The organism is Rhizobium phaseoli (assembly GCF_010668805.1).
In the GTDB taxonomy this organism is placed as follows: domain Bacteria; phylum Pseudomonadota; class Alphaproteobacteria; order Rhizobiales; family Rhizobiaceae; genus Rhizobium; species Rhizobium phaseoli_A.
The window spans coordinates 1-56,563 of record NZ_WUFT01000002.1 but is presented as its reverse complement, the minus strand read 5'-3'; the positions used below and the strand labels follow the sequence as shown (position 1 = coordinate 56,563).

Annotated in this window: 55 protein-coding genes and 2 pseudogenes; 29 read left to right on the top strand and 28 right to left on the bottom strand. The window is 59.3% G+C overall.

All coding sequences use genetic code 11. The annotated features are described in order from the left end of the window. Positions 1-56: 56 nt before the first annotated feature. Positions 57-485 (bottom strand): MarR family winged helix-turn-helix transcriptional regulator, encoded by a 429-nt coding sequence (locus tag GR197_RS03480; protein ID WP_164006639.1) that lies wholly within the window; start codon positions 483-485, stop codon positions 57-59. A gap of 271 nt (positions 486-756) precedes the next feature. Between GR197_RS03480 and GR197_RS03475 the strand changes: the two genes are divergently transcribed. The 3 genes from GR197_RS03475 (at position 757) to GR197_RS03465 (ending at position 5,921) form a co-directional block, all read left to right on the top strand. After that, positions 757-1,245, top strand: a complete 489-nt coding sequence (locus tag GR197_RS03475) for a (2Fe-2S)-binding protein (RefSeq protein ID WP_164006638.1) — start codon at positions 757-759, stop codon at positions 1,243-1,245. Beyond that, complete coding sequence (locus GR197_RS03470) at positions 1,238-4,648, top strand: molybdopterin cofactor-binding domain-containing protein (protein WP_164006637.1); 3,411 nt, start codon at positions 1,238-1,240, stop codon at positions 4,646-4,648. The genes GR197_RS03475 and GR197_RS03470 overlap by 8 nt, the downstream gene beginning before the upstream one ends. A 133-nt stretch (positions 4,649-4,781) precedes the next feature. Next, positions 4,782-5,921, top strand: a complete 1,140-nt coding sequence (locus GR197_RS03465) for an FAD-dependent monooxygenase (protein WP_204330049.1) — start codon at positions 4,782-4,784, stop codon at positions 5,919-5,921. 101 nt (positions 5,922-6,022) lie between these two features. Here GR197_RS03465 and GR197_RS03460 read toward each other — a convergent pair whose 3' ends face one another. After that, entirely contained in the window at positions 6,023-7,042 is a 1,020-nt protein-coding gene (locus GR197_RS03460) for a LacI family DNA-binding transcriptional regulator (RefSeq protein ID WP_164006635.1), read from the bottom strand. A gap of 235 nt (positions 7,043-7,277) precedes the next feature. Between GR197_RS03460 and GR197_RS03455 the strand changes: the two genes are divergently transcribed. The 5 genes from GR197_RS03455 to GR197_RS03435 are packed head-to-tail and all read left to right on the top strand — an operon-like array spanning position 7,278 to position 11,915. Then, the gene (locus GR197_RS03455) at positions 7,278-8,282 is read left to right on the top strand and encodes an ABC transporter substrate-binding protein (protein WP_246724458.1); all 1,005 of its coding nucleotides are present in this window, start codon (positions 7,278-7,280) and stop codon (positions 8,280-8,282) included. A 22-nt stretch (positions 8,283-8,304) separates the two neighbouring features. Next, entirely contained in the window at positions 8,305-9,354 is a 1,050-nt protein-coding gene (locus tag GR197_RS03450; RefSeq protein ID WP_164006633.1) for an ABC transporter ATP-binding protein, read from the top strand. Next, positions 9,351-10,220, top strand: coding sequence for an ABC transporter permease (locus GR197_RS03445; protein ID WP_164006632.1), 870 nt, complete (start codon positions 9,351-9,353; stop codon positions 10,218-10,220). Before GR197_RS03450 ends, GR197_RS03445 begins: the two co-directional genes overlap by 4 nt. Continuing rightward, the gene (locus GR197_RS03440) at positions 10,213-11,022 is read left to right on the top strand and encodes an ABC transporter permease (RefSeq protein WP_054185564.1); all 810 of its coding nucleotides are present in this window, start codon (positions 10,213-10,215) and stop codon (positions 11,020-11,022) included. Before GR197_RS03445 ends, GR197_RS03440 begins: the two co-directional genes overlap by 8 nt. Continuing rightward, positions 11,019-11,915: a 5'-methylthioadenosine phosphorylase gene (locus tag GR197_RS03435; protein WP_164006631.1), complete on the top strand. Its 897-nt coding sequence runs from the start codon at positions 11,019-11,021 to the stop codon at positions 11,913-11,915. Before GR197_RS03440 ends, GR197_RS03435 begins: the two co-directional genes overlap by 4 nt. Before the next feature lie 1,042 nt (positions 11,916-12,957). On the opposite strand, the gene GR197_RS03430 is transcribed toward GR197_RS03435, so the two are convergent. From GR197_RS03430 to GR197_RS03420, 3 genes are all read right to left on the bottom strand, one after another. Beyond that, a complete protein-coding gene (locus GR197_RS03430; RefSeq protein WP_164006630.1) occupies positions 12,958-13,977 on the bottom strand; it encodes an ABC transporter substrate-binding protein in 1,020 nt (339 codons plus the stop codon). Positions 13,978-14,021: 44 nt separating this feature from the next. Beyond that, the gene (locus GR197_RS03425) at positions 14,022-14,888 is read right to left on the bottom strand and encodes an ABC transporter permease (protein WP_164006629.1); all 867 of its coding nucleotides are present in this window, start codon (positions 14,886-14,888) and stop codon (positions 14,022-14,024) included. Between the two features lie 113 nt (positions 14,889-15,001). Continuing rightward, the gene (locus GR197_RS03420) at positions 15,002-15,775 is read right to left on the bottom strand and encodes an ABC transporter ATP-binding protein (RefSeq protein ID WP_164006628.1); all 774 of its coding nucleotides are present in this window, start codon (positions 15,773-15,775) and stop codon (positions 15,002-15,004) included. Between the two features lie 100 nt (positions 15,776-15,875). Between GR197_RS03420 and GR197_RS03415 the strand changes: the two genes are divergently transcribed. From GR197_RS03415 to GR197_RS03405, 3 genes and pseudogenes are all read left to right on the top strand, one after another. Next, complete coding sequence (locus GR197_RS03415) at positions 15,876-16,541, top strand: response regulator transcription factor (protein WP_164006627.1); 666 nt, start codon at positions 15,876-15,878, stop codon at positions 16,539-16,541. Further along, positions 16,510-17,907 carry a sensor histidine kinase gene (locus tag GR197_RS03410; protein WP_348643240.1) on the top strand — a complete coding sequence of 466 codons (1,398 nt, stop codon included), beginning with the start codon at positions 16,510-16,512 and terminating at the stop codon, positions 17,905-17,907. The genes GR197_RS03415 and GR197_RS03410 overlap by 32 nt, the downstream gene beginning before the upstream one ends. Before the next feature lie 122 nt (positions 17,908-18,029). After that, a pseudogene (locus GR197_RS03405) lies at positions 18,030-18,742 on the top strand (IS6 family transposase). Positions 18,743-18,970: 228 nt separating this feature from the next. Here GR197_RS03405 and GR197_RS03400 read toward each other — a convergent pair. Together GR197_RS03400 and GR197_RS03395 are read right to left on the bottom strand one after the other, a co-directional pair. Continuing rightward, positions 18,971-19,873: an MBL fold metallo-hydrolase gene (locus GR197_RS03400; protein ID WP_164006626.1), complete on the bottom strand. Its 903-nt coding sequence runs from the start codon at positions 19,871-19,873 to the stop codon at positions 18,971-18,973. A 71-nt stretch (positions 19,874-19,944) separates the two neighbouring features. Beyond that, a complete protein-coding gene (locus GR197_RS03395; protein WP_164006625.1) occupies positions 19,945-20,577 on the bottom strand; it encodes a DsbA family protein in 633 nt (210 codons plus the stop codon). Between the two features lie 169 nt (positions 20,578-20,746). Here GR197_RS03395 and GR197_RS03390 point away from each other — a divergent pair, with 169 nt between their 5' ends. Both GR197_RS03390 and GR197_RS03385 read left to right on the top strand, forming a co-directional pair. Then, a complete protein-coding gene (locus GR197_RS03390; RefSeq protein ID WP_164006624.1) occupies positions 20,747-21,631 on the top strand; it encodes a LysR family transcriptional regulator in 885 nt (294 codons plus the stop codon). A gap of 12 nt (positions 21,632-21,643) precedes the next feature. Beyond that, positions 21,644-21,985 carry a winged helix-turn-helix transcriptional regulator gene (locus GR197_RS03385; protein WP_164006623.1) on the top strand — a complete coding sequence of 114 codons (342 nt, stop codon included), beginning with the start codon at positions 21,644-21,646 and terminating at the stop codon, positions 21,983-21,985. A 123-nt stretch (positions 21,986-22,108) separates the two neighbouring features. Here the strand turns inward: GR197_RS03385 and betI are convergent, their stop codons facing one another. Beyond that, positions 22,109-22,690 carry a choline-binding transcriptional repressor BetI gene (gene betI / locus GR197_RS03380; protein ID WP_164006622.1) on the bottom strand — a complete coding sequence of 194 codons (582 nt, stop codon included), beginning with the start codon at positions 22,688-22,690 and terminating at the stop codon, positions 22,109-22,111. A gap of 130 nt (positions 22,691-22,820) precedes the next feature. Here betI and choX point away from each other — a divergent pair, with 130 nt between their 5' ends. The 7 genes and pseudogenes from choX (at position 22,821) to GR197_RS32205 (ending at position 27,387) form a co-directional block, all read left to right on the top strand. Next, positions 22,821-23,735, top strand: a complete 915-nt coding sequence (gene choX, locus GR197_RS03375; protein WP_246724478.1) for a choline ABC transporter substrate-binding protein — start codon at positions 22,821-22,823, stop codon at positions 23,733-23,735. Continuing rightward, on the top strand, positions 23,732-24,577 hold the full coding sequence (locus GR197_RS03370; protein WP_348643239.1) for an alpha/beta fold hydrolase: 846 nt from the start codon (positions 23,732-23,734) through the stop codon (positions 24,575-24,577). The genes choX and GR197_RS03370 overlap by 4 nt, the downstream gene beginning before the upstream one ends. A gap of 276 nt (positions 24,578-24,853) precedes the next feature. Continuing rightward, complete coding sequence (locus GR197_RS03365) at positions 24,854-25,093, top strand: DUF6894 family protein (RefSeq protein ID WP_164006619.1); 240 nt, start codon at positions 24,854-24,856, stop codon at positions 25,091-25,093. Between the two features lie 175 nt (positions 25,094-25,268). Continuing rightward, positions 25,269-25,440: pseudogene (locus GR197_RS32210) on the top strand (AraC family transcriptional regulator); the annotation flags it as partial. Positions 25,441-25,547: 107 nt separating this feature from the next. Next, the gene (locus GR197_RS03360) at positions 25,548-25,961 is read left to right on the top strand and encodes a response regulator (protein WP_164006618.1); all 414 of its coding nucleotides are present in this window, start codon (positions 25,548-25,550) and stop codon (positions 25,959-25,961) included. Positions 25,962-26,024: 63 nt separating this feature from the next. Continuing rightward, positions 26,025-26,879: a transglutaminase family protein gene (locus GR197_RS03355; protein ID WP_164006617.1), complete on the top strand. Its 855-nt coding sequence runs from the start codon at positions 26,025-26,027 to the stop codon at positions 26,877-26,879. A 49-nt stretch (positions 26,880-26,928) separates the two neighbouring features. Next, entirely contained in the window at positions 26,929-27,387 is a 459-nt protein-coding gene (locus GR197_RS32205) for a PIN domain-containing protein (protein WP_246724456.1), read from the top strand. 18 nt (positions 27,388-27,405) lie between these two features. Here GR197_RS32205 and GR197_RS03345 read toward each other — a convergent pair whose 3' ends face one another. From GR197_RS03345 to GR197_RS03335, 3 genes are all read right to left on the bottom strand, one after another. Beyond that, the gene (locus GR197_RS03345; protein WP_164006616.1) at positions 27,406-28,074 is read right to left on the bottom strand and encodes an NAD(P)-dependent oxidoreductase; all 669 of its coding nucleotides are present in this window, start codon (positions 28,072-28,074) and stop codon (positions 27,406-27,408) included. Between the two features lie 69 nt (positions 28,075-28,143). Beyond that, complete coding sequence (locus GR197_RS03340; RefSeq protein WP_164006615.1) at positions 28,144-28,617, bottom strand: AtaL-like protein; 474 nt, start codon at positions 28,615-28,617, stop codon at positions 28,144-28,146. A gap of 39 nt (positions 28,618-28,656) precedes the next feature. Then, complete coding sequence (locus GR197_RS03335) at positions 28,657-29,526, bottom strand: SDR family oxidoreductase (RefSeq protein WP_164006614.1); 870 nt, start codon at positions 29,524-29,526, stop codon at positions 28,657-28,659. Positions 29,527-29,632: 106 nt separating this feature from the next. Here GR197_RS03335 and GR197_RS03330 point away from each other — a divergent pair, with 106 nt between their 5' ends. Beyond that, positions 29,633-30,523, top strand: a complete 891-nt coding sequence (locus GR197_RS03330) for a LysR family transcriptional regulator (protein ID WP_164006613.1) — start codon at positions 29,633-29,635, stop codon at positions 30,521-30,523. A gap of 186 nt (positions 30,524-30,709) precedes the next feature. On the opposite strand, the gene GR197_RS03325 is transcribed toward GR197_RS03330, so the two are convergent. Then, a complete protein-coding gene (locus GR197_RS03325; protein ID WP_164006612.1) occupies positions 30,710-31,609 on the bottom strand; it encodes an AraC family transcriptional regulator in 900 nt (299 codons plus the stop codon). A 100-nt stretch (positions 31,610-31,709) separates the two neighbouring features. Between GR197_RS03325 and GR197_RS03320 the strand changes: the two genes are divergently transcribed. Then, positions 31,710-32,468 (top strand): SDR family oxidoreductase, encoded by a 759-nt coding sequence (locus GR197_RS03320; RefSeq protein WP_164006611.1) that lies wholly within the window; start codon positions 31,710-31,712, stop codon positions 32,466-32,468. A gap of 34 nt (positions 32,469-32,502) precedes the next feature. Then, entirely contained in the window at positions 32,503-33,483 is a 981-nt protein-coding gene (locus GR197_RS03315; RefSeq protein WP_164006610.1) for an alpha/beta hydrolase family protein, read from the top strand. A gap of 158 nt (positions 33,484-33,641) precedes the next feature. Here GR197_RS03315 and GR197_RS03310 read toward each other — a convergent pair whose 3' ends face one another. The 5 genes from GR197_RS03310 to GR197_RS03290 form a co-directional block, all read right to left on the bottom strand. After that, positions 33,642-35,381, bottom strand: coding sequence for an amidohydrolase (locus tag GR197_RS03310; RefSeq protein WP_164006609.1), 1,740 nt, complete (start codon positions 35,379-35,381; stop codon positions 33,642-33,644). Between the two features lie 96 nt (positions 35,382-35,477). After that, positions 35,478-36,608 carry an extracellular solute-binding protein gene (locus GR197_RS03305; protein WP_348643238.1) on the bottom strand — a complete coding sequence of 377 codons (1,131 nt, stop codon included), beginning with the start codon at positions 36,606-36,608 and terminating at the stop codon, positions 35,478-35,480. After that, the gene (locus tag GR197_RS03300) at positions 36,533-37,357 is read right to left on the bottom strand and encodes an ABC transporter permease (RefSeq protein WP_164006607.1); all 825 of its coding nucleotides are present in this window, start codon (positions 37,355-37,357) and stop codon (positions 36,533-36,535) included. The genes GR197_RS03305 and GR197_RS03300 overlap by 76 nt, the downstream gene beginning before the upstream one ends. Then, the gene (locus GR197_RS03295; RefSeq protein WP_164006606.1) at positions 37,350-38,255 is read right to left on the bottom strand and encodes an ABC transporter permease; all 906 of its coding nucleotides are present in this window, start codon (positions 38,253-38,255) and stop codon (positions 37,350-37,352) included. Before GR197_RS03295 ends, GR197_RS03300 begins: the two co-directional genes overlap by 8 nt. Positions 38,256-38,259: 4 nt before the next feature. After that, entirely contained in the window at positions 38,260-39,363 is a 1,104-nt protein-coding gene (locus GR197_RS03290; protein WP_164006605.1) for an ABC transporter ATP-binding protein, read from the bottom strand. A gap of 372 nt (positions 39,364-39,735) precedes the next feature. Between GR197_RS03290 and GR197_RS03285 the strand changes: the two genes are divergently transcribed. Continuing rightward, positions 39,736-40,368 (top strand): TetR/AcrR family transcriptional regulator, encoded by a 633-nt coding sequence (locus tag GR197_RS03285; protein ID WP_164006604.1) that lies wholly within the window; start codon positions 39,736-39,738, stop codon positions 40,366-40,368. A 20-nt stretch (positions 40,369-40,388) separates the two neighbouring features. On the opposite strand, the gene GR197_RS03280 is transcribed toward GR197_RS03285, so the two are convergent. The 8 genes from GR197_RS03280 to GR197_RS32840 all read right to left on the bottom strand — a co-directional run bounded on the left by GR197_RS03280 (position 40,389) and on the right by GR197_RS32840 (position 47,213). After that, positions 40,389-41,819, bottom strand: coding sequence for an aldehyde dehydrogenase family protein (locus tag GR197_RS03280; protein WP_164006603.1), 1,431 nt, complete (start codon positions 41,817-41,819; stop codon positions 40,389-40,391). Between the two features lie 190 nt (positions 41,820-42,009). After that, positions 42,010-43,605 (bottom strand): gamma-glutamyltransferase, encoded by a 1,596-nt coding sequence (gene ggt / locus GR197_RS03275; RefSeq protein WP_164006602.1) that lies wholly within the window; start codon positions 43,603-43,605, stop codon positions 42,010-42,012. Between the two features lie 38 nt (positions 43,606-43,643). Then, complete coding sequence (locus GR197_RS03270) at positions 43,644-44,336, bottom strand: ABC transporter permease (RefSeq protein WP_164006601.1); 693 nt, start codon at positions 44,334-44,336, stop codon at positions 43,644-43,646. After that, on the bottom strand, positions 44,336-45,046 hold the full coding sequence (locus GR197_RS03265) for an ABC transporter permease (RefSeq protein WP_164006600.1): 711 nt from the start codon (positions 45,044-45,046) through the stop codon (positions 44,336-44,338). The genes GR197_RS03270 and GR197_RS03265 overlap by 1 nt, the downstream gene beginning before the upstream one ends. A 112-nt stretch (positions 45,047-45,158) precedes the next feature. Beyond that, complete coding sequence (locus GR197_RS03260; protein WP_164006599.1) at positions 45,159-46,010, bottom strand: lysine/arginine/ornithine ABC transporter substrate-binding protein; 852 nt, start codon at positions 46,008-46,010, stop codon at positions 45,159-45,161. A 93-nt stretch (positions 46,011-46,103) separates the two neighbouring features. After that, positions 46,104-46,778, bottom strand: a complete 675-nt coding sequence (locus tag GR197_RS03255; RefSeq protein ID WP_164006598.1) for a GntR family transcriptional regulator — start codon at positions 46,776-46,778, stop codon at positions 46,104-46,106. Beyond that, complete coding sequence (locus tag GR197_RS03250) at positions 46,779-46,985, bottom strand: hypothetical protein (RefSeq protein WP_204330031.1); 207 nt, start codon at positions 46,983-46,985, stop codon at positions 46,779-46,781. It lies immediately after the preceding gene. A 48-nt stretch (positions 46,986-47,033) separates the two neighbouring features. After that, on the bottom strand, positions 47,034-47,213 hold the full coding sequence (locus tag GR197_RS32840) for a hypothetical protein (RefSeq protein WP_432444195.1): 180 nt from the start codon (positions 47,211-47,213) through the stop codon (positions 47,034-47,036). On the opposite strand from GR197_RS32840, the gene GR197_RS03245 reads away from it, so the two are divergent. The 4 genes from GR197_RS03245 (at position 47,128) to GR197_RS03230 (ending at position 51,504) form a co-directional block, all read left to right on the top strand. Further along, positions 47,128-48,456: a transaminase gene (locus GR197_RS03245; RefSeq protein WP_432444194.1), complete on the top strand. Its 1,329-nt coding sequence runs from the start codon at positions 47,128-47,130 to the stop codon at positions 48,454-48,456. The two genes, GR197_RS32840 and GR197_RS03245, sit on opposite strands and share 86 nt — an antisense overlap. Before the next feature lies 1 nt (position 48,457). Next, positions 48,458-49,840 carry a glutamine synthetase family protein gene (locus tag GR197_RS03240; RefSeq protein ID WP_164006595.1) on the top strand — a complete coding sequence of 461 codons (1,383 nt, stop codon included), beginning with the start codon at positions 48,458-48,460 and terminating at the stop codon, positions 49,838-49,840. Next, complete coding sequence (locus GR197_RS03235) at positions 49,837-50,610, top strand: SDR family oxidoreductase (RefSeq protein WP_164006594.1); 774 nt, start codon at positions 49,837-49,839, stop codon at positions 50,608-50,610. Before GR197_RS03240 ends, GR197_RS03235 begins: the two co-directional genes overlap by 4 nt. A gap of 243 nt (positions 50,611-50,853) precedes the next feature. Beyond that, positions 50,854-51,504 carry a GntR family transcriptional regulator gene (locus GR197_RS03230; RefSeq protein ID WP_164006593.1) on the top strand — a complete coding sequence of 217 codons (651 nt, stop codon included), beginning with the start codon at positions 50,854-50,856 and terminating at the stop codon, positions 51,502-51,504. A gap of 309 nt (positions 51,505-51,813) precedes the next feature. Here the strand turns inward: GR197_RS03230 and GR197_RS03225 are convergent, their stop codons facing one another. From GR197_RS03225 to GR197_RS03215, 3 genes are read right to left on the bottom strand one after another with little or no spacing between them, the layout of a single operon-like run. After that, the gene (locus GR197_RS03225; protein ID WP_164006592.1) at positions 51,814-52,491 is read right to left on the bottom strand and encodes a type 1 glutamine amidotransferase; all 678 of its coding nucleotides are present in this window, start codon (positions 52,489-52,491) and stop codon (positions 51,814-51,816) included. 3 nt (positions 52,492-52,494) lie between these two features. Then, entirely contained in the window at positions 52,495-53,799 is a 1,305-nt protein-coding gene (locus tag GR197_RS03220; protein ID WP_164006591.1) for an NAD(P)/FAD-dependent oxidoreductase, read from the bottom strand. After that, a complete protein-coding gene (locus tag GR197_RS03215) occupies positions 53,800-55,158 on the bottom strand; it encodes a glutamine synthetase family protein (protein WP_164006590.1) in 1,359 nt (452 codons plus the stop codon). It abuts the gene before it with no gap. 331 nt (positions 55,159-55,489) lie between these two features. Here GR197_RS03215 and GR197_RS03210 point away from each other — a divergent pair, with 331 nt between their 5' ends. After that, positions 55,490-56,200, top strand: a complete 711-nt coding sequence (locus tag GR197_RS03210; RefSeq protein ID WP_164006589.1) for a GntR family transcriptional regulator — start codon at positions 55,490-55,492, stop codon at positions 56,198-56,200. Positions 56,201-56,563: the final 363 nt, after the last annotated feature.

Below are 56,563 nucleotides of genomic sequence, written 5' to 3'. Positions count from 1 at the left end.
CTTGCGCGCTTTTTCACTGGCAGTGTTTAGGCCGTTTATTATCTTAATGTATAATTTTATATCAGGCGTTTCAGCAATTGCAGAAGTTGCTCCCTTTCCGAAGGCGCTAAAGGGGCAAGCGTAGTCTCGCTGCTGCCTTTCACGTCCGGCAGCACTGCATCGAGCAGCCGGCAGCCGGTGTCGGTGATGAAAAGCGTGTAGCGTCTTCGATCTTCGCCGTCCTTCTCCACATGGATCAGATCTCTCGCCAGCAGGCGCGACACGACGCCCTTGGTGGTGGCGCCATCCATCCCGACAAGACGGCCGAGAGCGTTTTGCGAAAGCGGCTCCGACGCCTCACGCAGTCGGTAGAGTGTGGAGAATTGCGTCGGGGTCAATCCGCCCGTCATGCGCTCCATGAAGAGGGCCATATGCCTCTGATAGGCGAGACGCAGCAAGAAGCCGACCTGCTCGTCAAGGACGTAACTTTCGTTCCGGTCGGTCATCGGCGATTTCCAGCTTCTGAAGAAACAAGGTCGACCTGCAACATCCCAATGCCTGACGTCAAGCCGGAATCCCGCATAAGCGCTCTCGATGAAGCGGCGCCTGGCGCAGCGAAGGCGGGCGCGGGCAGAGACTGCTTAATAATCCAACAAATTCGTTTATTGCCTGCCGATTGTGCAAAAAATCTGCACATGCTGCGCAAATTCGTTTGCATACAAACGAATTTTCTGCTGAATTCCCGACAAGGGTCAAAAAGAGAGCCCGAGGGAACCAATGACGAATACGCTCGAACTGACGGTCAATGGGACAGCGCGCCTCCTTCAGCATCCCGGGGAACGAACCCTTCTCGACGTCTTGAGAAATGAGCTCGGCCTCAAGGGGGCAAAGTATGGCTGCGGCAAGGCGCAATGCGGCGCCTGCACCGTGCTCATCGACGGTTCGCCGGCACGGGCCTGTGTGCTGCGTGCAAAACGTGCCGTTGGACATGACGTTACCACGCTCGAAGGCCTATCCGATTCTGTGACCGGAGCTCTTTCTTTGGTCCAGGAGGCCTTTCTCGAGTGCGAAGGCGCGCAATGTGGATACTGCCTAAACGGGATGGTTATGACCGCCGCCGCTCTCCTGCAAAATAACCCGTCACCGACGCGGGAAGACATTCGCGCGGCTCTGCGCCACAATCTTTGTCGCTGCGGAACACATCTGGAGATCATCGCTTCCGTCGTACGCGCGGCCGAGCTGATCCGTGGAGCCCAGCATGACTGAAAGTCTTCCCCCCGGCAGCCTCTCGATCTATGACGAATTCTCTACCGGCCCCGCCGTCTTCCTGAGAATAGACGAGCGTGGTGTTGCCACTGGTTACAACGGCCACGTGGATCTTGGTACCGGCATCGACACTGCGCTCTCCCAGATCGTCGCCGAGGAACTGGACCTGCCGTTGAGTGCGGTGCATATGGTGCTTGGCGATACGGCTTCGACCCCGGACCAGGGGCCGACCATCGCGTCCGAAACGATCCAGGTTGCAGCCATTCCGCTGCGTCTGGCAGCCGCGCAAGCCCGCGTCTTCCTGGTGGCGGAGGCTGCCCGCCGCTATAATGCCCCAATAGATGAAATCATTATTGAGGAGGGCTGTCTCAGCTGGCGTGACAAGTCCTGTAGTTATGGTGACCTCATTGCCGAAGAGGGTATTTCGCTCAAGCTTGACCGGACGACGCCCGTCAAGCCGCAGGCGAACTACCGCATCGTTGGCCAAAGGACCGGCCGTCGCGACCTTTCTGACAAGCTGCGTGGGACGCATCCCTACATTCATGACATAGACGTTGCCAATATGGCGCACGGTCATGTCATCCGGCCGCCTTATGCCGGACGCGACAGCGGAGCCTTCGTCGGGCACAGCCTCATCCGTTACGACGAGGCCGCCGTACGAAACCTTCCCGGTTTCATCGCGGTCGTCCGCCACGGCGATTTCCTTGGTGTGGTGGCAGAGCGGGCCGACCAGGCCCAGGCAATCGCGGAGGCTTTGCCGGCGCATTGGCACCTGCCGCCTGACATCCCTGACATGGCCGATCTGCGCCAGACGCTGAAGGATCATCCCTCCACGCCGCGCAGTCTTGATCGTGCCGGCGATTTTGGCCGGGCTGTTGTCGAATGCGATGTGGCCCGGCAGCGCACCTATGTCTGGCCTTATCACGAACACGGTTCCATCGGCCCGTCCTGCGCCATCGCCGATTGGAACGGCGGCACGCCTCTCGTCTGGTCCGGCACGCAGAACCCGCACATGCTGCGCGATGATCTGGCCGTCCTTGTCGGAGTGCCGACTGAGCAGGTCGAGATCCGCCGCTATCAGGCTGCCGGTTGCTATGGGCGCAATTGCGCCGACGATGTTTGCGGCGACGCGTTGCTTCTGTCGCGCGCCATCAGGCGGCCGGTCAGGGTTCAGCTCACCCGCGCGCAAGAGCATCTCTGGGAGCCCAAAGGCGCCGCGCAACTCATGGAAGTGCACGGCGGACTAAAGGCCGGGACACTGCATGCCTATGCCATCGACACCTGGTATCCATCCAACCGGGGGCCGAACCTGTCGCTGCTGCTGACGGGCTGCATCAGTTCGGAGGCGCGACCTTCCGACATGGGTGATCGCACCATTATTCCGCCTTATCGGGTTCCTCACAGACGCATAACCGTGCATGACATGGCACCGATCGTGCGGGCTGCATGGATGCGCGGTGTTTCCGCGCTACCCAACACCTTCGCCCATGAGAGCTTCGTGGATGAACTGGCTTACGAGGCGGGCGAGGATCCGGTTGCCTTCCGGCTGCGCCATCTCGACGATCCGCGGGAGGCCGATCTTGTCCGCCGCACGGCCGAACAGGCAGGATGGGCGGAGCGTGTCGGTCCGCGCCTGCGTCGCGAAGGCCGTATGGCCTTCGGTCAGGGTTTTGCCTTCGCCACCTATGTGCATGGCAGCTTCCCCGGCACGGCAGCGGCCTCCGCCGCCTGGGTGGTGGATGTCGCTGTGGACACGGAATCCGGTGAAGTCGCGCTCACCCGCATCTTCATCGGCCAGGATCAGGGCCTCGTCATCAATCCGGACGGCGTGCGCCAGCAGATCCATGGCAATGCCATTCAGACGGCAAGCCGGGTGTTGCATGAGGAAGTGACCTTCAACGAAATTTCTCCCACACCGCAAAGCTGGGCGGCCTATCCGATCCAGACTTTTCCTGCCGTGCCCGAGATTGAAACCATGTTGATCGCGCGACCCGGGGATCCTCCGCTCGGCGTTGGCGAAAGCGCGGCGGTGCCGAGTGCGGCGGCCATCGCCAATGCTATTTTCGACGCAACTGGCGTGCGCATGCGCGAAGTGCCGTTTACACCGGAGAAAATGCGCGCAGCGCTGGCAGCTTCGGGGACCGTGCCCGCCCTCGCCGCCGCGGAGACTCGCCCGCTCCGGAGCCGAAGCCCGCTGCGCAAGAAACTGCTCGGGCTTAGCGCCGTCATCGGCGGCATGCTTGCGATGGGTACTATCGCCCTGCCGCTCAACCGGTCCGTTGCCCCTTCCGCTGCGCCTGCGTCGGGCACGTTCTCCAAGGAGACACTCGAACGGGGTCGGCAGGTATTTGCCCTTGGCAACTGCGCCACATGCCACACTGCCGATGATGGGCTGCCCAATGCAGGCGGGCGCCCAATGGTCACCCCCTTCGGCACGGTATATTCCACCAATATTACCCCCGAGCCTGAAACAGGTCTTGGCCGCTGGAGTTTCGAGGCGTTCGAGCGTGCGATGCGTCATGGTATCAGTCGCGACGGCCATAACCTCTACCCGGCCTTCCCCTACACGTCCTTTGCCAGGATCAACAGCGAGGACATGTTCTCGCTTTACGCCTACATGCAGACGCTGACGCCTGTGCGCCAGGAAACGCCGCCGTCACGGATGATCGCGCCAACCAACCTCCGACCGGCCCTCGCCGCCTGGAACTGGCTCTATCATGACGCCGCGCCCTTCACGCCCGATCCGGCCCGTAGCGAGACATGGAACCGCGGCAAATATCTGGTCGAGGCGGCGGGCCACTGTTCCGCCTGCCATGCCCCGCGCAATGTCGCCGGCGCGGAACTGCCCGAGCTGACCGGAGCCATGATCAAGGGCTGGTATGCCCCGGCCCTTGCCGGGCCGCCGGCCGCCGCCCGCGGCTGGAACGAGGACACGCTGTTTTCCTATCTGCGCCGCGGGCATTCCGAAGCAGCAACTGCATCCGGCCCGATGGCGGACGTTGTCGCGAGCCTCTCCGCCCTGCCCGATGGTGATATCCGAGCTATGGCCACGTATCTCAGCTCACTGACTGAGGGTGTTACCTCGACCGCTGTGGGCGTTGCTGAGGCCAAACTTGCCCCTTCACGGGCCAGCCGGATCTACGAAAGCGCCTGTGCCGTCTGCCATGAGCCCGCGCTTGCCGGGACAGTCACGGCGGCTCTTGCGCCGATCAGCCGGTCGGCCGCACTGCGCGCGCCCGTGCCCGATGCCCTCTTCGCCGTTCTGGACGAGGGTCTGAAGGCGCCGGACGGACTGGATCTGCGCGACATGCCGTCCTTTAACGGCGAATTCACAGACACGGAACGGGAGGCCCTCGCTAGCTATCTGCGGCAGCGCTTCGCCCCCGATTTGCCACCCTGGTAGCGCCGGAGGACCGCGATCGTGCTGGGTCCCCGGCTGATAAGGGTCCACTTCCGACGACGACAACGGCCGGTTCGCATTCGCATTGTTTGTTAGCCAACAATATGCCTGACAGAAGAAGGACACACCCATGAGCATGAACATTGAGAAGGTCGAGATCGCGGTCATCGGAGCGGGCCTTGGCGGCGCTGCGGCAGCAGCCCTGCTGGCCGGCGCCGGGTTCTCCGTGCATAGCTTCGAACAGGCCCCCGCCTTTACGCGTCTTGGCGCCGGCATTCACATTGGCCCGAACGTGATGAAAATCTTCCGCCGCATCGGCATTGAGAAGAAGCTGGAGCAGATCGGCTCCCATCCGGATTTCTGGCTCTCCCGTGATGGCATGACTGGCGACTATCTCTCGCGCATTCCTCTCGGCGATTATGGTCGCAAGGAATACGGCGCCTCCTACATCACCATCCACCGCGGCGACATGCATGCCGTCCAGATAGATGCGCTGCCGCAGGACAAGGTCCATTTCGGCCACCGCCTGATCGGCATTGAGGAGCGCGAGACCGACGTGCTGCTCACATTCGAGAACGGACGGCGGGTTGCTGCCGGTCTTGTCGTCGGCGCTGACGGCATCAATTCCATGATCCGAGACATGCTGCTCGGGCCCGAAAAACCGCGCTTCTCCGGCTGGATCGGCCATCGCGCCCTCGTCAACATGGACAAGCTACGTGGCTCGGGCCTCGAGTTCGAAGCTTGCGTCAAGTGGTGGTGGGAAGCCTCTCGCCACATCATGGCCTATGCCACCAAGGGCAATGGCAGCGAATACTATTATGTCACCGGCGTGCCGGTGGACAGCTGGGAGCATGAAACCAGTTTCGTCGACAGTTCCCGAGAGGAGATGGAAGCGATATTCGGCGGTTCCCATCCGATGGTGCAGGCACTGGTGGATGCCACCGAAACCGTCACAAAATGGCCTTTCTGGAACCGCGACCCCCTAAACCTTTGGAGCCGTGGCCGTCTCGTCATGCTGGGTGACGCATGCCACCCCATGCGTCCGCATATGGCGCAGGGCGCCTGTATGGCCATCGAGGACGCAGCGATTCTGGTGCGATGCCTCGAAGAAAGCGGCATGGCTGACTATAGTGACGCCTTCTCGCTTTATGAGGCTACACGGCGTGAACGGGCCACCAAGGTGCAGACCATATCCAACGCGAACACTTGGCTGAAGCAGCCGGAAGATCCTGCTTGGGTCTATGCCTACGACCCGCTGACCGCACCCCTCGGCTGAACCAGCGATCGTTCGCACGCGAAACAAGGCGCCGAGCAGGCCTGCCGGAAATAGTCCGGCCGGCCATGCGGCTGTTTTCGTTCGGAGCGATGACACGGGCATCAAGCGTTTGCGATAAACTCGACTTTTCCATCCACGACCAATTGCATGTGAGGAGCGTCCGGCCGCTCGATTTGACGCACCAGCCCCTCGACCAGGCTGCGCCCGACGGCCACCATATCGACGGTATGGGCGATGAGAGGGGCGGACAGGTAGCGACACATATGCGTGTTGTCACGAACGACGATGTGAAAATCGCTACCAACGGTCAGGCCTTTCCGACGCGCAGCACTCAGCGCTCCGAGAAGGCCCAGTTCGTTGGCGCAGACCAGGCCTGTCGGCGGTTCCGGGAGATCCAGCAGACGCGCGACCCAGCGTTCGCTCGCCTCCATGGTGAAATCCTCGTGGCCGATCAACTGAGGATCGATCGAAAGCCCCGCTCCAGTCATGGCCTTGGCATAACCGCTCATACGCACGGTGCTGTATTGGTCCTCGCGGGTCAGCAGTTGAAGCGCGATGCGACGGCACCCTCGATCGAACAGCATGGTCGCGGCCTGGAAGGCTATCCCTTCGTTGTCGACATCCACGAAAGCGTAGTCGAGCTCACTGCCGCTACGGCCGAAGGCGATGAACGGAATGCTGCGGTCCAGGAGAAACGGTATGCGCGGATCTTCCGATACCATTCGAGTAATCACGATTCCATCGGCGCCGCCGGCATGGATCAATCGACTGAGATTCTCCTGCGGATCTTCCTCGCGTGTGGTGGAGTATATCGAGAGGCTATACCCGTGTTCTCGTGCGGCGAGCGTCAGCCCTTCGATCAGTGGCAGTTTCGCAATGTCCGATAGGTAGTCGCGGGTTTCCATCGGCAGTATTGCGGTCAGCGCCTGTGTGAGACCTGTGCGCAAAGCCCTGCCATGGAAGTTCGGGACATAGCCCGCAGCGTTGGCGACAGCCTTTACACGCTTGATGGTGTCTGGATGAACCTCTGGTCCGTCTTTCAATGCCCTGGAAACCGTCGTCACCGAAAGACCAAGCTCTGTCGCGATCTGCCTCAGATTGGGTCTCGAATTTGCTGCCATCGCGTCTGTCAATCTTCCGTGGTTCGCTTCTCAACACACTGCCCTTTCCGCCGGAAGATTGGAAGTGGGATGGTTGAGGAACAAGATTCCGCTTGACGCGAGCGCGGATATCCATCAATCGTAACGTTACGATTTCGAAAAATCGGGCGTTAGACCCCAAGAATCGTCATTCAGAGGTGAACAAAGGAGATATCGAATGTTTCGTATGCTGCGCCTATCCGTGGCTGCTATCGCCATGACCGCCGCCGGCCCCCTGGCTGCACAGACACTGACCATCACAACCGCCGGCGGGGACTATGGTACCGCCATGAAACAAGCCCTGTGGGAACCTGCGGCCCGCGAGCTTGGCCTCGACGTGCGTGAAGAAACCCAGAGCGATGGCTTTGCAGCACTCAAAATGCAGGTCACTTCAGGTGCGGTCACGACCGACGTTATCCACCTCGGGTCGCCGGAAGGTGCGCAGGCTGCCGCTCAAGGACTGCTGGAGCCGCTGGACTATTCCGTTATCGACGGTAAATCACTGCCGGCAGGCGCGCAATCGGAGTACTGCTATCCCTTCAGTTCCTACGGCACTGTGATGGCGTGGAACACAAAGACCATCGGCAACAATCCGCCGAAGACCTGGGCCGAATTCTGGGACGTCAAGGCATTTCCCGGAACCCGCGCGCTACGCGCCAATGCGCAGGATCTCATAGAGATAGCACTTCTCTCGCAAGGGGTGGCACCAAATGAAGTTTACAACGTCCTGAGCGCATCAGGGGGGCTGGAGCGTGCAATCGCCCGTCTCGAAGAGCTGAAGCCAAATGTTGCGATCTGGTGGACGTCGGGTGCGCAATCAGCCCAGATCTTGAAGGACGGCGAAGCCGACCTCGTCGTCACTTGGAATGGTCGCGCCCAAAGCGTCAAGACAGACGGCGGTGCTGCCGACTACAGTTTCAAGGGCTCAGTCATCGGCACGGATTGCCTTGCCGTTCCGAAAGGCGCGGCAAACAAGGATGCCGCCATGAAGCTCATCGCGGCGATGACGAAGCCGGAAAGAGGCGCGAAGCTGACGGATTTCATCGCTTATGGACCGGTCAACCCGAAAGCCTATGAGGGTGGATTGATCCCGGCGGAACGGATGCAACTCCTCGCCACCGCTCCCGGCAACGTCGAGACTTCCGTTTTCTCCAAGGCCGACTGGTGGCTGAAAAATGGTGAGGCTGCCCAGGTCGCCTTCGACGAAATGATGAACCGTTGAAAGACAGGGAGCAGGTATCAAGATGGCCATAACCTCGCTTCCCATAACCATCGACACCGTAAGGAAAGTATTCGGTTCCTACGTGGCGCTGAACGATGTTTCGCTGGAGGTAGCTGCTGGCGAATTCCTCACCCTGCTCGGTCCTTCAGGATCGGGCAAGACAACACTGTTGATGGCACTTGCGGGGTTTGTCCGTCCGGATAGCGGCTCTCTAACCATCGGCGGCCGGGATGTCACCCGGCTGTCTCCGGAAAAAAGGGAAATCGGAATCGTCTTCCAAAATTACGCGCTCTTCCCACACATGAGTGTGCTTGCCAACGTAGCGTATCCACTGATGCTGCGTCATGTGTCCAAGGTCGAGGCTCGCGAGCGGGCAATGGGCGCTTTGGCAAGGGTCCAGCTATCAGGTTACGGCGACCGCAACATCGCCGCGCTGTCGGGCGGCCAGCGGCAGCGCGTTGCACTGGCGCGTGCCATTGTATTCGAGCCGCGTGTCATGCTGATGGACGAGCCACTCTCCGCGCTGGACAAGAACCTGCGTGAACACATGCAGTTCGAAATCCGACGCCTGCACGACGATCTCGGTATCACGACGATCTATGTGACGCATGATCAAAGGGAGGCGCTGACGATGTCCGACCGAATTGCAGTCATGGATGCCGGCGAGATCCAGCAGATCGGCGCACCATCCGAGATCTATCATCATCCGACCAACCGCTTCGTCGCAGAATTCATGGGTGAAGCCAACATTCTTCCCACAGCAAGCCTGACGCGGATGAACGGATCGACGCAAGCCCCTCAGGGATTTGCAATGATCCGGGCAGAAAGCTTCCATCTTGACGCCGCCGATGCCGAACCTGACGCGGTCGCGATCACAGGCAGCCTTTCCGCCAAGGCTTTCCGCGGCGAGAATTGGCTTCTCAATGTGACAACCGAGGCCGGCGCTCTAGTCATGTTGAGCGTGCCCGCAACCCGCGCTGCGGGCTGCGCTGAGCTGAAAACCGGTCAGGTGGTAACCGCTTATGCGGCCGCCGCGAGCGTGCATAGCTTGCCAGAGGGGCCCGGGAAATGAACACTGCAGCTCTTTTGCAGGACGTCCGGCGCGAACGCCGCTTCTTTCTGTCACTTGCCGTGCCGGCCTTGGTGCTTGTCGGTCTGGCGGCTATCCTGCCGGTCATATGGATCCTGCGTCAGTCGTTCCTGACCATGGCAGGTGACTTGTCGACCGCCAACTACGAAAAGATCCTCTCGAGCGGCCTCACCTGGTCCGCGGTCGGCACCACCCTCGCCTTGTCTGGCGCGACATTGTTCATCTGCATGGTCCTTGGCATTCCTTTGGCATTGACCTTGGCCAGCACCAAAACGCGCATCGCAAACCGGGTCCTGATCCTGATCATGCTGCCGCTTTGGACGTCCATCCTGGTTCGCACCTACGGCTGGCTGGTACTCCTGCGGCGTGAAGGTCTCGTCAACTCCGCCTTGCAGAACCTCGGCCTGACGGACACCCCTTTGCCGCTGGCCTACAATTTTACTGGCACGCTGATCGGCATGGTTCACTACATGCTGCCACTCTTCGTTCTGCCGATCTATGCCGCGATGCGCGATATCGACAACAATGTGATCCGCGCTTCCGCCAGTATGGGTGCGAGCCTCTGGCACTGCGTGCGAACCATCATCCTTCCGCTTTCGGCGGGCGGGATCCTGTCAGGCTCAACCATCGTATTCATATACACGCTTGGTTTCTTCATCACGCCTGCCATTCTTGGGGGCGGCAAGGTCAACCCGATCTCGGTCCGCATCGATCGCACCCTCTCGACATTTCAGGACTGGGGTTCGGCCAGCGCGCTTGGCGTTCTGCTCCTTGTTCTGGTTCTGGTAACCGGTGGCATGCTGTTCGGCCTCCGCTCACTTCTGACGAAGGATGCACGCCATGCTTGACGCCTATTACGGCAGCCGACTGACCAAGGCGGCCCTTTGGATCTTCTCAGCGCTCGTTCTCGTCTTTCTCATGCTGCCCACTTTGATCGTGGTGCCACTGTCCTTTTCGGCCTCGGATCTCCTCGAGTTTCCGCCGAGGGCCTGGTCGCTTCGCTGGTACGAGGCTTTCTTCTCGTCGGCCGTGTGGATGGCTGCGTTGAGAGTCAGCCTGCTTCTCGGTGTACTCACGGCCGCGATTGCGGTGCCGATCAGCTTTCTGGCATGTTTCGCTATCAACCGGTTCGGCGGGCGTAGCGCGCGAGTGATCTACGGATTTCTCCTGTCTCCATCGGTAACGCCCGGCATCCTTCTGGCGATCGGGCTCTTCTTTATCCTCGCAAAGCTTGGACTCGTGGGCACCCTTACCGGCGTCCTTGTTGGGCATGTGGTCCTTGCAATTCCGGTGGCCGTGATCGTGCTCTACCCCGCCATCAATCGGTTCGACTGGGCTCAGGCCCAAGCGGCCCGCAGCCTTGGTGCGGGCTGGTTCCGCACCATGGGGGGGATCATACTGCCACAGCTGGGCCTCAGCTTAACGACCGCCGCATTGATGGCGTTCCTGACGTCTCTTGATGAGGCGGTCATCTCGATCTTCGTGGCCAACGGCCCAAGCAGCACCTTGCCGAAGCTCATGTTTATGTCCCTGCGGGACCAGATCGACCCTACCATTGCCGCTATTTCCACCTTTTGGACTCTCCTGATCTCCGTCGTGCTTCTGTTTTTCAACCTGCGCGAACGCGGACCTTTGAAAGATAATTCATGACTGATCCTGTAATCATTCCCTTGATTCCAAAGACCGAGCTGGCGATCATTACCGGTTCAGCGAATTGGGGACTTGCTTTTCCAGAGGATATTGCGATGCCGGGGGTTCGCGTACTCGCTCGTGACCTGTCTTTCGATACCCCCTATGGTGTGTCCGATAACTGGAAACTCCTGGAATTCGACGCAAGCATCACGCAGGATCGACAAAGGAAGCGAGCGCTTTGCATGTATTCCCATGGCAATCCACGGGATCGTATAGACCATTCCTGCCATCAGCGCGCCTTCTGGGTCCTCATGGAGTCTGGCGTGCGTCACGTGCTCGCCTGCTCGACTCTTGGCGCGGTCAACAAGGCCATTCAGCCGGGCGATATGGTGATCAATGCCGACATCATCGAGTTGACCCAGACCCCTTACTCGCTTCTTCCTGGCCGGCAGCGTTTCGATTGTTCCGGCAAACAGATCGTTTGTCCGCATTGCGCTGCTGTTTTGGCAGACACAGCCCGGCGCGTCTGGCCCTCATCCTGCCGGGTCCACGGGATCGAACAAGGATTGGTTGCCGCGCATGCCTACGGCCCGCGCCTGACGAGTCCTGCGGAGGCGCTGGCCTTTCGCTCGATGGGCGCAGATGTGATCAACCATTCGATAGCGCCTGAAGCGACGCTATCGCGCGAGATCGGCGCGTGCTTCGTGCCGTGCGCATTCGTCACAGCCGGATTTAATGACTATATGGATCGGAGCCGCGGCACCTTGCTCCAGGATGGTGTGCTGCCCAGCTTGTCCATGCTAGCCTCGCGCGTCGCCCTGGAGACAGCGATACGCCTGCCGTCAGACTCGTCCTGCGGCTGCCAAGAGCTGAAATCGCCCCAGCCTGAAGAACGTTACATTCGCTTCTGATCGGTGCTTAGAGGTGATGGGCCATCACGGTGAACAGCAATATTTCCTTCAAATTACCCATGCCCCATCAGATAGCAGCAGGTATGAGTGGCTCTGATCTGGACGAATTCTCCAGATACGGTCGACGCGACAATGTGGATACAAGTCACCGCAAGTCGGGACCGACTGCACCCACCCCTGCGTTCCGTTTTGTCGATTTTCCGCTTTGCTAAGTCTGCATCTGGCTGAGAAAGAAGCGTCTCATGAGCGGCCAAATGAGAACACCCTACGCCTTGAAAGGATCCGAACCATTGACCACGTTCTTTTCAGGCGGCGCGTGGCATAAAGGGCATTGGAACTTATACGTAGGGTAGCTTGTGAAATGTCGCCGCATCCGTCTTTCCGGCTGTTTCACGGCCACTAGCCTTGATTTGCGTAGGTCGATGCGAAGCAAGGTCTCCAGGCACAAATTGCGTGCGACCTAATCTCAGCTGTTGAGTTTCAGCAGGATTTAACCCGTTTTTCCACTCCACGTTAGCCCACCAGATCCTGTCTAGTGAATTGTCCGACAACAATTTTATCCGGCGTAAGTGGATCACGACGAAACGAAAAAAATGGATCAAACTCACATGAAAACGAACAGTCCCATTCCGAACACGCATGTCACCCCTTCAAGGTCGACATTCCGCAGCTTGACCTCGTCGATCTCTCAGCCAGTCTCGCACAGACGCGCTGGCCTCCCGCACGCCTTCAGATATCAGGACGCCTTAACAACCGAAGTGGATGCCGGTTCCTTTCGAAAAGCCGCTTCAGTTTCTTCGAGGAGCACGAGCGCAGAATCTGGATTGTCGCGTGTCAGAGTTTTGACGATCTGCGACGTACATTCAATGTCACTGCTCCCCCCGCCGATATTGCGTTCTACCGATCGTCAACATCGGTCTCGAATACAAATTTCTCCCGTCTCTGCCACCAGTCATTCTCAACACCATAAACCCGCCGATCGCTCGGCGGGTTTATGGTGGCCCGACAACTGGCTTGCACCCGCTATGGACGTCATGAGAGATCAACTGCCCTTGCGGCTGTGAAGAGATGGGATGAACAGGTCGGTCCAGGCTTCCGGCTTGACCTTGATCGTGCCGGCGAGATGCATGAAATCGGCAAAGTCCATGATCTCGGTCGGCGTCGTCGAAAACTGAGTGTCCTTGTCGTTGAGCATTTCCAGCACATCATCGACCGAAACTTTGACCTTTGAATTGCGCGCGAAGATTTCCGCCGCGGCCTGCTTGTTGCTGGCGATAAAGGCATTTGCCTCATCAAGCGAATCCAGGAAGGCCTGCGTCATCTTGGGATTGGCATCGACGAACTTCTTCGGGGCGAAGGTCACGTCCAAGGTGATATTGCCGATCACGTCGACGGAATTGACGACACGGTGGATTTTAGGGTTCTTCAATTCAAGATAGGAGAACGGTGGCGACGTAAAATGTGCGTTGATTTCCGTCTGTCCGCCCACCAGGGCCGCAAGCGCCTCTGGGTGCGGTAGCCCGACCGTCATTGGATCGAGTTTCGCGAAATTCTCGCGGCCGAATTCATGCGCCACCATCATCTGCAGCACGACCGCCGACAGCGAGGTCTTGATGCCCGGCAACGCGATCTTGTCTGCGTCGGTGATATCCTTGAGGCTCGTGAGCGCGGGTTTGTTGGAGTTCAGCCAGAGCGACGTCGCGCTCAGCGCGCTGATACCGACGACCTCGACGTTCGGAATACCCTTTGCCTTCGACCACAGGGTGATGAAGCCCGGAGCGCCGGTGCCGGCGAAATCGAGTGTGCCCGACATCATGGCGTCGTTGATGACATTGCCGCCATCCAGCATCACCCAGTCGACCTTTACATCGCCGAGGCCAGCCTTCGCAGCCTGCTTTTCCATAATTTTCTGGTCTTCCATGACGATCAGCGGCAGGTAGAGAATACCAAACCCCTTGGAAATGCGGACTTCACTAACCTCGGCGCGCGCCACGGTGGTCAGTGCCACCAGGCCTACGGTTGCCGCCAGCGCGGCGACCTTTGCCAGTTTCAAGAAATTCATGTCTTCCTCCCTTAATGGCCGGCGGCGCCGACCTTTCTTCAGTGTCAGAGCTGCATGCCCCAACGGCGAATTGTCTTTCGCTCGACGGTCGCGAAGATCATGTTCTCCACGAACAGACCGATTAGAATGACGGTAAACAGGCCGGCAAACACATTGGCGGTTTCGAGCTGGTTGCGGTTTTCGAAAATAAACCAGCCCAGCCCGCCCGACCCCGAGGACACGCCGAAAACAAGTTCCGCCGCAATCAATGTGCGCCATGCAAAAGCCCAGCCAACCTTGAGACCTGTCAGGATCGACGGGAACGCCGCCGGGATCAGCACGAGGCGCACCAGTTTGAGACCGCGCAATCCGTAATTCAGACCAACCATGCGCAGTGTGTTGGATACCGAACGGAAACCGGCATGCGTGTTGAGCGCGATTGCCCACAGGACCGAGTGGATCAGGACGAAAATCACGCTACCCTGCCCGAGGCCGAACCAGATCAGCGCCAGCGGCAGCAGCGCGATCGCCGGCAGCGGGTTGAACATGGAGGTCAGCGTTTCCAAGAGGTCGGAGCCGATCCGTGATCCGATGGCCAGCGTCGTCAAGAGTGCCGCCAGAACGATGCCGCCGGTATAACCGATCAAAAGCGTTTTCAGAGAATTCCAGGCACGTTCCGGAATAGTGCCATCAAGGATATTGCTGGTAAACGCGGTCAGCGTATCGCCAAAGGTTGGAAACAGCAGCGGATTGCCCAACCAGCGGCCATAGGCCTCCCAAGCGAGCGCAAGAACGATCAGGATCGCGGCTTTGCGCACGAAGCCGATACGATAGCCGCGTTCGAAACTAGAAAGGCTTTTCTCCACGGGCGGAATGTTTGCCTGCGGTTCGTTATGAACGATCTCGGGGCGTATGTTGAGCGTCTGGTTCATGATCCTGGTTCCATTCTGGCGCGCAGGCTCCTGCGATCATCCGTCGCGACGACATGCATGGCGCAAATTCTTGAATGCCGGCGGGAATGCCGCTCGTGCGATTGCAGGCCCCGTCAGGCGAAGAGCATATCGTTGATACGCGTTTCCAGAGCCGTTTGCGCGGCGGTTCCCAACTCCTCGGTTGGGATGCTGTTGAGTTCGGCCTTGACCTGGCCAGGATGCGGCGACAACAGCAGAATGCGGGTACCGATGCGGATCGCTTCCTCAATCGAATGGGTGACGAACAGAACCGTGAACCGTGTATCTTCCCAAAGCTGCAGCAATTCGTCCTGCATCTTCCGGCGGGTCAGCGCGTCGAGCGCCGCGAACGGCTCGTCCATCAAAAGCACATCGGGTTCCATCGCCATGCCGCGCGCGATCGAGACGCGCTGCTTCATGCCGCCAGACAGCATGTGCGGAAAGCTGTCCTTGAACTTCGTTAGTCCGACCTTCTCGATATAATCGAACGCACGGTCTTTTGCTTCGGCGGGCTTGGCGCGACCGCTGGCCGTGAGAGCGAAAATGACATTCTCGCTGACGGTCTTCCATGGCAGAAGCTGGTCGAATTCCTGGAAGACCATCATCCTGTCGGCTCCAGGTTCGGTGACAACCTTGCCCTTCAGCGAGATGCGTCCCTCGGTGGTCTTTATATATCCGCCGATTGCTTTCAGAAGCGTGGATTTCCCACAGCCGGACGGGCCAAGCAGCACGAAACGATCGGACTGGAAAACTTCGAAGCTGACGCGGTGCGTAGCGGTAACGAGGACATCCGGCGTCTTGTACTGTAGGGTCACGCTTTCGACGGTGAGCAATGGTGTCGTGGCGCCGATATCGGATTGAATATTCATCTTACCTCCCGGAATTTTCCTCCATGCACTCCCATGCACTTGACAAAGACATATCAGCGATCGCTGACTCGGAACTGACAGTCGCCAGCGGAAGGAGCCGATGCGCATATTGATCGTCGAGGACACACCCGAGATTGCAAAGGCCATCGAACAGCGGTTCGAAAAGCTGGGTCATGCGGTCGATTGGGAAAAGAATGGCGTGACCGCGAGTGAACTTCTCGAAGTCCAGGCCTATGATCTCGTCATTCTTGACATGATGCTGCCCGGCATGGATGGTTTTTCCGTGCTGAAGACGATGCGGGCGCGCAAAAAAAAGACGCCGGTGCTCGTTCTCACGGCGCGCTCCGCCGTGGAAGACAGGATCAGCGCACTGGATCTGGGAGCGGACGACTACCTTATCAAGCCTTTCGACTATCGTGAGCTGGACGCACGGGCGCGGGCTCTGCTGCGGCGCAGCGACGGCTTTGCCGATAACATGATCCGCTTCGAGGACCTCGTCATCGACCGATCTGGCCGCACTGCCAGCGTCGGCGGACGACCTCTCGAACTAACGCGCCGCGAACTGACGATCCTGGAGATCCTTTCCGCGCGGCCCGGACGTTTCGTCTCGAAGGACGAGCTGATTGAACAATTGTTCGGCTTCGATCAGGATCCTAGCGCCAACGCCATCGAACAGTTCGTCGTCCGACTACGGCGCAAGCTCGCCGACACGAATATCGAAATCCGGACCATGCGTGGACTGGGATATCAAATTGCGAAAATTTGACCTTCGATATTCGCTGCATACCAGAATTATCACTTTCATCGGTCTGATCCTGGCTGCCGGAGCGATTTTACTCGGTTTCGCCGCTTGGCAATACGCCACCGTCGCGGCGCGCGAGTCCTATGACAAGCTGCTGATCGGCGGAGCCGTCCAGATAGCAGAGAATGTCTATGTGCAGGGCAGTGTCGTTACGCTCGATCCGCCCGTTGCTATGCTGTCGACACTGTCGGCCTATGATCTAGTCTTCTATAAAGTGGTCGATCCTCGCGGGGTGGTCATCGCTGGAGACCGAGATCTGCTGTCAGGCGTCCAACCGACAAGAACCCATGAGGGCGTAACATTGGCCGACGGTCTGTTCCAGGGCCGACCGGTTCGGATCGCCACGATTGGGAAGAAACTGGATAATCCGCGCGTTGGCGGCTGGACCGAGATCGTTATCGCCCAGACACTCACTGCCCGGCAGACGCTGGCCTGGGATCTGACGGAGAAGGCGGTTGAGTTGATCGCCGTTATGAGCGTCCTGGCATTGTCGGCAGGTGCCCTATCAGTGCGCATCGCGCTTGCGCCGCTCCGGCGCCTCGAAAACGAGATTTCATCACGCAAGCCTGAAGACCTGCGTCCGATCCGTGTCGAACCCCCAAACGAGGTTAAGGCATTGGTTGGCGCGATCGATGATTTTATGCGGCGGCTGTCGGATCGTATCGACCGTATGCAACGCTTCATCGGAGATGCTGCCCACCAGATCCGCACGCCGCTGGCCTCGATCGATGCTCAGGCAGAAATGCTTTGCGCTGCCGATGGCATCGTCGACTCTGCAGCCGTTGCCCAGCTTCGTCAACGCATCCTCGAGCTGGGTCGCCTCTCAAGCCAGTTGCTCGACCACGCGATGATCATCCATCGCTCGGAGGCTGTGGCATTCAAGCCCGTTGATCTCGGGAAACTGGCAAAATCCACGCTCGCACAGGCTGTACCACTGTCCCTCGAGCGGGAAGTCAGCGTCTCGTTTCATATAAACGATGGGAATATGGTTGTATTGGGAGACGAGATAAGCCTTCGTGAAGCCATATCGAACCTCATACACAATGCGCTCAAACACGGCGCCCCCACAAGGCTCGCATTGGACGTCAGCCGGAACTTGGAATTTGTTTGGGTTACGGTGAGCGACGACGGTCTGGGCATACCGGAGGAAAACCAGGAGAAGATGATCGAACCTTTTCAACTGGGCGCCGCATCATCGGGCAGCGGCTTGGGGCTCGCCATAGCCTCCGACGTGGCGCGCGCGCATGGCGGCCGGTTGAAGATGCAAAATGGACCCGATGGCTTCTCGGTCAGTCTGGAAATGGCAGCTCTCCGAGCATGCTCAACATGATCGAGTCCACGCGAGAGTGCATCGCTATCTGGTCGTGAGGAAGCTAAAGGCCGTCGCCGCCAAATCCCACATTTCGATGGCGGATCGGTTAACGTTACGGTGCCCCCAAAATATCATCGAGAATGACCAGCTATGCCCGTGATCCTCTATATCGTCGCCACCGGTTTCCCGCTCAGGTGATTGCCCATGCGGTTTGGCTGTATTTCCGGTTTCCTCTCAGCTTGCGGATGGTCGAGGATATGCTGGCCGCCCGCGGCATCATCGTTTCCCACCAGACGGTGAGATTGTGGGCGGAGAAATTCGGCAGGCATTTTGCCAACGACATCCGGAAGCGTTCAGCCGGAAAGCTCGGCGACAAATGGCATCTTGATGAGACCGTCATCACCATTCGGGGAAAGAAGCATTGGCTTTGGCGGGCCGTCGATCAGGATGGCTTTGTTCTCGACGTTCTGGTGCAAAGCCGCCACAATGCTAAGGCTGAAAAGCGTCTGATGCGTAAGCTTCTGAAAGGTCAAGGCAGCTCGCCGCGTGTCATGATCACTGACAAGCTCCGATCCTACGGCGCGGCGAAGCGAGAGATCATGCCCGGCGTCGAGCATCGTTCGCACAAGAGCCTCAACAATCGGGCGGAGAATTACCATCAACCGGTCCGACGACGCGGGAAGATCATGAAGCGCTTCAAGTCAGCGCGACAGCTTCAGCATTTCGTGTCCATCCACGATCCAGTCGCCAACCTGTTCCACATTCCCCGATACCACATTTCATCTGCCCAACATCGCTGCGAGCATCTGCCATGCAAATGTGGAATGAAATCGCGCGCATCGGGGTCGCTTGAGCAACAAGCCAAAGCCCTCACCGCGGCCTTAACACGTTAAGACGACGCCGGAACGGGAGAACGCAAACAGGCAGTAGGCCGGCAATGATTGAAGTGCAACGCGTTATGAGAAGCTTAGCCATGCCAGATTCGCGGCGCAGCGGCGACGCCGGAAATCGGAGAGGCTGTCGTTTAGCCGGTCTCTCGCGCCTTACCCGGAGACCTCCGGGTAAGGCGTGACTTTTAAGCTTAGCCCCACTTCATTTCGCCTTTGGCAACCTTCGAACCGATATCGAGCGCGACGCCCATACCCAGGCCCGGGAAGCGGGCTTCCATGGCGGCCTTGAGCGCCGCTGCGTCAGCGGCCTTGGCGAGCTCTTCCTCGAAGGCGAGCAGATAAGTCTTGGTGTGCTCAATGCCGGAAACGTCGGTCGCAGCTTCCGGCGTCATGTGGCCGGGCACGACCACCGAGGGTTTGCGGGCGATGATCTTGTCGAGGGTCGCCACCCAGGCGGCGCGCTGTTCTTTCGCCTGCGTGTCGGCGGTCCAGACGTGGACGCCACAGAAGATCATGACGCCGCCGAAGACCGCATTGAGCGACGGCACGAAAAGGTAGCGGCGATTGGCCAGCCCCGTTTCGGCCGCGACGATCTCGATCGTTTCGCCATCGACCGTCAGGCTAGGTCCGTCGAAGGCTTCCGGCATGACGATGTCGGCGAGTGTTTGCGGGCCGTTCTCCTTGAGCTGAGGTCCCCAGACGGCGAGCTTCTTTTCGACATTGCCCTTGATGGCAGCGATTGTGTCGGCAGCGGCCAGCACTCTGGTGCCGGGGAAAGCTTCGAGGACCGGCTTGAGGCTGAAATAATAATCGGGATCGGACTGGCTGACATAAATTGCAGTCAGCGTCTTGCCGGTAGCCTTGATGGCGTCTGCCAGCGCGCGACCGTCGGGATAGCTGAAGCCGCTGTCGATAAGCAGCGCTTCGCTCGAACCAGAAAGTAGCACCGGGGCGCGGAAGAAGCCGTTCTGACCAGCGGGAAAATGTTTCCAGGTGAGCTTCGATCCGGTGGCATTGCCGAGACCGGCAGGGGCGAAGGCGGCAGTCAGGCTGGCTGCGATGGTAGTTTTCATGATATCTCTCCTTGTATGCATGGTGGTCTCCGATGGTTGTCGATTTCTGCCCGATGGGAATTGGATTAAATGTCCAGATTGGAAGCTGTTGGTCAGGCTGCCTGCAATTTGGCGGCAAGCAGATCGAAGCCGCCGAACAGAACGCCGCTGCTAAGCGATCGCCGCTTGTCTCCTTGATCAGCAAGAAGCGCTGGAACGCCGTCAAGCTGGAATTCCGCCATGAGCCGGCGCCCCTGCTCGATCCTTTTGCGATAGGCGCTTAGCAGGGGCTCGTCGGGACTTCTGACGCGGCTTGCGGCATCGCCAAACCCGGCCCTATCAAGAGCATCGGCCACTACCGCCATCTCCGAATTGTTGCGACCATCTACATAGCGAGCATTCTGGAGCACCTTCAAAGCCTCGACCTCCTTGTCCGGCTTCGAGAGCCCGACGGCGACAATACCGAGCGTTGTTGGTGCCGAGTCGAACATGCTGCCGATGTTCCCAAGAACCCGGTCGCGATAGAGCTGGCTGAAGACCTGCCCCGTGAGGCGTCCTATGCGCTGATCGTTCTGCCAGGCATAGGCCGCGAAACGTTCATCCATCGGCCGCGCGCCTTCACCCGCAAAGAGGCCGGTGGGCGCAAGTTCGATCGTAAGGTCATCGAGCCCGGCCAATTTTTCGAGTGCCAGCGATGCGCCATAGCACCAGCCGCAGAGTGGGTCGAAGAGGTAGGTAACGTGCATCTAGGGGGCATCCTTGATTCTGATATGCCTTCCACGCAATCCAATGGCTTCAAACAGAATTGCATGAATTTAATTGGTCTTGGCCCTAAATAACCCGCTTCCATTGGATAAAAAATAGCCCTAAATGCTACAGAATGTACGTCATAGACTTACAATAAGGTGAGCAACCATGGAGCCCGTCAATCTCAATCGGCTGGCCTATTTTGCTGCCGTTCTCGATACCGGTTCGTTCACCAAGGCGGCGGAGCGGCTTGGCATCACCAAGACGGTCGTCAGCCAGCAGGTCGCGCGGCTGGAAACAGAGCTGAAAACCAGCCTGCTCCTCCGGACGACGAGACGCGTCGAACCGACTGAAGCGGGCCGGCTTCTCTACGCCCGATGTATCACGATCTTCCGCGAAGCGGAGGACGCCGTCGACGAAGTCACGCAGGCCAATGCGGTTCCGACGGGCGTGCTCAGAATTGCCGCTCCCAATGACTACGGCGCCAGCAATATAGCTCCGGTTACGGCGGCTTTCGCGCGGCAATACCCCGCCTGCAAAGTCGAACTGCTGCTGTCCGACACGAGGGTGGATTTGATCGCTAACCAGGTGGACCTGTCGATCCGGGTTGGATGGCTGGACGATTCCAGCCATCAGGCGAGGCGGATCGGTGCGTTCCGGCAATTTCTGGTCGCGGCTTCAGGCTTCGCAGCCTCGCTCAGGCTGAACGAGCCTGAAGATGTTGCCAACTTGCCTTTCACTGCCAATCTGGCGCTCAAGGAACCGCTGTTATGGCGGTTCACCCGGGACGATTTCGATCGGCGGACCGTGCGAATGCAGCAGAGTATTTCGAGCAATTCGACGCCTGCGGTCCTTGCGGCGACCCTCGCCGGGGGCGGCGTGTCGGTGCTGCCCGACTTCCTCGCCGGCGAGCACATCGAGGCCGGTCGGCTGGTTAGGCTCTTGCCGGACTGGACGTTGCCCTCGGGCGGAATTCATGTCGTCTATCCGGCTGCCCGATTCCGGCCGCCGAAGGTCTCGGCTTTTGTCGCGATGCTGATCGACAGTCGGTGAGACAGGAGAGTTTTGACCCACGCAGGAAACCGCTGGTCATTGGGTGTTATCCATACGTTGGGTGTGTATGGCCGCCTGCGCCATGCGGATATCCGCCGCAGGGTGCACGGCGTTACCGAAAGGATCCTCACCACCACTCTCCGTCAGCTTGAGAGAGATGGGCTGGTCACGCGCTATGATCTCTCGGAGATGCCGCCACGCGTAGAATACGAGCTTACCGAGCTGCGAATGGGATTGCTGATCCACATGATCCCGCTTTTGACTTGGGTAGTAGAAAATTCCGATCAATTCCGTACGTCGCGTGAAGAATACGATTCCGACCGCATGAGAAAGCCGCCGTGGCAGACGTTCTAGCGGCTGCTGAAAAACCCGCTGGCTTTTGGGCTGGACAAATGATTCCGTCTTGGCAGTGATGTCGAGGGAATTTGGATGCGCGGCGGGGATGATCGGACGGGTTGTTATGCCCAGTTCGAGGCTTCAACGAGATGGAATGCGATGATCAAGATAGTCCCGCATCTGAGCCAGGGCCGTTTCGCGAGTAAGGCCCCCTGATTGAAGTCCGGCGCGTAGCCAGAGCCCGTCGATCAGCGATGTAATGGTCAGGGCCACCGCCTCGCATTCGCCGCGCGGCAGTATATGCACGAGTGCGGACATCAGGTTGGACCGCATACGGGCATGGATCACTGTCTGGATGCGCGCGAGCTTCGGATCCCGCGGCACTTCAGCGCAGAGCGACAGCCAAGCATGACAGATCGATGGCTGGAAGAAACGCTCCTCGAAGTTGCCCTCTATGATCGCCTCCAGCCTATCACAGGCCGTCGTCGCCAGTTTCAGCCTGGCAATGACAGCTTGGCTCAACGCAACGTTGGCCTCGCGCATCGCATGTTCGAAAAGCTCCTGCTTGTTGCGGAAGTAATGCAGTACAATACCCTTCGAGGCTCCGGCATGACTCGCGACCTTCTCCAGCGTCGCGCTGGCCATCCCCTCCCGCTGTAGAACCTCGAATGCCGCCTGCCGCAGTTCCTTGCGGCGAATAGCGCTGATTTTCGTAAGTTTCATGCCCATGTCCTTTTGTGTCGTCCCAGCATTGACAATTCTTCCGCAAAGATCAATTGTTGACCGCTCGGGCAATATAATGACTTGTTGGTCAAAGAGGAGAAACGCAGTGATGCAGCATCTGAAGACAGGCATGCTTTCCATACTCCTGGGCACCGTCGCCCTGCCTGTGCTTGCCGCCGAGCCCGAAGCCTGCAAGGTCGTCCGCATGGCCGAGCCTGGCTGGAACGACTTGGCGTTCACCACCGGCGTCGCCCTGACGCTCCTGAAGGCGCTAGGCTACGAGCCGCAAAGTTCTCTTCTTGGCATCGACGTGATCTATCTCAGCCTCAAGAACAAAGATCTCGACGTCTTCCTCGGCTACTGGGATCCGGCGATGGTCACCTACTACAAGCCCTATAAGGAAGAGGGATCGGTCGAGGACGTCGTAACCAATCTCAAGGGCGCGAAATACACCTTTGCCGTACCGGCTTACGTCTGGGAGGCGGGCGTCAAGGATTTCGCCGATCTGCAGAAATTCCCCGACCAGTTTGAAAAGAAACTCTACGGCATCGAACCCGGTTCGAACCAACTGATGATCGACGCGACGAAGGATCAGGCGCTCGGCCTTGATGGGTGGGAAGTGGTTGAATCGAGCGAACAGGGCATGCTGGCCGAAGTCCAGCGTCGCGCCAAGGACAAGGCCTTCATCGTTTTCCAGGGCTGGGCGCCGCACCCGATGAACACGGCGTTCGACATCCGCTATCTGACCGGTGGCGACAAGTTCTACGGCCCGGATTTCGGCGCAGCGACGGTCTCGACTCAAGTGCGCAAGGGCTATCTCAAGGAATGCCCGAACGTCGCACGGCTCTTGTCCAATCTTACCTTCGACATCGCCTTTGAAAACAAGGGTATGGGCTATCTGATGACGGATGGTCTTTCGCCTGAGGAGGCGGCGGTGAAGGCGCTGGCGGACGAACCGCAGCGGCTCGATGCATGGTTGGAGGGTGTCACCGCTTTCGATGGCAAGAACGGTCGCGATATGGTGAAGGCGAAGCTTTCCCTGTGACACAGGTCAATCAGCAAGGTTGGGCGGCACGTAAACGTTCGATGCGTTTGCCCGATGACCGGCCTCTGGCTTTTATCGACAGTGGCGGGGAGGGTCCGGTGCTTCTGCTGCTGCACGGCTATTCGGACTCTAGTCGCAGCTTCTCGTTGCTGGAACCGTGCCTGCAGGGGTGCCGCCTTGTTGTTCCCGATCTGCCTGGCCATGGCTCATCTGCTGCCGGCGATGGTCTGATGGTTGGCGATTTTGCTGATGATATTGCCGCCTTGCTGGCTGACCTGGGCATCGACCGTTGTGTCGTTATCGGGCATTCCATGGGGGCGATGGTCGGCATGGTGCTTGCGGACCGGCTGGCGAGCACGGTCGAGGCTCTGATTCTGGTTTCGGGTACGCTGCGGCCGGCCTTTCCGCTGAGCGAACCAGTGACGAAGGCGATCCTGCGGCTCAGCGATCCGATCGATCCTGCCGATCCTTTCTTCGACCTCTGGCATGCTGGTCCGCAACCTGTCGATCAAACCTTCCTCGATCCTCTGCGCCGCGAGGCGGCTGCGATTCCCGCGAACATCTGGCAGGGCATACTCCAAGAATTCACAAGACTGGACCTGACGGGCACGGCAAGACGGATCTCTGTGCCAGTGCTATCTATCTCCGGCAGCGAGGATACCATTTTCGATTCCGCTCAACGAACGGCACTCATCAGTGCGTTACAAAAGCCCCAGACCGTGGTCTTGAAGGGTTTTGGCCATAATCCCCACTGGGAAGATCCCGCACAGATGGCACTCCTGATAGACCGGTTTCTGGCACGCATACAAACAACTTTATCCGTCTGCAAACCTGACGGCTGAACATTGCCACGTTAACGAAGAAGATCGATATCGAGGGATAGAGGCGGCTCAGTTTTCCCCTCACTGTCAGCGCGAAGTGCCGAAAAACCAATAGCGCGCCGGCAACATCTGGTTGAGGTGCCTCATTGCTTTTTAAGCAATTCCTGATGTGATGCTAGCATGACGAAGCCGCCGAGGGCCTTTGCATCGAGATTGGACAATGTGAAAATCCCTGAAGTAAGTAGTGGCTAGGGCTCACCGGCTTTAAATATCGATGAAACGGTCTAGATTTCCCGAATGAGCACTGTCGCCCGCTACATCTTCAACCTGATAACACCGGCCGGCGGAGTGAATGATTTCGCGAAAGCAGATTTCCCCTCTTTAGACGAAGCTCGCGCGGAAGCCGTGTTGGTTGCTCAGGAACTTATGAGGGGGGCGGCTAGCCAAGGGCAGGATGCGTCAGATTACGCCATCGAAATCTGCAATGAGGCTCGTAGAACCCTTTCTGTCGTGACGTTTCGTCAGGCGCGCTATTGATGTCGGCCTCGGGCGCTTGTGCGGTTGTGGGCTTGGAAAATCAACTTGCCCGGCCTTTGATGGCCCTCCTTCCTACCAATGGAAGCGTTTTGCGGTCAATCGCACCAGTCGTTTTCGCTGTTTCGGGCTTCACGTCCGCGCGACCCCTTCCTTCAGCACCTTCTCCGATTTTTCACCAATCGCTTCCATGATGTCGCTCACCGGAATCGTCGAACCACTGAGGACGCTGCCGACTTGCCGACAACTCCCGCCCCGTTCATTGCCGCTGGTCGATAATGGGAACCCCCCGGCCATGCTACCGTCGCTGCGGCATCCGCGTTCAGACCGACGCGCCGCATATCGATCCAGAGACCATTTACTCGTCTGCGCACAGCGCTGCCAATATCTTGTTGCTGCGCCGCAACATTGATGATTTGATACTTCTCGTTGCTAAACTCTTTGCTGGGTAATCAAGTTGTTAGACGGCCCTGATCAAAAGCACATAATCCTGATTGTAGAAGAGAACCGGATCCTCCGCGCGGAAACGGCCGTTGCGTGCAAAGGATTTGGCTACGGGACAGCCGAGGCGTCCAGTGGCGCAGATGCGTTGGAGATTCTGGAAAAGCGAGACGACATCAGTCTCGTGTTCACCTCCGTTAATATGAAAGGCGCAATAGATGGGGTCCAACTCGCGGTGCGCGTTCATGCAAGATGGCCAAAGCTACCGATCGTTATGACTTCCGGGGTGGTAAATCTGCGACAGTCGCTGCTGCCGCAACGTTTTAGATTTGTCCGGAAACCGTACGCTACCAAGCCCCTAATGGCATGTTTCAAAGTGCTCATTGAATCCGAGCATCGGGAAGTCTCCTGGCCACAATTGAGTTCGTAGGGCAGGAACACTTTGCGAGCGCCGTCTGAGATAGACTGAAAATCTGGCGGCCGGGAAATCTTAATGAAACTTCAGATCAAGCATCGAACGACCTATCGTTACTTGCGGCCCGTCGGGCTGCTTGCGCACCGCCTGATCCTATCGCCCCGGACCGACCAACAGCTTCGGACCTTGTGTTTCAACATTGACTGTTCGGCGAAGGGGTCGATCGACTGGGCGAAGGACGTTTTCGGCAACACGATCGCGACGGTAACGTTTTCTGAACGGACCTCCGAACTGACGATCTCCAGTGCTGCCGTTGTCGAGCAGACCGCCGACCCGTGGCCGGTCTTCAATATTGACATCTCGGCGCATTCCTACCCCTTCACCTACTCGACCGAGGACAAAACTGACCTCGGCGCGTTTGCTGCCGCGATCTCTCCAGGTAACCGTCTGGCGGATTGGGCTCGAGCGTTCGTCAGCGGCCGCCCGACCGACACGCTTTCGCTCCTGAAAGACATCAATGCCGGCATTCTGACAAATGTCAGATATCGCATCCGAGACGAAGAAGGCACACAGTCGCCGCAACAAACACTGGAGCAGGCCAGTGGCTCATGCAGGGACATCGCAGCACTTTTCATTGAAGCTGTTCGTTGCTTGGGGTTTGGTGCGCGTGCTGTCTCCGGTTACATCTACGATCCGCGGGCATCTGTCGACGACGGCGGATCGACACATGCCTGGGCGGAAGTCTATCTTCCGGGAGCCGGTTGGATTGCGTTTGATCCCACCCATCGACGAGTGGGAGAAGCATGTCTTATTCCCGTAGCGTTTGCCCGCAACAATGGACAGATCATGCCTGTTACCGGCGGATATACGGGAATGCCGGACGATTTCCTGGATTTGGACGTGTCGGTCAAGGTGGTCGAGATACGAGAATAGCGGCAGATGATGTTCGCCTGCTCTATTCAATCAGGTCATTGGTACTGACATGCGTGAGGCAAACGTCCGCGGCTATGAGTGGTTGTTCGCCGAGGAGGCGACGGAAAGCTATTTTTCCAGCCGAGCGACGATCCTCCTGGAGGCGAACGTGGTGAATTATCGTCCGTTGATAGAGGATCTTAAACGACCTGACCTTGACGATCGGCATGTACTCGCCGCTGCCATTGTCGGAAAAGCTTCCACCATCGTCACCTGGGACCTCAAGGATTTCCCGAGACGAGAACTGCGTCCTTACGGCGTGACGAGCAGGTCGCCAGATGATTTCCTGGCTGACCTTCATATTACGTTTCCCGAGGCGCTTCTTTCGAGTGCTAGACTTGCGCGGCTTAATCTGCGCAAGACAACGCCAACGGTTGAAGGGTTCGTCGACGCGCTTCCGCAAAATGGGCTGAAGAAATTTGCAAGGGGCAAAACCCGGCAGGGGCCGCGTTCCCCTGCCCCTTCATGATCAAACTTATGCCGCTCGTTACCAGGTGACCAATGGCGAGCGGTGCGCCCAGGCGCTGCTGACCACTTGTTCCAGTACGAATGTTGCAACGTCCGCGCGGGATATCTGACCGCCGCGGAATTCCTTTAGGTCTGTCAACGCCCGGACTGCACCATGTCCAGGCTTGTTGTTGAGGATCGACGGACGAACAATGGTCCAATCGAAACCGCTGTCCCTGATGATGGCTTCCTGACGATTCTTGTCGGCGTAGACGTTGCGTAGAAGCAGCGGGAAGATCAGCTTGTCGAAAAGGAAGCCGCCATGTCCGGCGCTGTCGCCGGCGCCCATACCGGTGATGGTCACGAGGCGTGAGACCTTCTCCGCTTTCATCGCATTGACGAGGGAGAGGGTTGCCGTCGAAAGAAGCGTGACTTTACGAAAGGGGCTCGCGGGTGTGCCCAGTGCGCTGATTACCACATCCCGACCTTTGACAGCCTGGCGCAGGACCTTCTCGTCGCGGGCATCTCCGACGATAAGGTTTGCGCCCTTCAGATCTGCCGCTCTTTCCGGCGAGCGCACCAGGACAGTGACATCATAGCCGCGACTGACAGCCTGGCTAACGATGTGGCGGCCGGTGGGCCCAGTAGCGCCAAGAATAAGGATCTTCGGTGCAGCGCCTATATGTGGTTCTTTAACGGTCGTCGTCATGGTGGCAGTCCTCTCGAGGAGCAGGGCGCCTCTTCAAGAGGCCGCCCTGTTTGTTGTCTATGGTGGTGATCAGAGCCGACCCTCTGCCAGCAACTCGCGGGTCCGCTTCAGCGTCGACAGCAGCGCCGATTTGTAGCCCTTGTCGCTGTCGAACCGTGTCTGCTCAGCCTGCTCCTCGGGGCCGTTCGGCTCTCTGCCGCGCAGGCCGAGGTAGCAGTAGAAGCGAAGCTGCAGTGCGCCGGCTTCATCCTCGAACAGCTCATTGACAATCGCGCCTTCGCGCGGGCCGGCGGCCTGAAAGAAGGTGACCTTGCTCTCGCTCTCAAGAACGATGATTTCGCGCAGGTCGGAGCCGGCGATTGTGGCCTCGCGGACGAAGTGGGTCGCACTTTCCTCCACGACATCGCAGCGGGAGCAGAGGCCGGGCGGGAGAAACAGGCGCGCATCGCGCGCCTTCAGCTCCAGGCCCTTCCAGGCCTGCTTCCGGCTGAGTTTCGTTTCGCCTTCCGGGTTCACCGGAACAGTGGCGGTCGAATAGATCATGATGATGGTCCTTGGTGTTCTGGATCGCGGATGGGTACCTCAAGCAGAGGCAGCCGTTTCCGATGCGAAGTTGCGATAGGAACGAAGCGGCCGACCGAGAAGCGTCGTGAGGCGCTCGACATTGCCACCTTCAGGCAGCATGCCGTCGGTCAGGAAGCGCTCGCCCATCACGCGCATGTCGTAGGCCATCCAGGACGGCATGAACTGTTTGAGGTTCTGCTCGAATGCCGCAGTATCACCGCCGCCATAGTTGATCTGGCGTCCAAGAACGTCCGACCAGATGGCGGCAATACCCGCTCCAGTGAGTATTTCGGGGCCGACCAGGTTGATGCGGTCGAGCGGAAGCGGCTGTGCCGCCTGCTCGCGGCGCAGAAGTTCGAGAGCGGCGATCTCCGCGATATCGCGCACGTCGATCATGGCGAGGCCCTTGTCGCCGACCGGCATCGGGTAAACACCGTAGCCGGTGATGGCGTCCTTGATCGTTAGGTCGTTCTGGATGAAGTATGCCGGGCGCAGGATGGTGGCGTGCATGCCCATCTGCTCGATCATCCGCTCGACGCTAAACTTGCCAGCAAAATGCGGGACGTTCACGTAGACGTCAGCATGGATCACCGAGAGGTAAACGATCCGTTCGATGCCGGCCGAGCGGGCAACATTGAGTGCAATCAGAGCCTGAGTGAATTCATCAGGTACGACGGCGTTCAGCAGGAACAGCGTGGACACGCCATCGAAGGCGGTGCGCAGCGAGTCGACATCGAGGAAGTCACCCTTCACCACGGAGACCTCGGCCGGAACGTTGGCCTTGGAGGGATCACGAACGAGGGCGCGGACATCAGCGCCGCGGTTGACGAGGTGTTGGATGACTTGGCTGCCAATATTGCCTGTGGCGCCGGTAACGAGAATGGTCATGGGATGATCTCCGGGTTGGTATTGCTTGACACCCCGAATATGATGGGTCCACTGTTGGCCCGATAGACCATCAATCTAGACGCGCTGTCTCACAAATGGAACGAATATGGATCTTGTCGCGCTTGCCGATTTCAATCTCGTTGCCCGCCATGGCGGTTTCGGCAAAGCAGCGCGGGCTACCGGCCGTCCTAAGGCGACCCTGTCCCGGCGGGTGACGGAGCTGGAGGCTACTCTTGCGCTTCGACTATTCGAGCGTGGCTCGCGTAACCTGAAACTCACTGAGGAAGGACGCGCGCTCCATGAAAGGACAGCCGCTCTGCTGACCGAGCTTGACGAGACGGCAGCCACTATTGCCTCAGGTGCCGAGAAGCCGCGCGGCAGGTTGCGGATCAGCGCGCCACTTCTTTTGTCGCAGACCGCCATGGGCAAGATCGCGGCAGGTTTTGCGCTCAAGTACCCGGATGTCAGGCTGGAAATTACCACAGAAGACCGCCCGGTGGATATGATCGAGGAAGGCTATGATCTGGTCATCAGGGTCAACCCCGACCCGGACGAAAGTCTCGTTGGTCGCGCCTTTCTGCACGACCGACTCGTTGTCGTGGCAAGCCCGGATCTCAGTCGTCCGGCCGGGGACCTCCCCGTTCCTGGCGTGGTGCGCGGGGCCGGCAACCGGCAAATCTGGAGCGTCACAACCTCGCAGGGATGCTCGACGATTAAAGTCGAGCCAATCCTTGCCCTGTCGTCGCTGATCATGGTTCGCGATGCGGTGCGGGCAGGCGTCGGCGTGGCACGCTTGCCGATTTCCTTGGTGAGCCACGATTTGGCAGACGGCACTTTAAAGCACTGGGGAGATGTCGAGGAATCCGAGATCGAGCTTTGGGCGCTTTACCCATCCCGACGACTGCTCAGCGCTCGCGTGTCGGCATTCCTGGATTTTCTGAAACACGCGTTCCCCAATGGAACGCCCGACGAACTCGCTGCGTATATCGGCAAGTAGCAAGTCTCAAAGCTTCGTCGCCCCAAGGCTAAAGACTGTCTCTCCACTGAACCCTCTAGTCATAAACCTTCTAACCGGTCGGTGCCGCGCAAATCCCGGCGCCCGCCATTCACCTCTCCAATAGCGCAGGAGAAATCACGTCCCGCGCTATCAACCCCTCCGATTTTTATCGCGCCCCCTCAAACACTAGGTTGCAGCACTTTCTCTCGAATAGGCCCCCGGCGATTTCCCCACATGCCGACTGAACGCAACACTGAAGGCGCTCGCCGAGCCGTAGCCAACGCGTTGTGCAATCTCTGCCGTTGCCACATCCTTGCGAAGCAGTTCCTTTGCAAGCGCCATTCGCCAGCCGGTGGCATATTCCATCGGGGCAACGCCCACCTCCCTGCGGAAGCGATCGAAAAACGTCGAACGGGACATGGCGGCATCCTGCGCCAAGGCTTCCACCGTCATGCTGCGGCCCGGATCCTCGTGGATCCGGCGTAGTGTGGGAGCCAACTGCGGATCGGCCATGCCGCGGAGGAGGCCGGGTGAAACTGCTGCACCCCCCGCCGAACGCAATGCCTCAATCAGCAAGACTTCCAGTAATCGGTGAAGCACCATTTCTCGGGCGGTCCGGTCGGCTCTTGTTTCGTCGTTGATCATTCGCACCAGCAACGTCAGGCGTGCCTCGCCCCTGATATGGATGACCTCCGGCAAAAGCGAGACGAGCAGAGCCTTGTCATCCGATCCGAAAGCACAATGACCAACCATGGCCAGGACTTCGGCCGGCGCGTCAGGGTCTCCCAGCCGGAAGACACCCGGACTGGTCTCAAGACGTTGGGCAGGCGCTTTGCGAGGCGGCGGGTCAAGGCTGCTCATCGTGAACGAGAAGATCTCCGGCACCAGCACGAAGTCACCGGCTGCCAGCCGGATTGGCTCATGACCGCTGATAGTCATCAGGCAATGCCCTTCGACCACGGCGCAGTAGAAGGGGCTTCCGAGCTCAGTGCGCTCGACGCGCCACTGACCGCCCCCCGTCACCAGCTTGGAGATCGAAGGCCTTGGCTTGAGCAGGGAAACGACTTCTGCAACTGGGTCGGTCATCAATTCGGACTTTTGCTAACAATGCTTGGACGTACGATGATAGCAAGTCCAGGCATGACAGTCCATCTTTTGAGCAAGTCAATCGTTCAGGAGTCACGACATGCCAAAGATCCTTATCACCGGTTGCTCATCCGGTTTCGGTCTCGCAATCGCGCAGACCTTCCTTTCTGAGGGGTGGGACGTGGTCGCGACCATGCGGACGCCGCGCAACGACCTGCTCCCCGCTAACGACAGGTTGAAAGTTCTGGCGCTGGATGTCACGAGCGCGCAAAGCATAGCCAAGGCGGTCGACGCGGCCGGGTCGATCGATGCGCTGGTCAACAATGCCGGCGTCGGCATGCTGAACGTGCTGGAAGGCACCGAGATGGCGAAGGTCCGCGAACTATTCGAGACGAACGTCTTCGGCGCAATGGCCATGACCAAAGCCATTCTTCCGCAAATGCGCGTGCGGGGCTCAGGCGTCATCGTCAATGTCAGTTCCAGCGTTACGATTAAGCCGCTGCGCGCTTTGTCCGTCTACAGCGCCAGCAAAGCGGCTCTGAACGCCTTTACCGAAAGTCTGGCCCTTGAGGCCGCCCTGTTCGGTGTACGTGCAAAGCTTGTTCTGCCGGGCTCCGCACCGACCACAGCGTTTGGGAAAAATGCCATGGCCCGAATGGGAATGGATATCCCGGAGCCTTACTCCGCGTTCGTAGACGACTATCTCACGACGCTGCGCTCCGGCACTGAATTCACGACACCGGAAGACGTGGCCCAGGCTGTCTTGCGGGCCGTAACGGAACCGGACGCGCCGATGAAGGCTCCCGCTGGCGCCGATGCAAAAATCTGGTCTCGCGAAGCAGGCCACTCGGTCGGGTGACGCATTTGCCTGCCCCAACAAAAGAGACTTTGAAATGAACAATCTGATTGATCTGGCCCGCCACATTCCTACGCCTGACGCCACTCTGACTGTCGCCTACAGTCCGATCCGACTTCCGATGGTTGGCCGTCGACCGCTGGAACTGCGCCTGACGGCACCGGCGAACGGCAGCAGCTTGCCGATCGTGCTGTTGTCGCATGGATTCGGACCGTCCAATTATATCCCGTCGAAGGACGGCTACGCGCATTTGGCTCAGTTCTGGGCCGAACGTGGCTTCGCGGTAATCCAGCCAACGCATGCAAGCTCGCGCGTCGGCGGCTTGCCTTCAGATGCACCCGGTGCGCCATTCTTCTGGCGCGAGCGCGTGGAAGAAATGAAGGCGATCCTCGATCACTTGCCCGAGGTAGAACGTCGGGCGCCGGCTGTTTCCGGCCGGCTCGATGACCTGCGAATCGCTGCAGCGGGTCATTCCTTCGGCGGCCATACTGTTGGCCTTCTGTTGGGCGCACGCCTGGACGGCGAAGATTTTTCCGATCCGCGCATCTCCGCGGGCATACTGCTCGCGGCTCCGGGACGCGGTGGACAAGACATGACCGAAGAGTACGCCGCCCGCTTTCCCTTCTTCGATTTGGACTTTTCCAGTCTGACAACCCGCAGCCTTGTTGTCTGTGCGGACGCTGACGATCCCCATTTCACGACCCGTGGCCCCGAATGGCATGCGGACGCGTATTATGACGGCCCGGGTGCGGAAGCACTGTTGATGATGCACGGCGTAGGACACGGGCTCGGCGGCATAGCGGGGCTTGACGCCAAGGAAACAGAGACCGAGGCGCCCGATGTGCTGGAAGCAACGAAGCGTTTGACGCTTGCCTGGCTTCAGACGGCACTTGCTGTCGACGAACCGGCATGGGCGCAAGCGTGCCGCGCGCTGGAAGGATTGGCCACTTCGCTCGCGCAGGTCTCACGACGGGCTACCCCGGATCAAGCAAGATCGGCAAACAATGAATCTGCCTGAGAAGTGTCGGGGGCCGGGTCGGCCCGTGCGGCCGGACCGCCGATAGAGCGTTCGACGCTTCCACAGGGACCGAATATCTCCTCGCGGCTGGCCCGCACTCTTCGTCGCGCCGACGAAGAGTGCGGGCTTCTGAAAATGAACGTGCGGCAGCTCATTTTTCACAACTCAGCAGCACCACAAGACGCCTCACGACCTTGGCCCTCAGGAGGCGGAAGCTCTGGCGCGCTTTGGATAAAAGTGTGCGTGACCCGACCGTCGCAGATCGTCACGGCGGCCTTGAGGCGGGACACCGCCTCTGGGGCGGTCGCCTCGATATCCCCGGACAGCACCACGACGTCGGCGAGATAGCCGGGTTTCAGCACGCCCTTTCGGTCTTCCATGAATTCCACCCAGGCACAGTTCTTCGTGTAGCCCTCCAGCAGTTCCGACAGGGAAAGCCGTTGATCCTTGAGATCGTCGCGCCACGGCTGGCGGACCAGCGCACCTTCGATGCAGGCGAGCGGGTCGAGCGGCGTGACCGGCCAGTCGGTCCCAAGGACGAGCGTGACGCCGGAATCCTTGATGGTTCGCCATGCGAAGGCGAGCGGCCAGCGTTTTTCGCCGATACGACCGAGATAAGGCTGCAGCGGCAAGTCGCCCGTTCCCGGCGGATGGGTCGGCTGCATCGAGCCGACGACACCGAGCGCCGACAGACGCGGCACGTCATCCGGCTCGATGGTCTCGATATGTTCGATGCGGTGGCGGCTGTCGCGTGCACCATTGAGCGTGCGCGCATGCTCATAGCCGTCCAGCACCTCACGGACTGCGCCGGTGCCGATCGCGTGAACGGCCATCTGGAAGCCGAGGCGATCGGCCTCGACGGCGACCGCATTGAACTGCTCGGCCGGGAACAGCAGGTCGCCATTTTCCTCCGGGTGGTCGCCGTAGCCGCCGACCATGACGGCCGTTCCGGACTCTATCACGCCGTCAGCGAACATCTTGACGAAGTCACAGCGCAAACGGTCCGTATTGTAGCGCTCGCGCCAGGCGACGGCCTTTTCCTCGATGACGCTGAGCGGCATGAAATTCTTCATGTGGTATGGCATGCGAACGCGAACCGGCAGGCCGTCCGTCTTCTCGATCTCGTCGAGAAGCTCAAGCTGGTAGAGGTTGCCATCCATGTTCTGAAACGAGGTGATGCCGAGCGAGGCGCAATAGACGAGCCCCTTCTTGAGGAGGGCAATATCGCTGGCGCGTTGGGCGTCAGTGACCAAATCCGGGTCGCCGCCGGTGGCGATGCCGAAGCGTTCGCGCCCGCCGGTCGATCCGAGCTCCAGCACGGGTCCCATGGCTTCGCTCTCGCGCAATTCGCCGCCGGCAAGGCCGTCCGCTCCCATGACGATCTCGTTGCCGATGCTCAGTTTCGCACCTTCGAGAATACCGGCGGCCTTGAGTGCAACGGTGTTGGCCCAGGCCGTATGATAGTCGGGGGAGATGAGAAGCAGCGGCCGGTCGGGCATGATCGCGTCGAGCTTGTGGCGATCGGCTGGCGTATCGCCGAAGATGAGATAGTCGGCACCGTTGCCGACGAGAAGCGGCAGGTCCGGATTTTGCGCAGCATAGGCGGCAATGGCGTTTGTGAGCGCCGCTTCGCCGCGAACGCCCATCAGTGGCAGTTGGATGAGGCTGAGGGAGCCGCCGAAAATATGCATGTGGGATTCGTTGAAACCGGGCACGATCGTCCCGCCGCCCGCATCGATCACGTGCGTGAATGGGCCTGCAAGCTCCATGGCTTCGGCATCCGAGCCGACCTTGACGATCCGGTTGCCGAAAATAGCGACGGCTTGAGCGCGCGGCGCGGCGTCGTCCATGGTGATGACCTTGCCGTTCCTGATGACGATGTTCGCAGACTGACCCATAGCGTTCTTCCCTTTTAAGCAAATTTGTTCTGTAGCGCGCCGGTCTGGCCGGCGCGCTGATGTCCGTTGATGGCGGAAATGGCTCCAGGCCCCGCGTTACTTGCGCAGGTTGGTCCAGATCTTGTTGTAGAGCTCGATGACTTCGGGGCTGCAGGGCGGCGAGAAAGAGACCTTGAAGTTTGCCGGGCGCTGGAGTTCCGGTGCGTTGCTCAGATCCTTGTCGAGGAACTTCTCTGAGCCGACGATGCCGTTGCTATAGGTCGCGAAGTTAGAGATCATCGCGGCGTTTTCCGGGTCCATGATGAAGTTCTGAAAGAGCTTGGCGTTGTCTATGTTCTTCGCGCCCTTCAGCACGGCGACATTGTCAACGAAGCCCTCAACGCCTTCCTTGGGGAAGCCGAATTTCAGGGTCGGGCGGCTTGCGTGGGCGCGGTAGGCGGCGCCGTCCCAGATCATGGACGCATCAACATCCCCGGATTGCAGGAGCGTCGGTGCATCGTAGCTGAACGTACGCCAGGAAGGCTTGGCGGCGAGCAGCAGTTCGTTGATCTGCTTGAGCTCAGACTTGTCGGAGGTGCAGAGCTTGAAGCCCTTGTAGTGCTCAGCCGCGTGGATGACGCTTATCATGTCGTCGAGGACGTTGATACGGCCTTTCAGTTCAGCCGGCGGATTGAAGAGCACACTCCAGGTGTCGAGATCGCCCTTGTAAACAGCCGTGTCGGCTTGCAGGCTGGTGACGCCGATCTGCCACGGAACGGTATAGTGGCGGCCTTCGTCGTAATAGAGGTTCACAATTTCCGGCTTAATGTTCTTGAAGTTTTCCATCTTGTCGGGCTCGGTGGCCTCAAGAAGTCCTTCCTTCTTCATGATGTCGACGGCGTAGTCGGACGGTATGACGATGTCGTAGCCGGAGCCGCCAGCCTTGATCTTCGCCATCATCGATTCGTTGGTGTCATAGGTGTCGAGTGTCACCTTTACGTCAAACTGCTTCTCGAACTTCTTGATCAGGTCGGCGCTGGTGTAGTTGCCGAAGTTGTAGATGTGAAGTTCGCCGGCGGCGAAAGAGGTGCTTGTTGTGAGCAGAAGACCCGCGATGGCGAGAGATGACAATTTCTTCATTTCTGTTGTACCCTTCTGGTTGGTTTTTGGTTTTAGTTCTGCTTCATCTTTGTCAGGAGGAAAGAGAGAACGATAAAAGCGATGGAGACGACGAGCAGCGCCGTGCACATGGCGTTGAGCTCGGGCGTGACGATGTTGCGGATGCGAGACCAGATAAAGAGTGGCAGCGTTGTCTCGCCGGGACCGGCAATCAGCTGCGTGATCGTGAAATCGTCGAAGGAGACGATGAAGGCGAGCGCTGCGCCAGAAGAAATGCCCGGCAACAGCAGCGGCAGCGTGACATAACGAAACGTTTTCCAGCGATCAGCGTAAAGATCAGCCGCCGCATTTTCCAGCGTCACGTCCATGCCCTCGAGCCGCGCCTTAATCGGCAGGTATACGAAGGGGATGCAGAAGGACGTGTGCGCCAGAACGATCTTCAGAATGCCAAAGCTGATGCCGAAGGTCTGCGCGATGAAGGAGAAGAAGGCGAGCAGCGACACGGCGCTGACGATTTCCGGGATGATCAGCGGCGAGGTGATGGCGAGAATGGTAGCAGACTGCCCCCGCCAGCGCTTGGCCCGCGTGGTGGCCAGCGCCGCCATCGTGCCAATGATCGTCGACATGATCGTTGCCGCAATGGCGATCGCCACCGACAGGATGGCTGAATTGAAGAACCCCTCGTTCCGCATCAGCGCCACGTACCAGCGCATGGAGAAGCCCTGCCAGGACGCGCCGATGCTCATGGCATTGTTGAACGAGAAGATGAGGACAACGAGGATCGGCAGATAAAGGCTGACCAGGCAGGTCACAGCGATGAAGCCGAACCCCGTTTGGCGCTTGATGTCGATCTCTCCTGTGGACGCGAAGCTAGCCATGTTTCACCTGTCCCGAGCGACGGATCTGAAAGAGAAGCGCAAGCAAAACGAAGACCATAAGCACGATCGAGAAGGCCGAGCCCAGCGGCCAGTTGCGCGACGAGCCGAATTGGAGCGCGATCAGGTCGCCGATCATCAGGTGGCTGCCGCCACCGAGCAGAAGCGGCGTGACATAGGCCCCGAAGGCGGGCACGAAGACGAGGATGCTGCCGGTCACGATCCCGGGCTTGGCCAGCGGTATGATGATCTGCGTCAGCACCTTGAAACGGCTCGCATAGAGATCGAAGCCCGCCTCGACGAGGCGGAAATCGAACTTTTCCAGCGAGGCATAAATCGGCAGCACCATGAAGGGCAGGAAGCTGTAGACCAGGCCGAGCAGGATGGCGAAGTTCGTGTAGAGCAGCGTGATCGGGCGATCGATGAGGCCGAGATGCATCAGCACCGTATTGATGAGTCCCTCGTCGCGGATAATGAACATGACCGCGATCGTGCGTACCAGGAGGTTCGACCAGAAGGGGATCGTCAGTAGTAGTACCCAGAGATTGCGCTGTTTCGCTGGGCGCGTCGCCATGAAATAGGCGGTTGGGAAGCCGATCAGCACGCAGAAGACCGTCGTCGCCACGCCAAAGACGGCGGTGCGAATGTAGACCTCTAGATAGGACGACGAGAACGTAAGGGTGTCATCGAACATGTCGCGCTGGAAAATCAGAGAGACATAGGCCTCTAAAGAGAATTTAGGCACGACTCCGCCGTAGTCGCCAGGCGCCATGAAGGAGTATGCGACCACGATCAGCAGGGGGATGAAGCCCAGAAGGATCATGATGACGATGGCCGGTGACGCGAGCAACAGATGACGCCTGGCGTCCTGTTTGTCCTGAGGGGTGGCGATCTCCGACATGGCCTCAGTCCTTCAGGATCTGGGCGACGCGGGGCGGAATGGTGACCCCGATCGTCCGGCCGACGGCAATGCCTTCTTTCGGGCCGGGGCGGTTCTGCTGCCGAATGGTCAGCGCCGTACCGTCGCTCAGGCGGGCGTGGACATGCGTGTCCGTGCCGAAATAGACGATTTGTTCGACGGTCGCGTCTACCGCCTGCTGCGAGCCGGGCGCGACCAGTTCCAGATGCTCAGGGCGCACGACGATGGTGACGGCCCCCGAACTGGCCACTGACTTGGCAGTCAACGCCTCTACAACGGGACCGCAACGCAGCGACACCGTGCCGACGCCATCGGCGCTCGACGTCAGGTCGCCCTCGAGGAAGTTCGTCTCCCCGATGAAGCCGGCGACAAAGCGGTCGGCGGGATGTTCGTAGATATCATGCGCCGAGCCGATCTGCAGGACCTTACCGCCATTCATGACCGCGATGCGATCTGACATGGTCAGGGCTTCCTCCTGGTCGTGGGTAACGAAGATGAAGGTTATCTCGGTTTCCTGCTGCAGGCGCTTCAACTCGATCTGCATGGATTTGCGAAGCTTCAGGTCAAGGGCCGATAGCGGCTCGTCGAGAAGCAAAAGCTTCGGCTTTGGAGCGAGCGCGCGCGCAAGCGCGACACGCTGCTGTTGGCCGCCGGAAAGCTGAGTGACGGAGCGATTGCCGGCATTCTCCAACCGGACCAGACGAAGCATTTCCTCGACTGACGACGATATTTCGGCGGCACTCTTGCCGAGCATTTTGAGGCCGAAGCCGATGTTTTCGGCGACCGTCATGTGCGGGAAGAGCGCGTAGTTCTGGAACACCGTGTTGATCGGGCGTTTGTTCGGCGGCAGCATCGAAATGTCTGTGCCGTCCAAAAGGATCTTGCCGTCGCTTGGCGCTTCGAAGCCAGCGAGCATTCGAAGCAGAGTCGTCTTCCCGCAGCCCGAAGGCCCCAGAAGGGTGAAGAACTCGTTTGGACGGATCTCTATGGACACATCGTTGACGGCGCGGAAATTGCCGAAATCCTTCAGAACGCTGAGGATCGTTACAGCACCGCCCTTGGCGGCCCGTAAGGGCGTCATATTGCTCATGTTTTAGAAAGCCACCCAGTTTGAACTTGGCCGAAAGTCATCGGTTCAGTCTCCCAGTTTCAATTTTCCGCGTCGGGCTCACTGCAAACAAGATGCAGAAACCTAGGACCGCGAAGACTATATTCGCAGCCGACATCAGTCTTAAATTGAATACTTTGCACTCGCAGAAGACAATCGAGACGAACATCGTCTCGGTTTCGATCTTGTGCGGAGTTCTTTACTTGTATTCCGTAGACCAAGGCGGCCGGCGAAATTTATGCTGTTCCCACGCTTGTTTTTTATGAGCGATTGACACGTACTGTATTGCGTCAATAAATTGTGTCAATAAAATATTTTATGGCGTAAAAGATTTTATTGGGAGGCTACGAGACATTGGCTCAGAAAGCGACGGCAGGCCTGCGCGAGAGGCAAAAACAGCAGCGACGCGACGCCATCATGGAAAGCGCGCGCCTGCTGTTTGAGCGCCAGGGCATCGAAGACTGCTCCATGGCCACCATTGCTGCCGAGGCCGGCGTTTCCACGCCCACCGTGTTCAACTATTTCGGTAGCCGCGACGAACTGCTTCTCGCGATCATTCTCCAGGGCCACCAAAACGCTATTGCCGATTATCGAAGTCAGCCGCGCAAGTTCACAAGCCTTGCCGACGATGTCTGCGAATTGCTGACCGGCTTCACCACCCGCTCGCTTGAAATCTTCAGCAAGCGGGTTTGGCGGTATGCGGATTCGACCGCAATCCGCTATCCGGAATCCGAATTCGTCCAGCGCTACGGTCAGATCGACATTACACTGACCAAGATCATCGAAGACCTGCTGGTGGCGAGAGCGAGCCGGACGCGGCGTGGCGACGGCTTCGCCGCCGGCACTCTTGCTTCCGTCATCTACAATCACTGGAACTGCCACTGCATCGCCTATATCAAGGATGAACAGATGACGATCGAGGAGCATCTCAGCACGTTGCTGGCCCAGATCAGGCACCTGCTCGACCTGATCTTTGCGGAAGACTGATCCGGCGCGCATTACCTCGATCATTCGGTGTATCCAATGATTCCCTTGATCTCGAGAAAGTCGTCGAGACCGAATTCCCCATATTCGCGCCCGTTGCCGGACTGTTTCATGCCGCCAAAGGGCGCGTAGGTATCCCAGGCCGGAGAGTTGATATGCACGTTGCCCGCGCGCAGCCGGCGGGCGACGCGCCGTGCGCGGTCCAGGTCCGACGACGAAACATAGGCCGCAAGTCCATAGATGGAATCATTGGCGATGCGGATCGCGTCGTCCTCGTCCTTGTAGCCGATGATGGAAAGCACCGGTCCGAAGATTTCCTCGCGCTCGATGCGCATGCCCGGCTTAACATCCGCAAAGACCGTCGGGCGGACAAAGTAGCCGCGATTGAGGCCATCCGGACGGCCTTCGCCGCCGGCAACCAGCGTTGCGCCTTCTGCCACGCCTGCGGCAATCATGCCTTGAATCTTGTCAAACTGCGCCTGGCTGACAACGGGGCCAAGATCGACGCCATCACGCTCCGCCGGACCGACGGTCAGAGAGCCGGCCGCTTCAGCAGCAATAGCCGCTGCCGACTGCATGCGTCCTTCGGGCACCAGCATGCGAGTCGGTGCATTGCAGGACTGGCCCGAATTGTCGAAGCAGTCGAGCGCACCCTGGCGTACGGCCGCCACGAAGTCGGCCTCTTCGAGGATGACGTTGGCGGATTTGCCGCCCAGTTCCTGGTGCACCCGCTTGACGGTCGCCGCTGCCGCTTTCGCCACGGCGATACCGGCGCGGTTCGATCCAGTAATGGAAATCATGTGGACGTCGGGATGGGAGGCCATCGCCTCGCCCACCGTCGGGCCATCGCCGTTGACGAGGTTGAACACGCCGGCGGGAACGCCCGCCTCATGCATGATTTCCGCAAAGACCAATCCGCTGACGGGGGCAACTTCGGACGGCTTCAGGATCATCGTGCAGCCCGCGCCGAGCGCCGGGGCGACCTTGCAGGTGATCTGGTTGAGCGGCCAGTTCCACGGCGTAATCATTGCGACGACGCCGACCGCTTCCTTGGCGACCATCGTCTTGCCGACCATGCGCTCGAACCGGTAGTCCTTCATGACGTCAATCATGGTGTGAAGATGCGCCGCGCCGCTGCGCACCTGATTTTTCAGCGCCATTTTTTTTGGAGCGCCCATTTCGCGGGAAATAGCCCAGGCGAGATCCTCCGAACGCTTTTGATACACGGAGAGAACCGATTTCAGCAGGTCGAGACGTTCTGCAGGGCTCGTCAGATAGAAGTCCTTGAAGGCGTGCGATGCCGCGGCAACAGCGCGATCGACATCGCCCTGGCCCCCCAGCGCAATCGTGGCAAAGGCCTCTTCGACGGAAGGGTCGATGACCTCTAGCGAACCCTGCGCATCCAAGGGATCAACCCAGGCGCCGTCAATGTAGAACTCGCCAAACTGTTTCATCCGGAACTCCTGCAAATATACGAAAGATCGTTATCGCTGATATATTCAATATTTGATCATAATACAATGTATTTTGATCAGATTATTCCGCCGTACTTCAAAGTCGCTGATTGATCGATGGAAGACCATCGCGCCGCTGAAAAGGGCGAACTGCCGCCATCGGGCGTCCCAAGGGTGCTCCCGTCCCCCATCAAAACCCAAGCGCGATACCGTCTTTTCGCGATTCCGACGCACCGGTCAGCGTGCCGTTTTCCCAATCGATGCGGATCAGCTGCGCGCCGCCGATGGGGTCCTCTGTCGGCACGATCTCAAAGCCACGGTCCTGAAGTTCGGCAATCGTCGCAGCCGGAACGGTCTGCTCCACCTCGATCTTCGGTGCGAGCCCGCTGGCCGGCACCAGGCGCGGCAGGTCGATGGCGTCCTGCATGTCCATGCCATAGTCGAGCACCTTGCTGATCAGATGCGCATGACCCATGGCCTGGTAGTAACCGCCCATGACGCCGAAGGACATTTCGGTTCGACCGTTGCGCGTCACGATGCCGGGGATGATCGTGTGCAGCGGACGTTTTTCAGGCGCGATCATGTTGAGATGGCCGCGCTTCAACGAGAAACTCTGGCCACGATTATGTAGAACGACGCCCGACTTCGGCGCGACGATGCCGCTTCCGAAGCTATCGAAGATCGAGTTGATGAAGCTCACGGAATTCCGTTCGGAATCAACCACGGAAATATAGACCGTGTCGCGATGGCGCGGCAGCTCGAAAGGTGGCAGGTCAGCAATCGCCCTCTTCACATCGATTAGACCGGCGAGCCGGCTGGCGAGTTCGTCGGACAGCATCTCCTCGACCGGCACATTGGCCTTGGCGGGGTCCGCCAGCCAAGTGTCGCGCGCCGCATAGGCAAGCCGTGCCGCCTCAATTTCGATATGAATGCGGTCAATCGCGTCCGGCGCACCCGTAGCCTCGAAATGCGACAGGATATTGAGGATCATCAGCGCAATAATCCCTTGCCCGTTTGGCGGGCATTCGTGGATCGTATAGCCCCGGAAGTCGGTCGTCGCAGGCGTCACATATTCACCCTTGGCGGCGGCGAAGTCTTCGAGTGTGTGCAGACCGCCGAGCGCGCGCAGCCGCTCCACCATGTCCTCGGCCACCGGCCCGCGATAGAACCCGTCGCGGCCTTCGGCGACGATCCGCCGGAAGGTGGCGGCCAGCTCCGGCTGGCGGTGCACCTCGCCGATGCGCGGTGCGCGGCCTTGCGGCAGGAAGATGCGTGCAGCCACTTCATCGGCAGCCAGCAGGGGTTCTTCCTTTGCCCAGTCGCGATGCACGCGCGGCGAGATCGCATATCCGTTTTCGGCAAAGGCGATGGCAGGCGCCAGGACCTCGGCAAAAGGCAGGCGACCATGATCGGCATGAAGACGGGTCCATGCGTCGATGGTGCCTGGAATGGTCACGGAGGAAGGCGACTGGCGGGGCACTTCGGTCAGGCCGCGCTCCTCGAACCAGTCCACCGTCAGGGCTGCCGGCGTGCGGCCCGATCCGTTATAGGCAATGACATCGGCCCCGCCCTTCGGGGCGTAAAGCGCGAAGCAGTCGCCGCCAATGCCGGTTGATCCCGGCTCGACGACGCATTGTACGGCGCAGGCGGCTATGGCAGCGTCCATAGCATTGCCGGCGGCTTGCAGGATGTTGATCGCCGTCAGCGTGGCGGACGGGTGCGATGTCGCAGCCATCGCCTGGGCGGACACAGCAATCGATCGCGTCGGTGTCTCGAAGTTACGCATTGCCTTTTGGTCTCCGTACTATGCGGCATGGCGGGTGGTCAGGCGCGCAGGCGGTAAGGCGTCAGCCTTGCCTCGAGCAGCGCGAGAGCCCGCACAATGAGGAAGTTAAGGGCGAGGTACATAGCGCCGGCGGCGATGAAGACCTCCATCGCGCGGTAGGTCTGTGCGATCAATTCCTGCGCTATGCCAGTCACTTCCGTCAGCGTGATGATGGAGGCAAGCGAGGTGCCCTTCACCATCAGGATGATCTCGTTGCTGTAGGCAGGCAGCGCCTGGCGCAGCGCGATCGGCAGGACCACCAGCCGCAAGGTCAGCAGGCGCGACAGACCCAGCGCCGAGGCGGCCTCGGATAGTCCACGCGGCACATTGCGGATCGCTCCACGCAGAATTTCGCTGCCATAGGCGGCGGTGTTCAGCGTCAGCGCCAGGATTGCGCACCAATAAGGCTCGCGGAAGAGTGACCAAAGCCCCAAAGATTGAAGGGTCGGACGGAACTGGCCGAGCCCGTAATAAATGAGGAATATCTGCACTAGAAGCGGCGTGCCGCGAAAGATTGCGACAAAGGTCCTGATGGACCAGACGGCGACCGCCCCGTTGCCCAGTTGAGCCAGCGCGAGAAGAAGCGCGAGGACGAAGCCGAGCAGGACTGAGGAACCAGCCAACTCCAGCGTCAGTGGCAGGCCGGAGAGGAGCTTCGGAATGATCTCGAGGAGAAAGCCGGGATCAATCATCAATGGGCAATCCCACGAGAGGCAATCGCTTCAGCCCGCCCGAAGAAAAGGCCGGTGACGCAGGCAATGGCGAAATAAAGTGCGGCGGCGGCACAATAGAAAAAGAACGGCTCGCGGGTCGAGCCAGCGCCGATCTGCGCTTGGCGCATCAGTTCAACAAGGCCGATGACAGAGATCAATGCCGAATCCTTCAGCACAAGCTGCCAGACATTGCCGATGCCGGGAATGGCGTGGCGCAGCAGTTGCGGCACGATCACGAAGCGGAGCATATGGAAGCGAGGCAGCGCCAGCGCTTTGGCAGCGTCGAATTGGCCGCGGTCGACCGCAAGATAGGCCCCCCGATAGACCTCGGCCTGATAGGCACCCGAAATGAAGCCGATCGTCACGATCCCGGTAGCGAACGCCGGGAGGCCGGCAAAGCCTTGCGCGCCGAAGAGACGGCCCACGGCCGTCAGCACAACGCTGCCGCCGTAGTAGAAGAGATATATGGTTAGGAGATCCGGCACGCCGCGAAATACGATCCCGTAGGCCGATGCGATACTTCGCGGAAGGCGCGCCGCAGAAAGCCGACCGGCCGCTGCCAGCCCGCCGAAGACGATCCCCAGCGCAAAGCCTGCCAAAGAAAGAAGCAAAGTGACTCCAGCGGCTTCTAGTAGCGCCGCACCCCAGCCACCGGCTCCGAAACCGAGCAGATTGAATCTATCGAACATGAGGCTCAGGACCTGTTTAACGGTCGGGCACGACGGCGTGCCGCAAATGGCTTTGTGAAATGTGGGCTGGACGAATGGCCTCAGTCATCCGATCCAGCCCGGCAGGCGGAGCTTACTTCACCGGCGTGACGTCGGTATGCAGCCACTTTTCGGAGAGGCGCTTGATCGTGCCGTCAGCAATCGCGGCATCTATGGCGGTGTTGAACATGTCCTTCAGCGCCTTGTCTTCCTTGCGGAGACCAGCGCCTGTGCCGAGGCCAAAGATGCCGCCGACGAAGCCGGGGCCGGCGATCGTGTAGTCGGCAAATTCCGGCTTGGCGAGGGTTGCGGCGAGCGCCGTCTGCTGTGCAAAGAGCGCATCGACCCGGCCTGCCGCGAGATCGAGGTCATGCTGCTCCGTCGTCTTGTATTCGCGAATTTCGACCGTGTCGGCGAAATACTTCTTCAGGAAATCAAGGTTCGTCGTGCCGGACTGGACGCCGATGACCTTTCCCTTGAGCATGGGCTTCAACTTCTCGATCGCGGCCTTGGCGGCGGCCTCCTCATCCAGCTTGAACTTCTCATTGGAGATTCCGAGCTTCCCAAGGTCACTATCCTTGGCTACGGCGAAACCGGAGGGGTCGACCGCATAGGGCCGGGTGAAGTCGATCGTTTCCAGACGCTTCGGTGTTATGAACATGCCGGCCATGATCACGTCGAACTTGCCGACTGTCAGCGACGGGATGAGGCCGTCCCAGTTCTGGGCGATGATGGTGCATCTGATCTTCATGCGAGCGCAGAGATCATTGGCAAGTTCGATTTCAAGCCCGTCGAGCTTGCCGTCGGCGGTGGTGAAGTTCCATGGCGCATAGGCCCCTTCGGTGGCGATCGTGATGGCCTTCGGCGCATCAGCGGCCATTGCGAACGGCGAAGATGTAATTGTCATCAAGGCAGCCGCAACCGCGGCCAAACGACGAAATGTCATGGCTCATCCCTTTTTTGTTGTGCCGTGTAAAACGGCCGTTCCCCGTCCTTGCCGGACGTCCCTCCGGCTTCGGACAATTTGACCAGTCGGCGATCAGCGCCGGTTGGGAGTTGCGAAATCGGCCAGCAGCGACGCCGTGCCGAGAACGTGTTCCTGCATCACTCTTTCCGCCACGGCGCCATCGCCAGATTTCAGCGCGTCGATGAGGTTTTGGTGCTCTTCGCGCGCTGAAAGCGGCTTGTCGACATAGTCGAACCAGATGCGCATGTAGGGCTCGATGGCGACGTGAAGGGCAGCGATCTGACGGATGAGTTTCGGGCGTTCGCTCATCCCGTAGAGATAGGCGTGAAATTCCTGGTGGCGCAGCACCCAGTCGCTGCCGCCGATCTCGCCAGCGCGTTCCATGCGCAGGAGCAAACGATCCAGTTCCTCGAACGTTTCCAATGTCAGACGGGGCATGATGAGCCGCACAGCAAGCCCCTCGAGCACCGAGCGGATTTCAAAAACCTCGTTGATCTGGTCGAGCGTCAGCCCTGCCACCACGCAGCCCCGATTGGGCCGTAGCGTTACGAGACCGTCGGCCGACAGGCGACGAAAGGCTTCCCGCACCGGCATGCGGCTCATTCCAATTTCCGCAGCGATCGCTTCTGGGATCAGCCGATGGCCTGGCTTATAGCGGCCGAGCCGCAGAGCCTGCTGGAGGTATAGATATGCCTCCTCTTCTGCCGTCGAAGAGAGGTGTGCGTTGGATGCAGATTGAAACGCCATTCACAGCTCACCGGATTTTTGTATCCACTCATCCAAACACTGAGTTCCTAAGCCGTCAAGGCGTTTTTGGCCCCGCAGAAAACTTTCTTTGTCGCCACCTCCTATAAGCGCCGGATGAAATATCGTGATCACATCGCCAATGAAAGCATCCATAGGAAAAACGCCTAATTGTAAAAAGCACTTATTAATAGGATTAAATTCGAGCATATTGTCAATATGTCATTGACACATAGTCATCCTGAATTCTAATTGTGATCACAATAAGCACTGCGAAAGGTTTTGGCAATTGTCGAGCATCTCACCCAGCAGACCACCGGAATCCAGTTCCATTCTCACCGCCGCCAAGCGGATTCTTGCGGAAGAAACGGCGATCTTCACGAGCAGGCGGTCGCGCAGCAATGAGATTTTCGGCGCGGCATCCTCGGGTTTCTTCAATCAGGTCCCGCAATACTGGATGCGAGACTGGCCCATGCCGTTTCCAATGGTGATATCCAAAGCCGCAGGCAGCGAGGTTTGGGACATTGATGGCAATCGCGCGATTGATTTCTGCCTGGGAGATAGCGGAGCGATGTTCGGGCACGGGCCGCAGCCGATCCTGAACGCGCTGGCCGGGGCCAGCACTCTGGGCCTTACAACTATGTTGCCGTCCAAAGATCTGGATGCCGTGGGCCACCTTTTGCGTAGCACGTTCGGCATGGCAAAGTGGCAGGTGACGACGACCGCAAGTGATGCCAACCGCTTTGCCTTCCGCGTTGCGCGTGCGGTGACTGGTCGCAAAAAGATCCTGGTTTTCGATGGTTGCTATCACGGGGCCGCCGACGAAACGCTGGTGGACCTCGTCGATGGGCAGACGGTGGCTCGCCATGGCCTGCTTGGTCAGGCAGTGGATCTTGCCGAAACGACTGTCTGTATTCCTTTCAACAATGTACCCGCTCTAGCGGCGGCGTTGAAAGGTGGTGACATCGCTTGCGTCGTGGCGGAGCCCGTCATGACCAATTGCGGTATGATTCTTCCACTTCCGGGGTTTCACAAAGCCCTGCGGGATCTGACTCGCTCTACGGGGACGCTGCTGCACATCGATGAAACGCATACGGTTTCAACCGGATTTGGCGGATACACCAAAGTCCATGGTCTCGAACCGGATATCTTTGTCGTCGGAAAACCCGTCGGTGGCGGTATTCCCGTTGCGGTATGGGGCATGACGGACGATGTGGCGGGCCGGTTTGCCGCCGTGCGCGCGGCGAATACGGGCACGGGCCATTCAGGCATAGGCACGACACTCTCGGGTAGCGCCTTGCAACTCGCCTGCCTCAGGGCGTGCCTTGAAGAGGTGATGACAGCCGAAGCGCACGACAAAATGAACCGCCTTGCCGATATCGTCGAGAGGGGCTTCTCCGCAGCCATCAAACACCATGATTTGCCGTGGCACGTCGGTCGCGTCGGCGCCAGGCTCGAGATCGTATTTGCGCCCAATCCGCTGCGCAACGCCAGTGAAGCACACAATGCAGCCAATCCGACGATCCAGAAGGCGCTGCATACGGCATTCCTCAATCTCGGATATCTGGTTACGCCGTTCCACAATATGGTTCTTGTGGCGCCGACCACCAGCGAAGAAAATGTCGCCGGCCTTGTCTCCAGCTTTGAGAAAATCCTCGATCGTATGAGAAAGGCTGTATGAAATGACCGGAACACGTCCACGCAATGCGGCACCTGTCGAAGAAGCCGAGTCGTTCCTGGAAAAACATCCAGAGATGGCAGCCTTTGATCTCGTGCTTATCGATCCGAACGGGATCGCGCGCGGCAAGATCATCCGCCGCCATGAACTCTTGACACTGTTCCGGTCCGGCCGGCATCTGCCCGGCTCGATTCTGGGGCTGGATGTGACCGGCGCTGACGTCGATGAGACGGGCTTGACCTGGGACGACGGAGACGCCGACAGAATTGCATGGCCGATCGCCGGGTCACTGACTACATTGCCCTGGACATCGCCCGAACGCGGTGAAGTTCGTGTCATGCTGTATGAGCTGGACGGATCTCCCATGGGAGCCGATCCCCGGCAGGCCTTAGTGCGCCAGATCGAACGGTTTGAAGCGAAAAACCTGTTCCCGGTCCTGGCCTTCGAACTGGAATTCTACCTACTCGATGCCGACAAGGATGTTCTTGGAAAACCGAAGGCCGCACGCCTGCCTCTTTCGGGCGCGTCGTCAAAGGGCAACCAGGTCTACAGCGTTGCGGTGCTGGATCAGTTCGAGCCGTTCATCGATGCGCTGTACCGCGCCGCTGCCGTCCAGAACCTGCCTGTCGAAACGATGATCTCCGAATATGCGCCCGGCCAGTATGAACTCACGCTGCGTCACCAGGCCCAAGGCCTGCGGGCGGCAGACGATCTGGTGATGCTCAAGCGTCTGGTTCGAGGCCTTGCCCTCCGGCATGGCATGCGCGCCAACTTCATGGCCAAGCCCTTCGCCCACAATGCCGGCTCCGGCATGCATCTTCACGCCAGTCTCGCGGACCCCTCGGGTCGCAATCTGTTCGCCGACGTGGACGATGATCTCGCGCCGATGTTGCGTCACGCGATCGGCGGTCTGCAGCAGACCATGGCCGATTCGATGCTGATGTTTGCACCCAATCTGAATTCCTGGCGTCGCTTTTCGCGCAACAGCTATGCACCGACGTCGCCGACCTGGGGGCGCAACAACCGGAGCGTTGCCATCAGGGTGCCGGCAGGCAATCCGGCCAACCGGCACCTTGAGCACCGTTCCGCCGGTGTCGACGCCAACCCTTATCTGGTTGGTGCGACCGTGCTTGCCGGAATGTACCAGGGGATCGAAAAGCGGATCGAGCCAGACGCAGAATCCTCCACCTACAGCGACGACGCAGGAAAGTTGTTGCCAGGCGATTGGCGCGAGGCGATCCACCAGGCTGCGGAATCCGAATTCCTGAAGGAGGCTCTCGGCGAACGCATGGCCGCGGTGTTCATTGCGCTGAAGCGTGTGGAACATCGTTTCTTTTCCGCCGAGGTGACAGACGAAGAGTTTGCCTATTACGGCGACGTCATATGACGGCACGCGAAGGCGACTTTCGCTCGGCTCTGGTGACCGGCGCGGGCGGGCCTGATGGCATAGGCTTTGCCATTGCCCGCAAGCTTGCACAGAAAGGTCTCGCCGTTTGCATCACCGGCGCCAGCGAACGCATTCATCTGCGCGCTGCGGAACTGCGGGCACTGGGCTACGACGTTGCATCGCATGTTGCGGATCTCACCAAGGCCGAGGAGGTCAGGCGTCTGCGAGAACAGGTAGGGCCGGTCGACGTTCTGGTGAACAATGCCGGCATGGGATCGATGGCGGCGCCAGCCGTGCAACGCGAATTCCTGGCGCTAAGCGAGGCCGATTGGGACGTCGGAATTGACGTCACCCTCAAGACTGCGTTTCTGGTCACGCGCGCCTTTCTAGAGCCGATGGTCGAAAGGCGGCGCGGACGTATCGTGAATATCGCCTCCGTGACTGGCCCACTGGTTTCCAATCCGGGAGAGGCTGCCTACTCGGCGGCAAAGGCGGGGATGATTGGGCTCACCCATGCTCTGGCGCTCGAAGTCGCGCCTTGCGGTGTGACTGTGAATGCCGTCGCCCCTGGTTGGATCGAGACAGGGTCATCGACCGAGGAAGAGCAGGTTGCCGCCCGGTATACGCCTCCGGGACGCGCGGGAACCCCGGATGAAGTCGCTGCCGCAGCCGTCTTTCTGGCTTCTGCCGAAGCGAGCTACATCAACGGCGCAACGCTGGTGGTCGATGGCGGCAACATCCTGCAGGAGCGCAAGGTCCAGCTGGCTTGAACGCCTCTCTCCAAGGTGGTGAGCCGCATTGCGGACTGAACACCCGGAACCAGTCGGGTTTCGATGCTCATTTGGCAGTCCCTTGCAGGGCAGCTGCAACGGCGCACTGGTTGTCGCGCACCGGATCGTGCTATGGCGTCGCGTCTTACGCGGCAGGGGGCCGTCCTGCCTCCGAGAGGAACGGCAAGGCTTGACCATATCGCCGCGGGGTCGTGCGGCGGCGTTATCAAGGCATATTGAACAATGAGAGAACTAGCGACCCAACAGCAGCAGGTTTATCAGGCGCTTCGCGAGCAGCTTATTTCCGGCCGATTTTCTCCTGGCACGAGCGTCAGCCTACGGGGCCTAAGCAAGAGCATGGGTGTCGGGCTTATGCCTGTCCGTGAAGCGATTACTCGGCTCGGCGGCGAGCGCGCGCTGGAAGTGCGTCGCAACGGCAGGGTCTGCATTCCCGACCTCACGCGCCTACGCTTTGAGGAGCTTATGCAAGCCCGGCTGCAGCTGGAGCCGCTGTGCGCGCGCCGAGCGCTTCCCTATGTGACCCCCGAGACGATTGCAGCCATGGAGGCCTGCGATTCGCGCATGAATCAGAGCTATGGCACCAAGGATGCAGGCGCCTACATGCGTGAAAACTACCAATTTCACTTCGAGTTGTACCGCGCTGGAGGCTCGGAAGTCCTGGTCGCTCTCCTGGAGAGCGTTTGGATGCAGTTTGGACCGTTCATGCGCAGCGTTTATGAGATGAGCGAAACGACAAGTATTGTCGATAAGCACCAGATGACGCTGGAAGCCATACGCCGAGGGGATGCCGAAGCGGTGGGCGTGGCGATCAAGGCGGATATCCTTGACGCCATTCACCTGTTGAAGCAGACCCTTGGAACCGACACCCTGTAGGATTGACCGCACGGTCGCGCATCAGGGTGGCAACCGTTGACCTGCAGCAAACTCGTAAGTGGGCCGGCGCCTCGAAGAATATCGCCAGATTGTGGCTGTCCCTCAGAATGAAGATGGTGGAATAGGGTCCGAGCGGGTCGGCTCCCAACATCAAACGAGGAGCAGCGGTGAATTACTGTGTGGATTTGATTTCTTCTTTAGTGAAGGGTTTGACGTCGGGATAGTCGTGCATAGGCACTCTTGGTCAATGATAGGCGTCCCGGTAGCCGGCCGGGCGCCCGACATACTGGTCGAAACAGCAGCAGAAAATCAGCGAAATTTCAAAAAGGTGGCTATTTCGGCACTTGTCCTTGCGCGTGCGATTTCGGCATCGTCGGCATTGCTCGCCCTGTTCTTGATCCCATCTGTTAAACTCTGCCCGCGCGTTACGACGAGCCCGCGAATGAAATCGGCGGTAAATTCAGGATGGGCCTGGTAGGTGAGCGCCACGTCGCCGTAACGAAGAACTGCGTGCGGGCAAGCCGACGACCCCGACACGATCTCGGCCTCGCCGGGAAGCGTCAGGATCTGCTCCTTGTGCCAGGCAAGCAGCGTGCGATCAGGCGCGCCCTCAGGTGTCCGGTATTCGGACGCGCCGGCAATCCAACCCGCCGGATTTTCGCCCACGGCGCCGCCAAGCGCCTTGGCAATGGCTTGGTGGCCGAAGCAGATCCCGACCATTGGTCTGCCCGATGCCTTGATTTGGCGGATCAACGCGATCAGCTTGCCAATCCATGGATCGGGGTCATTGACGGAATAGCGAGAGCCGGTGATCAGCCAGCCATCGGCGCTTTCGACGCTGTCGGGGAAAATATCGTCCACCACCGGATAGGTGACGTAGTCGAATGTCGACTCTCCCAGCAGCCGCCGGAACAAAAGGTCGTAGTCGCCGAAATTCTCTAGAAGCTCATCAGGCGCATGGCCTGTTTGCAGTATGCCCAAACGCATTATTCAAACTCCCAACCGGTCGCGAAGTCCGTACCACCAGGCGCCTAGCGCGGTGAGTGGAACGCGAAACGCGCGGCCACCGGGGAAAGGCAGACTCGGCAGTGACGCCCAGATATCGAAGCGGTCCGCATGGCCAGCCACCGCCTCACCCAGGATTTTGCCCAAGAGATGTGTCGTGGTCACGCCATGTCCGCTGTCGCCGTGCGAGAAGTAGACCCTATCTGAAAGCTTGCCGACATGTGGAATGCGGGTCAGCGTCAGCGCGAAATTACCGCTCCATGCATAGTCGATCCGGGCATTGGCAAGTTCGGGAAAGGTTTTGATCATATTGGGGCGGATGAACGCCGTCAGGTTTTCCGGATCCTGCCCGCCGTAGCCTATGCCGCCCCCGTAGAGAAGGCGGTTGTCGCTGGTCCGCCGGTAATAGTCGAGTACGTAGTTGGCGTCCTCGACGCAATAGTCCGCTGGCAGCATCCGGTCGAGCAATTCCGGGGCCAGCACTTCGGTCGCCATCACCTGGCTAGACACCGGCATCATACGCTCCGTGATCTTCGGCAGCAGGTTGCCGAGATAGGCATTCCCACAAACCAGCAAGTAGCGCGATTCCACACGGCCGGCAGCGGTGGTGACGACCGGCTGCCCGCCGCTGAGGTCGACGCTCACCGCGCGCGAATTCTCAAAGATGCGCCCGCCGAACCCCTCGGCCGCCAGGGCCTCGCCAAGCACCAGATTAAGCGGATGAATATGGCCACCACGCGTGTCGATCATGCCCCCGACATAGCGCTGGCTACTCACGTAGCGAAAAACGTCTGCCTTGCCGACCATTTCCATGCCGTCGATGCCATAATGCTCGCAGCTCTTCTTGATGGTCTCAAACTCTCGCAGTTGCTTTTCCGTGAAAGCAGCAAAAAAACCGCCGTCACGCAGGTCGCATTCGATGCGGTGCCTGGCCACCCGCGACCTGATGATCTCGCCGCCTTCGCGCGACATCAGCGCGAGCTTGCGGGCAATCCCAGGTCCGAAGCGCCGCTCGAGCGTGTTGAAATCGCGGCTGTAGCCGTTGACGATCTGACCGCCATTGCGCCCGGAAGCGCCGAAGCCGATGCGCTCGCTTTCGAGCACAACGACGCTCAGGCCCTTCTCGGCAAGTTCGAGTGCCGCCGAAATACCGGTAAAACCGGCGCCAATGATGCAAACATCGGCCTCGATGGCCCCCTCTAGACTTGGACGGACCGTCTTGTCGTTGGCCGTTGCGGCATACCATGACGCGATATGGCCAGGATTTTCCCGAGTTCCTAAAGCGTTCATTCAAGTCGTCCTTATGTAGGCGTCGTATTCGACGTCAGTCACTCTCAGCGCGAACTCCTGCAACTCCTGCCGTTTGGTGGCGGAGTAGAGCTTGCGGAAGTCAGGACCAAGTGCGGCGAAGGCAAAGCCGGAACTCGAGAAGGCCTGGACCGCCGAGTGCCAACTGCGCTGAAGCGGCTCGATATCAGGGGCATGATCGTCACCGGTCACGGCGCCGCCTGGATCTCTCCGTTCGCTCATACCCATGTGGGCGGCCTGCAAGATCATAGCGAGCACGAGATATGGATTGGTATCCGCACCGGCCACACGGTGCTCGATACGGGTCGCCGACCGGCCCGCAGTGATGACGCGCACGGCGGCCGAACGATTGTCGATGCCCCACGAGGCATAGGTCGGCGCGTGTTCGCTGGGCGTGAGCCGGCGGAACGAATTGGCATGCGGCGCAAAGATTGCCGTACTGTCCTGCATGTAACTCAGCAGCCCACCGACCGAGTGCATCAGTGCTTCCGACGGGCCACTGTCGTCCGCATAGATATTGCCTCCCTTATCGTCAATCATCGAGAAATGCACATGCATGCCGCTTCCAGCCTGCGTACCATACGGCTTTGCCATGAAGGTGGCGTCGAGGTGATTCTTGCGGGCAACACCCTTAACGATGCGCTTGAGCAGCACCGCATTGTCGGCGGCGCGCAGCGCGTCGGGCATATGGTTCAGGTTGATCTCATATTGTCCCGGCCCGTTTTCGCGGAGCGTTGTGTCGGCCGGCACGAACTGATCGCGGCATACAGCGGCGATTTCGCTGAACACGTGCTCAAAATCCTGCAATTCGGCAATCGACAACACCTGTGTCTGGCCAGTGTGCCAGCGGCCTTCGCGGGTGTTGGGCGGACGAACCGGATCCAGTGCCGACCGGACTGGATCGATAAGGTAAAACTCGAGTTCGGTCGCCACCACCGGCCTCAGCTTCTTTTTTTCGAAGCGGGCAAGTACCGATCTAAGTACCTGGCGAGGATCGGCATAAAACGGCTCGCCGGCGGCGTCCAGCATGCTCAGCATCACCTGGGCAGTTGGCCGCTTAAGCCAGCCGACACGCGCGAGTGTCCCGGGAACAGCGCTGCAGATCCCGTCCGGATCGCCGGTGCCTTCGGCAAGGCCAGCCGCATTGACGTCCCTCCCCCAGATGTCGAGGGCATACACCGAGCGCGGCATCGCCATGCCCTTGACCAGCACCTCGACAGCGCGTTCGCGAGGAATCCACTTGCCGCGGGGCACGCCATTCACATCGACGACGAAGGCTTCCAGCACTTCGATATCAGGGTTGGCCTTCAGAAAATCGAGTGCGTCCTGTTCATCTATCATGATCCACCATCGGGCTTTGACAGTCGGCGCACAAAGGGCACCGGGCCTGACTTGCCCTAAATTATTGTCTTACTGTCCGGGGGGTGTCGTGCTGCGCGGGCGTGTGCTTCAGCAGACAGCAATCGGCCCCTCATCGACCTTCATAAACCAGCGCATCGAAGTCCCTCTCCGCAAGCCAACTCGGGCTTGCTTAATAATATGATCATATCATTGCCATATAAGATCAACTCTGTAAATCTTGTAAATTGCCCTGCAAAGGCCTTTTCGCTGTGCTATTGCGGAATCTCTCCAGGGCCACGTTTGGCATCGGGATGGCAAGTAGGTGCGGTTGATGGACAACAAGCATATTTCGATCATCCGCGAACCAAAGCTGAAGGGTGAGTCCACCAAGAAGTGGGTCTATCGCTCGCTAAGCCGCGCCATCATGAGCGGCCGCTTCCCGCCAGGTCTGCCGGTAACGATCTCCGGCCTGTCAGAAAGCCTCGATGTGAGCACCATGCCCGTGCGCGGTGCGCTCGACCAGCTGATAGCAGATGGCGCACTTGAATATCTCGACAATAGGCGCGTGCGCGTTCCAGATATCGGGCCGGAGCGTTTCGACGAGCTGATTGCGGCCCGCGTGTCACTCGAGACGGTGGCTGCGGAAAGAGCATTGCACTTCATCGACTTTCTTCGTATCGACCGGCTGGTGGCACTAGATACTATGATCGACGAGGCCTTTCAGGCGGGAGACATAGAACTCGGTATCGAGCGCAATTTCGCTTTCCATCGCTGCATGTACGAGGGGAGGCCTTCCTTCGTGCTGCTGCCTTTGATTGAATCCGTCTGGCTCAGGATGGGGCCCTTCATGCGCGAGGCAGTCGCGCATCTGAATGAGAGTTATCAGGTGGACAGGCATGTCGAGGCCATTGAGGCGATAAAGCAGAAGGATGGCCTGGCCCTGAAGGAAGCGATCACGGCGGATATCCAGGATGGGGCAGGACACGTCGGGCGGCAGCGTCTGCGCGAGGTGGCGACGTCGACTATGGGGCAACTGCGCTGACACGCCCGCCTGGAGCCTGGGCCGCCGATCTACGGCAGGTTCGCTGCGGCTCTACTTGGGGCAACACCGTAAGCGCCATCCTCTGGAGCCTATCGGCTTGGCTTTTTAAAGAGGTGCACTCATCACGCTTTTTGCCTAGCAAATTTAGTGACCTGAGACCCATCTTCCCTCCATTTTCAGGAGAGTCTTGGGTTTATTTTTTATTCTGCCGATTGGCGATCAGGTCATCGACGACCGCAGGGTCCGCGAGCGTCGAGGTATCGCCGAGAGCACCGAAATCGTCCTCGGCGATCTTGCGCAGGATACGGCGCATGATCTTGCCGGAGCGGGTCTTCGGCAGGCCGGGCGCAAACTGAATCTTGT

Bases quoted from the DNA above. Each gene is read 5' to 3' on its own strand.
- GR197_RS03480 (WP_164006639.1), bottom strand. From the start codon at position 485: ATGACCGACCGGAACGAAAGTTACGTCCTTGACGAGCAGGTCGGCTTC.
- GR197_RS03475 (WP_164006638.1), top strand. From the start codon at position 757: ATGACGAATACGCTCGAACTGACGGTCAATGGGACAGCGCGCCTCCTT.
- GR197_RS03470 (WP_164006637.1), top strand. From the start codon at position 1,238: ATGACTGAAAGTCTTCCCCCCGGCAGCCTCTCGATCTATGACGAATTC.
- GR197_RS03465 (WP_204330049.1), top strand. From the start codon at position 4,782: ATGAACATTGAGAAGGTCGAGATCGCGGTCATCGGAGCGGGCCTTGGC.
- GR197_RS03460 (WP_164006635.1), bottom strand. From the start codon at position 7,042: ATGGCAGCAAATTCGAGACCCAATCTGAGGCAGATCGCGACAGAGCTT.
- GR197_RS03455 (WP_246724458.1), top strand. From the start codon at position 7,278: ATGACCGCCGCCGGCCCCCTGGCTGCACAGACACTGACCATCACAACC.
- GR197_RS03450 (WP_164006633.1), top strand. From the start codon at position 8,305: ATGGCCATAACCTCGCTTCCCATAACCATCGACACCGTAAGGAAAGTA.
- GR197_RS03445 (WP_164006632.1), top strand. From the start codon at position 9,351: ATGAACACTGCAGCTCTTTTGCAGGACGTCCGGCGCGAACGCCGCTTC.
- GR197_RS03440 (WP_054185564.1), top strand. From the start codon at position 10,213: ATGCTTGACGCCTATTACGGCAGCCGACTGACCAAGGCGGCCCTTTGG.
- GR197_RS03435 (WP_164006631.1), top strand. From the start codon at position 11,019: ATGACTGATCCTGTAATCATTCCCTTGATTCCAAAGACCGAGCTGGCG.
- GR197_RS03430 (WP_164006630.1), bottom strand. From the start codon at position 13,977: ATGAATTTCTTGAAACTGGCAAAGGTCGCCGCGCTGGCGGCAACCGTA.
- GR197_RS03425 (WP_164006629.1), bottom strand. From the start codon at position 14,888: ATGAACCAGACGCTCAACATACGCCCCGAGATCGTTCATAACGAACCG.
- GR197_RS03420 (WP_164006628.1), bottom strand. From the start codon at position 15,775: ATGAATATTCAATCCGATATCGGCGCCACGACACCATTGCTCACCGTC.
- GR197_RS03415 (WP_164006627.1), top strand. From the start codon at position 15,876: ATGCGCATATTGATCGTCGAGGACACACCCGAGATTGCAAAGGCCATC.
- GR197_RS03400 (WP_164006626.1), bottom strand. From the start codon at position 19,873: ATGCATACAAGGAGAGATATCATGAAAACTACCATCGCAGCCAGCCTG.
- GR197_RS03395 (WP_164006625.1), bottom strand. From the start codon at position 20,577: ATGCACGTTACCTACCTCTTCGACCCACTCTGCGGCTGGTGCTATGGC.
- GR197_RS03390 (WP_164006624.1), top strand. From the start codon at position 20,747: ATGGAGCCCGTCAATCTCAATCGGCTGGCCTATTTTGCTGCCGTTCTC.
- betI (WP_164006622.1), bottom strand. From the start codon at position 22,690: ATGAAACTTACGAAAATCAGCGCTATTCGCCGCAAGGAACTGCGGCAG.
- choX (WP_246724478.1), top strand. From the start codon at position 22,821: ATGCTTTCCATACTCCTGGGCACCGTCGCCCTGCCTGTGCTTGCCGCC.
- GR197_RS03365 (WP_164006619.1), top strand. From the start codon at position 24,854: ATGAGCACTGTCGCCCGCTACATCTTCAACCTGATAACACCGGCCGGC.
- GR197_RS03355 (WP_164006617.1), top strand. From the start codon at position 26,025: ATGAAACTTCAGATCAAGCATCGAACGACCTATCGTTACTTGCGGCCC.
- GR197_RS32205 (WP_246724456.1), top strand. From the start codon at position 26,929: ATGCGTGAGGCAAACGTCCGCGGCTATGAGTGGTTGTTCGCCGAGGAG.
- GR197_RS03345 (WP_164006616.1), bottom strand. From the start codon at position 28,074: ATGACGACGACCGTTAAAGAACCACATATAGGCGCTGCACCGAAGATC.
- GR197_RS03340 (WP_164006615.1), bottom strand. From the start codon at position 28,617: ATGATCTATTCGACCGCCACTGTTCCGGTGAACCCGGAAGGCGAAACG.
- GR197_RS03335 (WP_164006614.1), bottom strand. From the start codon at position 29,526: ATGACCATTCTCGTTACCGGCGCCACAGGCAATATTGGCAGCCAAGTC.
- GR197_RS03330 (WP_164006613.1), top strand. From the start codon at position 29,633: ATGGATCTTGTCGCGCTTGCCGATTTCAATCTCGTTGCCCGCCATGGC.
- GR197_RS03325 (WP_164006612.1), bottom strand. From the start codon at position 31,609: ATGACCGACCCAGTTGCAGAAGTCGTTTCCCTGCTCAAGCCAAGGCCT.
- GR197_RS03320 (WP_164006611.1), top strand. From the start codon at position 31,710: ATGCCAAAGATCCTTATCACCGGTTGCTCATCCGGTTTCGGTCTCGCA.
- GR197_RS03315 (WP_164006610.1), top strand. From the start codon at position 32,503: ATGAACAATCTGATTGATCTGGCCCGCCACATTCCTACGCCTGACGCC.
- GR197_RS03310 (WP_164006609.1), bottom strand. From the start codon at position 35,381: ATGGGTCAGTCTGCGAACATCGTCATCAGGAACGGCAAGGTCATCACC.
- GR197_RS03300 (WP_164006607.1), bottom strand. From the start codon at position 37,357: ATGGCTAGCTTCGCGTCCACAGGAGAGATCGACATCAAGCGCCAAACG.
- GR197_RS03295 (WP_164006606.1), bottom strand. From the start codon at position 38,255: ATGTCGGAGATCGCCACCCCTCAGGACAAACAGGACGCCAGGCGTCAT.
- GR197_RS03290 (WP_164006605.1), bottom strand. From the start codon at position 39,363: ATGAGCAATATGACGCCCTTACGGGCCGCCAAGGGCGGTGCTGTAACG.
- GR197_RS03280 (WP_164006603.1), bottom strand. From the start codon at position 41,819: ATGAAACAGTTTGGCGAGTTCTACATTGACGGCGCCTGGGTTGATCCC.
- ggt (WP_164006602.1), bottom strand. From the start codon at position 43,605: ATGCGTAACTTCGAGACACCGACGCGATCGATTGCTGTGTCCGCCCAG.
- GR197_RS03270 (WP_164006601.1), bottom strand. From the start codon at position 44,336: ATGATTGATCCCGGCTTTCTCCTCGAGATCATTCCGAAGCTCCTCTCC.
- GR197_RS03265 (WP_164006600.1), bottom strand. From the start codon at position 45,046: ATGTTCGATAGATTCAATCTGCTCGGTTTCGGAGCCGGTGGCTGGGGT.
- GR197_RS03260 (WP_164006599.1), bottom strand. From the start codon at position 46,010: ATGACATTTCGTCGTTTGGCCGCGGTTGCGGCTGCCTTGATGACAATT.
- GR197_RS03255 (WP_164006598.1), bottom strand. From the start codon at position 46,778: ATGGCGTTTCAATCTGCATCCAACGCACACCTCTCTTCGACGGCAGAA.
- GR197_RS03250 (WP_204330031.1), bottom strand. From the start codon at position 46,985: ATGCTCGAATTTAATCCTATTAATAAGTGCTTTTTACAATTAGGCGTT.
- GR197_RS03240 (WP_164006595.1), top strand. From the start codon at position 48,458: ATGACCGGAACACGTCCACGCAATGCGGCACCTGTCGAAGAAGCCGAG.
- GR197_RS03235 (WP_164006594.1), top strand. From the start codon at position 49,837: ATGACGGCACGCGAAGGCGACTTTCGCTCGGCTCTGGTGACCGGCGCG.
- GR197_RS03230 (WP_164006593.1), top strand. From the start codon at position 50,854: ATGAGAGAACTAGCGACCCAACAGCAGCAGGTTTATCAGGCGCTTCGC.
- GR197_RS03225 (WP_164006592.1), bottom strand. From the start codon at position 52,491: ATGCGTTTGGGCATACTGCAAACAGGCCATGCGCCTGATGAGCTTCTA.
- GR197_RS03220 (WP_164006591.1), bottom strand. From the start codon at position 53,799: ATGAACGCTTTAGGAACTCGGGAAAATCCTGGCCATATCGCGTCATGG.
- GR197_RS03215 (WP_164006590.1), bottom strand. From the start codon at position 55,158: ATGATAGATGAACAGGACGCACTCGATTTTCTGAAGGCCAACCCTGAT.
- GR197_RS03210 (WP_164006589.1), top strand. From the start codon at position 55,490: ATGGACAACAAGCATATTTCGATCATCCGCGAACCAAAGCTGAAGGGT.